General features: G+C 64.0%; 43 protein-coding genes and 1 pseudogene (1 of these 44 running past the window's edge). 24 read left to right on the top strand and 20 right to left on the bottom strand.

Annotation, left to right across the window (positions count from 1 at the left end; translation table 11 throughout):
• The 6 genes and pseudogenes from AC6R19_RS11345 to AC6R19_RS11370 form a co-directional block, all read right to left on the bottom strand.
• Window positions 1–249, bottom strand: a 249-nt coding sequence (locus AC6R19_RS11345) for a helix-turn-helix domain-containing protein (protein WP_500579929.1), incomplete at its 3' end; no start/stop codon positions are given.
• A gap of 44 nt (window positions 250–293) precedes the next feature.
• Window positions 294–890: pseudogene (locus AC6R19_RS11350) on the bottom strand (TCP-1/cpn60 chaperonin family protein); the annotation flags it as partial.
• A 90-nt stretch (window positions 891–980) separates the two neighbouring features.
• Window positions 981–1,433: an Hsp20/alpha crystallin family protein gene (locus tag AC6R19_RS11355; RefSeq protein ID WP_500579930.1), complete on the bottom strand. Its 453-nt coding sequence runs from the start codon at window positions 1,431–1,433 to the stop codon at window positions 981–983.
• Between the two features lie 108 nt (window positions 1,434–1,541).
• Window positions 1,542–10,187, bottom strand: a complete 8,646-nt coding sequence (locus AC6R19_RS11360) for a GH36-type glycosyl hydrolase domain-containing protein (RefSeq protein ID WP_500579931.1) — start codon at window positions 10,185–10,187, stop codon at window positions 1,542–1,544.
• Window positions 10,184–11,179 (bottom strand): universal stress protein, encoded by a 996-nt coding sequence (locus AC6R19_RS11365; RefSeq protein ID WP_500579932.1) that lies wholly within the window; start codon window positions 11,177–11,179, stop codon window positions 10,184–10,186. Before AC6R19_RS11365 ends, AC6R19_RS11360 begins: the two co-directional genes overlap by 4 nt.
• Window positions 11,180–11,490: 311 nt before the next feature.
• Window positions 11,491–14,190, bottom strand: coding sequence for a cation-translocating P-type ATPase (locus AC6R19_RS11370; RefSeq protein ID WP_500580019.1), 2,700 nt, complete (start codon window positions 14,188–14,190; stop codon window positions 11,491–11,493).
• A gap of 184 nt (window positions 14,191–14,374) precedes the next feature.
• On the opposite strand from AC6R19_RS11370, the gene AC6R19_RS11375 reads away from it, so the two are divergent.
• From AC6R19_RS11375 to AC6R19_RS11400, 6 genes are all read left to right on the top strand, one after another.
• Complete coding sequence (locus AC6R19_RS11375) at window positions 14,375–14,863, top strand: Crp/Fnr family transcriptional regulator (protein WP_500579933.1); 489 nt, start codon at window positions 14,375–14,377, stop codon at window positions 14,861–14,863.
• A 45-nt stretch (window positions 14,864–14,908) separates the two neighbouring features.
• Window positions 14,909–16,675: an acetate--CoA ligase gene (gene acsA, locus AC6R19_RS11380; protein ID WP_500579934.1), complete on the top strand. Its 1,767-nt coding sequence runs from the start codon at window positions 14,909–14,911 to the stop codon at window positions 16,673–16,675.
• Window positions 16,672–17,649 carry a pyruvate dehydrogenase (acetyl-transferring) E1 component subunit alpha gene (pdhA, locus tag AC6R19_RS11385; protein WP_500579935.1) on the top strand — a complete coding sequence of 326 codons (978 nt, stop codon included), beginning with the start codon at window positions 16,672–16,674 and terminating at the stop codon, window positions 17,647–17,649. The genes acsA and pdhA overlap by 4 nt, the downstream gene beginning before the upstream one ends.
• Window positions 17,650–17,781: 132 nt before the next feature.
• A complete protein-coding gene (locus AC6R19_RS11390) occupies window positions 17,782–18,762 on the top strand; it encodes an alpha-ketoacid dehydrogenase subunit beta (RefSeq protein WP_500579936.1) in 981 nt (326 codons plus the stop codon).
• The gene (locus AC6R19_RS11395; protein ID WP_500579937.1) at window positions 18,755–19,939 is read left to right on the top strand and encodes a dihydrolipoamide acetyltransferase family protein; all 1,185 of its coding nucleotides are present in this window, start codon (window positions 18,755–18,757) and stop codon (window positions 19,937–19,939) included. Before AC6R19_RS11390 ends, AC6R19_RS11395 begins: the two co-directional genes overlap by 8 nt.
• Window positions 19,936–20,199 (top strand): acyl carrier protein, encoded by a 264-nt coding sequence (locus AC6R19_RS11400; protein WP_500579938.1) that lies wholly within the window; start codon window positions 19,936–19,938, stop codon window positions 20,197–20,199. The genes AC6R19_RS11395 and AC6R19_RS11400 overlap by 4 nt, the downstream gene beginning before the upstream one ends.
• Window positions 20,200–20,624: 425 nt before the next feature.
• On the opposite strand, the gene nirK is transcribed toward AC6R19_RS11400, so the two are convergent.
• Window positions 20,625–22,118, bottom strand: a complete 1,494-nt coding sequence (gene nirK / locus AC6R19_RS11405) for a copper-containing nitrite reductase (protein ID WP_500579939.1) — start codon at window positions 22,116–22,118, stop codon at window positions 20,625–20,627.
• Window positions 22,119–22,219: 101 nt separating this feature from the next.
• On the opposite strand from nirK, the gene AC6R19_RS11410 reads away from it, so the two are divergent.
• From AC6R19_RS11410 to AC6R19_RS11465, 12 genes are all read left to right on the top strand, one after another.
• Entirely contained in the window at window positions 22,220–22,618 is a 399-nt protein-coding gene (locus AC6R19_RS11410; protein ID WP_500579940.1) for a hypothetical protein, read from the top strand.
• A gap of 79 nt (window positions 22,619–22,697) precedes the next feature.
• Window positions 22,698–23,987, top strand: a complete 1,290-nt coding sequence (locus AC6R19_RS11415) for a TolC family protein (RefSeq protein ID WP_500579941.1) — start codon at window positions 22,698–22,700, stop codon at window positions 23,985–23,987.
• A 58-nt stretch (window positions 23,988–24,045) separates the two neighbouring features.
• Window positions 24,046–25,485 carry an efflux RND transporter periplasmic adaptor subunit gene (locus tag AC6R19_RS11420; protein ID WP_500579942.1) on the top strand — a complete coding sequence of 480 codons (1,440 nt, stop codon included), beginning with the start codon at window positions 24,046–24,048 and terminating at the stop codon, window positions 25,483–25,485.
• Window positions 25,479–28,598: an efflux RND transporter permease subunit gene (locus tag AC6R19_RS11425; protein WP_500579943.1), complete on the top strand. Its 3,120-nt coding sequence runs from the start codon at window positions 25,479–25,481 to the stop codon at window positions 28,596–28,598. The genes AC6R19_RS11420 and AC6R19_RS11425 overlap by 7 nt, the downstream gene beginning before the upstream one ends.
• A gap of 189 nt (window positions 28,599–28,787) precedes the next feature.
• Window positions 28,788–30,290 (top strand): TolC family protein, encoded by a 1,503-nt coding sequence (locus tag AC6R19_RS11430; RefSeq protein WP_500579944.1) that lies wholly within the window; start codon window positions 28,788–28,790, stop codon window positions 30,288–30,290.
• 24 nt (window positions 30,291–30,314) lie between these two features.
• Window positions 30,315–31,622, top strand: coding sequence for a multicopper oxidase family protein (locus AC6R19_RS11435; protein ID WP_500579945.1), 1,308 nt, complete (start codon window positions 30,315–30,317; stop codon window positions 31,620–31,622).
• Window positions 31,623–31,686: 64 nt separating this feature from the next.
• On the top strand, window positions 31,687–32,049 hold the full coding sequence (locus AC6R19_RS11440) for a hypothetical protein (RefSeq protein WP_500579946.1): 363 nt from the start codon (window positions 31,687–31,689) through the stop codon (window positions 32,047–32,049).
• 102 nt (window positions 32,050–32,151) lie between these two features.
• Entirely contained in the window at window positions 32,152–32,631 is a 480-nt protein-coding gene (locus AC6R19_RS11445; RefSeq protein ID WP_500579947.1) for a DUF411 domain-containing protein, read from the top strand.
• Between the two features lie 7 nt (window positions 32,632–32,638).
• Window positions 32,639–34,624 (top strand): copper resistance system multicopper oxidase, encoded by a 1,986-nt coding sequence (locus tag AC6R19_RS11450; protein ID WP_500579948.1) that lies wholly within the window; start codon window positions 32,639–32,641, stop codon window positions 34,622–34,624.
• Window positions 34,625–34,635: 11 nt separating this feature from the next.
• Window positions 34,636–35,439: a copper resistance protein B gene (locus AC6R19_RS11455; protein WP_500579949.1), complete on the top strand. Its 804-nt coding sequence runs from the start codon at window positions 34,636–34,638 to the stop codon at window positions 35,437–35,439.
• A 50-nt stretch (window positions 35,440–35,489) separates the two neighbouring features.
• Window positions 35,490–35,744, top strand: coding sequence for a hypothetical protein (locus tag AC6R19_RS11460; protein WP_500579950.1), 255 nt, complete (start codon window positions 35,490–35,492; stop codon window positions 35,742–35,744).
• Between the two features lie 44 nt (window positions 35,745–35,788).
• A complete protein-coding gene (locus AC6R19_RS11465; protein ID WP_500579951.1) occupies window positions 35,789–36,310 on the top strand; it encodes a c-type cytochrome in 522 nt (173 codons plus the stop codon).
• A gap of 125 nt (window positions 36,311–36,435) precedes the next feature.
• On the opposite strand, the gene AC6R19_RS11470 is transcribed toward AC6R19_RS11465, so the two are convergent.
• From AC6R19_RS11470 to AC6R19_RS11505, 8 genes are all read right to left on the bottom strand, one after another.
• Window positions 36,436–36,765, bottom strand: a complete 330-nt coding sequence (locus AC6R19_RS11470; protein WP_500579952.1) for a DUF6488 family protein — start codon at window positions 36,763–36,765, stop codon at window positions 36,436–36,438.
• Between the two features lie 51 nt (window positions 36,766–36,816).
• Window positions 36,817–37,365, bottom strand: coding sequence for a hypothetical protein (locus AC6R19_RS11475; protein WP_500579953.1), 549 nt, complete (start codon window positions 37,363–37,365; stop codon window positions 36,817–36,819).
• A 24-nt stretch (window positions 37,366–37,389) separates the two neighbouring features.
• Window positions 37,390–38,085 (bottom strand): HupE/UreJ family protein, encoded by a 696-nt coding sequence (locus AC6R19_RS11480; RefSeq protein ID WP_500579954.1) that lies wholly within the window; start codon window positions 38,083–38,085, stop codon window positions 37,390–37,392.
• A gap of 27 nt (window positions 38,086–38,112) precedes the next feature.
• Window positions 38,113–41,271: an efflux RND transporter permease subunit gene (locus AC6R19_RS11485; protein ID WP_500579955.1), complete on the bottom strand. Its 3,159-nt coding sequence runs from the start codon at window positions 41,269–41,271 to the stop codon at window positions 38,113–38,115.
• 9 nt (window positions 41,272–41,280) lie between these two features.
• Entirely contained in the window at window positions 41,281–42,531 is a 1,251-nt protein-coding gene (locus tag AC6R19_RS11490) for an efflux RND transporter periplasmic adaptor subunit (RefSeq protein ID WP_500579956.1), read from the bottom strand.
• Window positions 42,528–43,772, bottom strand: coding sequence for a TolC family protein (locus tag AC6R19_RS11495; RefSeq protein ID WP_500579957.1), 1,245 nt, complete (start codon window positions 43,770–43,772; stop codon window positions 42,528–42,530). The genes AC6R19_RS11490 and AC6R19_RS11495 overlap by 4 nt, the downstream gene beginning before the upstream one ends.
• Window positions 43,773–43,865: 93 nt before the next feature.
• The gene (locus AC6R19_RS11500; RefSeq protein ID WP_500579958.1) at window positions 43,866–44,795 is read right to left on the bottom strand and encodes a M48 family metalloprotease; all 930 of its coding nucleotides are present in this window, start codon (window positions 44,793–44,795) and stop codon (window positions 43,866–43,868) included.
• A gap of 23 nt (window positions 44,796–44,818) precedes the next feature.
• Window positions 44,819–45,205: a BlaI/MecI/CopY family transcriptional regulator gene (locus AC6R19_RS11505; RefSeq protein ID WP_500579959.1), complete on the bottom strand. Its 387-nt coding sequence runs from the start codon at window positions 45,203–45,205 to the stop codon at window positions 44,819–44,821.
• 171 nt (window positions 45,206–45,376) lie between these two features.
• Between AC6R19_RS11505 and chrA the strand changes: the two genes are divergently transcribed.
• Window positions 45,377–46,831 (top strand): chromate efflux transporter, encoded by a 1,455-nt coding sequence (gene chrA, locus AC6R19_RS11510; RefSeq protein WP_500579960.1) that lies wholly within the window; start codon window positions 45,377–45,379, stop codon window positions 46,829–46,831.
• Window positions 46,832–47,072: 241 nt separating this feature from the next.
• Here chrA and AC6R19_RS11515 read toward each other — a convergent pair whose 3' ends face one another.
• Genes AC6R19_RS11515 through AC6R19_RS11525 form a run of 3 tightly spaced genes read right to left on the bottom strand, consistent with a single transcriptional unit; the run spans window position 47,073 to window position 47,773 of the window.
• Entirely contained in the window at window positions 47,073–47,288 is a 216-nt protein-coding gene (locus tag AC6R19_RS11515; RefSeq protein ID WP_500579961.1) for a hypothetical protein, read from the bottom strand.
• A gap of 44 nt (window positions 47,289–47,332) precedes the next feature.
• Window positions 47,333–47,635: a DUF5676 family membrane protein gene (locus AC6R19_RS11520; protein WP_500579962.1), complete on the bottom strand. Its 303-nt coding sequence runs from the start codon at window positions 47,633–47,635 to the stop codon at window positions 47,333–47,335.
• The gene (locus tag AC6R19_RS11525) at window positions 47,636–47,773 is read right to left on the bottom strand and encodes a hypothetical protein (protein ID WP_500579963.1); all 138 of its coding nucleotides are present in this window, start codon (window positions 47,771–47,773) and stop codon (window positions 47,636–47,638) included.
• 529 nt (window positions 47,774–48,302) lie between these two features.
• Between AC6R19_RS11525 and AC6R19_RS11530 the strand changes: the two genes are divergently transcribed.
• From AC6R19_RS11530 to AC6R19_RS11540, 3 genes are all read left to right on the top strand, one after another.
• On the top strand, window positions 48,303–48,524 hold the full coding sequence (locus AC6R19_RS11530; protein WP_500579964.1) for a hypothetical protein: 222 nt from the start codon (window positions 48,303–48,305) through the stop codon (window positions 48,522–48,524).
• A gap of 123 nt (window positions 48,525–48,647) precedes the next feature.
• The gene (locus AC6R19_RS11535; protein ID WP_500579965.1) at window positions 48,648–50,807 is read left to right on the top strand and encodes a copper-transporting P-type ATPase; all 2,160 of its coding nucleotides are present in this window, start codon (window positions 48,648–48,650) and stop codon (window positions 50,805–50,807) included.
• A gap of 27 nt (window positions 50,808–50,834) precedes the next feature.
• The gene (locus AC6R19_RS11540; RefSeq protein WP_500579966.1) at window positions 50,835–53,258 is read left to right on the top strand and encodes a phosphoketolase family protein; all 2,424 of its coding nucleotides are present in this window, start codon (window positions 50,835–50,837) and stop codon (window positions 53,256–53,258) included.
• Window positions 53,259–53,401: 143 nt separating this feature from the next.
• On the opposite strand, the gene AC6R19_RS11545 is transcribed toward AC6R19_RS11540, so the two are convergent.
• Entirely contained in the window at window positions 53,402–56,128 is a 2,727-nt protein-coding gene (locus AC6R19_RS11545) for a cation-transporting P-type ATPase (RefSeq protein ID WP_500579967.1), read from the bottom strand.
• A 176-nt stretch (window positions 56,129–56,304) separates the two neighbouring features.
• Between AC6R19_RS11545 and AC6R19_RS11550 the strand changes: the two genes are divergently transcribed.
• Together AC6R19_RS11550 and AC6R19_RS11555 are read left to right on the top strand one after the other, a co-directional pair.
• Window positions 56,305–56,937 carry a class I SAM-dependent methyltransferase gene (locus AC6R19_RS11550; RefSeq protein ID WP_500579968.1) on the top strand — a complete coding sequence of 211 codons (633 nt, stop codon included), beginning with the start codon at window positions 56,305–56,307 and terminating at the stop codon, window positions 56,935–56,937.
• 239 nt (window positions 56,938–57,176) lie between these two features.
• Window positions 57,177–57,383, top strand: coding sequence for a hypothetical protein (locus AC6R19_RS11555; RefSeq protein WP_500579969.1), 207 nt, complete (start codon window positions 57,177–57,179; stop codon window positions 57,381–57,383).
• A gap of 4 nt (window positions 57,384–57,387) precedes the next feature.
• On the opposite strand, the gene AC6R19_RS11560 is transcribed toward AC6R19_RS11555, so the two are convergent.
• On the bottom strand, window positions 57,388–57,671 hold the 3' portion of the coding sequence (locus AC6R19_RS11560) for a YeeE/YedE thiosulfate transporter family protein (protein WP_500579970.1). It continues 247 nt past the right edge of the window; the window shows 284 of its 531 coding nt (coding positions 248–531); the start codon falls outside the window, past its right edge; the stop codon is at window positions 57,388–57,390.

Genomic DNA, 57,671 nt, shown 5'->3' on the forward strand with positions numbered 1-57,671 from the left:
AACCCAGCGTTTGACTTCTTGCTCCTCGATAGGAGACAGCTTTCTGCCACGCCCCGGCCTAGCTTTAGGTGCCAATGCATCGATGCCTTTTTCCCGTGCAATTTTTAACCAAGGGAAAATGGTTCTGCTACCCAGCCCCAAACTACGAGTGACTTCTGCTGCAGACTCCCCATCAAATACGCGCTGAACGGCGATTTTTCGTATGAGGTGTTGCTCTTCTGTGCTAAGTTTTCTGGCGTCGTATTTCATGCGCGCCATGATACCATGCTGTATTGATTATTTCCGCTCTATTAGTAACCGCGGTCGAACTGCATGCCCTCTACGATCTCCAGCTCATTGACCAGGCCGGAACCCTCCTCGATGGTAATGACACCGTCGCGGCCGACGGTGTCCATGGCCCGGGCGATGATATTGCCGATATCCTCGTCGCCGTTGGCAGAGATGGTGCCCACCTGGGCGATGGCCTTACCGGTGTCGCAGGGGATCGACAGCCGGTGCAGCTGCTCCACCGCGGCGCTTACCGCCTGGTCGATGCCGCGCTTGATATCCATCGGGTTCATGCCGGATACCACCGCCTTGAAGCCCTCCTGCATGATCGCCTGGGCCAGCACCGTGGCAGTAGTGGTGCCGTCGCCGGCCACTTCCGAGGTCTTGGCGGCCACCTCCCTCAGCATCTGCGCGCCCATATTCTGGAACTTGTCCTCGAGCTCGACCTCCTTGGCCACGGATACACCGTCCTTGGTCACCGCCGGCGGGCCGAAGCGCTTTTCGATAATCACGTTGCGGCCCTTGGGGCCCAGGGTGGCCTTGACCGCATCGGCGAGTATCGCCGCACCGGCGATCATCTGGGTGTGGGCATCGGTTCCGAATTTGATTTCCTTGGCTGCCATGGTCCTTCTCATCGCCTCGATGACTTTACAAATGAATAAGGGCCCGCAAGGCCCTTATCGGTAACAATACTCAAACTCCGGCGGCTTCCGTTACTGGACAGTGATCCGCTTGGGTTTGGAGACCTCGCGTTTGCCGATGGTAACGGTCAGCACACCGTCCTTGCCCTTGGCGGAGATCTTGTCGGGGTCGGCGGCTTCGGGCAGGGCGAGGCGGCGGTAGAACATGCCGTGGGAGCACTCGGAGCGCATATAGCCCTCCTTTTTCTCCTCCTTTTCCCACTTGCGCTCGCCGCGGATAACCAGGTTGCCGTTGTCCAGGCTGACCTCGATATCCTTGGGGTCCACCCCGGGGATATCCGCCCGGAGCAGGAACTTGTCGTCCTCCTCAATTACATCGACGGTCGGCGACCACTCGCGGGCCGCCATCTCGCCCTCCTCCTCGAACAGGGAGGGCCAGCGCTCGTTCATGGCCCGGGTGAGCTGGTCGAAATCCTCCTGAAAACGGTGCCACAGGTCGGTGGGCCTTCTGGCTGGGAGTCTCATGGTTTCCTCTCTTCAATTTGCGGGGGGGTAAGTGCCGTTAAACGGCAGGGATTGACAAAAAAATTATAGTCAGCGGAACAGTAGCGGGCGGCTTGGCGGGCGCGGGAATTACTGCCCGGGCGTTCGCGAAGCCGGCTCAAAAACCACGGTCACCCGGTGCTCCCCGCCGTCATCCGCCAGCGGGACGCGCTCGCCGCTGATTCTCTCGCCGTCCAGGGTCAGCTCGGCAATCTCCTGCGGACAACCGCCGCAGTTCTGCACCTCAATTTCATAGCGGCTGCCGCCGAAGCCCAGCGACAGGCGATAGCTGTCCCAGGATTCCGGCAGGCAGGGTTTGATCTCCAGGCTGTCGCCATCGAGGATTCTCGCCCCCAGCAATGCCTCCAGTGCGCCGCGGTACAGCCAGCCGGAAGCGCCCGAATACCAGGTCCAGCCGCCGCGGCCCACATGGGGCGGCACGCCGTAGACATCACCTGCCAGCACATAGGGCTCGGTGCGATAGCGCTCTACGCCCTCGGCGCTGTCGGTGTGGGTGATAGGGTTGATCAGGTCGAAGAGATGCCAGGCCCGCTCGCTGTGGCCGAGGCCGGCGGCGGCCCAGACCGCCCAGGTGGCGGCGTGGGTGTACTGGCCGCCGTTCTCGCGGATGCCCGGCGGATAGCCCTTGATATAGCCGGGATCTTTCTTGGTGCGGTCGAAGGCCGGCTTGAGCAGCAGTATCTGCCGCGCGTCTTCGTTCACCAGGTGTTGGTAGGCGGAATCCATTGCCTCGCGGGCACGCTCGGTCACTTCCCCCTGGGACAGCACAGACCAGGTCTGCGCGATCAGGTCGATCTTGCACTCGTCGCTCAGCTTCGAGCCAATCGGGGTGCCGTCGTCGTAGTAGGCGCGCCGGTACCAGGCGCCGTCCCAGCCACTCTCCTCCACCTGCTGGCGGAAGTTTTCCCCCAACTGCCGGTAGTGCTCCGCCAGCGCCTCGTCACCGATGTAATCACAAAGGGGGGCCATATCGCGGCAGACCCGCAGCAGGAACCAGCCCATCCATACGCTCTCGCCGCGGCCGGTGGTGCTGATGCGGTTGAAGCCGTCGTTCCAGTCGCCGTTGCCGATCACCGGCAGGCCGTGGGGACCCACGGCACTGGCGCGCTCTATCGCGCGGCAGCAGTGTTCGTAGAGGGAACCGGATTCGGCGCTGGTCTCGTACTCCGCGTAGCGCTCGTGCTCATCCTTTTCCAGCGGCGCGCCCTGAAGGTAGGAAACCGGCTCGTCCAGGATTCCGTAGTCGCCGGTGGTACGAATGTACTGGGCGGTGACAAAGGGCAGCCACAGCAGGTCGTCGGAACAGCGGGTGCGCACACCGCGCAGTGGATCCTCGTGCCACCAGTGCAGCACGTCGCCATCCTGGAACTGCCGCGAGGCGGCGCGCAATATATGCTCGCGGGTCCATTCCGGGTGGGTCCACAGCAGTGCCTGCACATCCTGCAACTGGTCGCGGAAACCGAAGGCGCCGCTGGACTGGTAGAAGCCGCTGCGCCCCCACAGGCGGCAGGCCAGGGTCTGGTACGGCAGCCAGCGATTTACCATCAGCTCGGTGGCCTTGTCGGGCACCTCCACCTGCACTCTGCCCAGGTAGTTTTCCCAGAATTGCCCGAACTGGACACGGGCATCCTCAGCTCTGTCCGCATTCCTGAACTCCCTGGCCAGTTCCAGCGCCTGCGCCCGATCGCGGCCCTCCCCCATTGCAAAATAGACCTGCTGGGTCTCGCCGGCGGCCAGGTCGATATGCACCTGGTAGGCGGCGCAGGGATCACCGCCGCACTGCACCCGCCCCGAGAGGCCGATGCGAAACAGCGCCTCCGGCGCTTCCAGTCCCGCGGAGCCGCCGGCGCTGCCGAGAAACTCGTGCCGGTCGGCGGTCAGGCCGTGGGGCGGCAGGCTGGCGGTCAGGAAGGCGACGCCGGGCTTGGGGTCCGGCACGAAGGCGTTGCGGGCCAGCAGCGCATTGCTGTCGGATTCGAATTCGCTGACCAGGTGCGGCCAGCTGCCGGCCCGGGTCAGCCCCTGCACCCATTCCACGTAATAGGTCGCAGTCAGGCGCCGGGGCCTGTCCCAGCAGTTCTTCAGCGTCAGGCGGCCTATCTTTACCGGTGCCTCGCGGTCGACAGTGATGTGCCAGGACTGCTCCAGACCGTGGCTGTTGTGGCGCCATTCTGTATAGCCGGCGCCGTGGCGCACCTGGTAAGGGGCGTCGGCGGGCCGGGGGGCCGGAGTCGGTGTCCAGACCTCGGCCGTCTCCTCGTCGCGCAGGTAGAGCGCCTCGCCGCTGGGGTCGAGCACCGGGTCGTTGTTCCAGGCGGTCAGCCGGTGCTCGCCGCTGTTGCCGCTCCAGGTACAGCAAGAGCCGCCTTCGGACACCAGGCAGCCGAAATCCGGATTGGCGATCACATTGACCCAGGGCGCCGGCGGGCGCTGCCCCGGTTCCAGGTGCAGGATGTACTCGCGGCCGTCGGCGGAGAAGCCGCCGATGCCGTTGTCGAATAACAGGTCATTCCGGCGCTGCAGTTCCGGCGTCGGCTGCGACTCGGACTCGGCGCCGAGTACCGGCACAAAGGGTGGCAGCGGCTGCAGCTGCGCCTGCAGCGTCGCGGTGCCACTTTCCAGTTGCGCGGCCACCGGGCCGGCGGAGGAATCCAGTACCGCGCGGGCGGCCGCCAGCAGTCGAATGCGCTCGGCACCGGGCAGTTCCTGCCCGGCCACCATCACCACCGAGCCGGCCAGCTTGCGCAGGGTGCGCCCGCGGATGTCGGCGATCATATCCTGCAGCCGGTCGCGGGCCTGTTGGGCATAGCCGGCGGACTCCTCGTCGATGATCACCAGGTCCACCGCCAGGCCGCGCCCGCACCAGTAGGTATGCGCCTGCAGTATCGGCTCGGCAAAGCCGATCTCCTGCTCGTTGCGGATCTGCACCAGCAGTATCGGGTTGTCGCCGGAGATACCGCGGCTCCAGAGACCGGGCTGGATGTGGCGGGCGCGGGCCAGGGCCCGCGAGGGCGCGCGCAGGGCGCCGGCGGGGGCCAGTACCAGCGACAGCAGATCCATCATCCAGTGCATGTCCCCGGCGCCGACGCGCAGATTGCGCAGTTCGTGCTCCGATTGCATGCGCGCCAGGTCGAACACCCAGCGCGCCTTGGACCGCGAGCGGTAGGCGCGCAGCGTCGACAGCAGTTCCCGCCGGGATTTGCTCACCCCGGTCAGGTAGACCACTTCAATTTCCGACTGTGGCGGTATCACCACTTCCTGCGCCGAGGCAATCACCGGGTCCAACACCGGGCCGGTGGTGCCGCTGAAGCCGGCCAGCCCGTTCTCCAGCGGCTGCTGTAGGGCTTGGGGCCGCGCCGGCGAGCCGCCGCGGCCGAGGAAGCGCATTCGATCCGTCTCCCAGCCCAGCCGGTGGCGTACATCGGATTGCACCAGCACGCTCGCGGCCAGGTAGATCGGCTTTTCGTCGCTGCCGCGCGGCCGGCGCCGGTAGAGCATCACCTGTTCGTCGGGCAGGTACTGGCTCTCCACAAACAGCTTGGCGAAGGCCGGGTGGCGCAAGTCCTCACGCTCCGGCGCCAGTACCACTTCGGCGTAGTCCGCCAACAGCAGGCGGCGCTCGCGATCGCTCTCGTTCTTGATGATCAGCCGCCGCGCCTGGATGTCGTGCTGGGAACTGAGCGCTATGTGCAGGCGGCAGAAGAGTTCCGCCTCGCGGCGCTGGAGTTCGACGCCCTGGGGGGAGAAACTGGCGGCGCAGTGGCTGGCGTCGCCACCACAGGGCGCCAGTCCCACGGAGAAGAGTTCGCCACTGTCCAGGTCGCGCACATAGCACCAATGCCCCCACTGGTGCCGGGTGGTATCCGGCTGCCAGCGGGTCACGGCGATGTTGTGCCAGTAACTGCCGCCGGCGCCGTCCGCAGACTGCACCAGGGTGTAGTGGCCATTGGAGAGCAGGTTGTACTGGGGGAAGGGTCTCTGTAAGTCGGGCCACCAGCTTTCCAGCGCTACTTCGACGTGGAAGCTGCGCAGGACCCCGGGCCGTTTCCAGGGCCTGAGCGCCGGCGGCGCCGCCGGGATGCGCTCGTGCAGCAGCGGCGTCAGGCCGGCGATGCGCACATCGCTGTGAAAGCGGCGCAGCATGATGTCGCCGTGGAAGAAATTGTTCAGGGCCAGCAGGATCATGCCCTGGTGATGGCTCATATAGGAGCGCACCGTACGCGCCCGGCGCGGCGCCGGCTTGGCGGTGCGGCCGAAGTCGATCGCCTCGTAGAGGCCGAACTGGCCGTAGCCTCCGTGGCTGCGCAGCTGGCGCAGGTTCTGCACCACCGCGTCGGCGCCGAAGGGCAGCGCCATCATTGAGGAGTATGGCGAGACGACAATACGTTCGCCCAGGTCGCGGCGGAAACCGATACCTGGCACGCCGAAGGCGCGATATTGGTAATGCAGGTGGCTGTCGAGTTCGTAGTAGCCGGACTCGGCGATGCCCCAGGGCAGCCCGAAGCGGCCGGTGAACTCCCGGTGGACATCGATCGCGGTGCGACAGGCGCGCCCGATCAGGCTATGGTCCGGGGTTTCCATCAGCAGCCGCGGCATCAGGTATTCGAACAGGGTCGCGCTCCAGGACATCAGCACCACCCGCCGGTGCAGGCGCCGGAAGGGGCGCTCCAGGTGGCGCCAGTGGCGCGCCGGTATATCGCCCTTGGCGATGGCCAGGAATCCGGTCAGCCGCGACTCCGACGCGAGCAGGTCGTAGTAGTTGGGATCCAGCGCCGCATCGGTGACGTTGTAGCCGATATGGAACAGGTGGCGGTCCGGGTCGTACAGGAAGGCGAAGTCCATCTCCTCGACCCAGTCCCGCGCCCGCGCGGCCAGATCCTGCAGTTCGCCGCTGTAGCTGTCGGCGTTTTTGCGCGCCGTCTCGAGGGCGCGACGCAGTTTGTCATTCCAGTCGCCGGCCTCCTCGCGCAGCTGCTCCGCCACGGCGCCGAGGGAGTCCTGCAGTTCCGCGAGTTTTCTCTCCGCCCTGCTGCAGGTTTCCGGCAATGTCGACAATGCGATAGGCGCATCCAGAATCTCCGCCAGGGTGCGGAAACACTCCCCGGCCTTTCCGCTGGCCCGGTATGCCTCCGGAGGTTTCTGCAGCAGCCGCTGCCAGGGCTCCAGCTTTTCCTGGTAGCGCCGCGCGGTTACCTCGTGGCGGTGCAGCTCGTCGAACCAGTGGCGCAGGCGTCCCAGTGCCTCGGCGCTGAAGTTCTTCTCGTCGCTCTCGATAACCCCCAGCATCCGTTCCTGCAGCGCCGGCACTTCCCGTTCGTAGATCTCATTGATGACCTGCCACCAGCGCCCCTGTTCAGCGCCCTCTTCCAGCCGCCCGCGCAGCTCCGCTATTTCCGCCCTGATTTTCTGTAGTTCCGCCGAGGTGGTTGCCACCTCCGGCTGCAGGGCTTCCGTCACCACGCCGAGGGTATCCGCGATACCTAGCACCAGCGGGCGGCCGCTCAGCGGCTCCGTCAGCAGTTCTTCCAAACCGCGGGCCAGGGTCAGCAGGCTGCCGGCCAGGTTGCCGCTGTCCACGGTGGAGACGTAGCGCGGGTTCAGCGGGTGCAGCTCACGGGTCTCGTACCAGTTGAGGAAGTGCCCGCGGTAGCGTTCCAGCCCGCGCATGCGGTCGAAGCTGTTGTTGAGCCGCGCAAGCAGCAGGGTCAGGTCCAGGTAGCCGAAGTCGTAGGCGCTGAGGATGCTCAGCAGGCCGAGGCCGATATTGGTGGGCGAGGTGCGCCGCGCCAATACCGCCAGGGGTTCCTCCTGGTAGTTGTCCGGCGGCAGCCAGTGGTCGTCCGGGCCCATGAAGTGCTCGAAGAAAAACCAGGTACGCCGGCTCAACAGGCGCAGCTCGCGCCTATCTTCCTCGGTCAGGGGCGGGGGTTCGATCCGGTGCGGCCGGTTGATGCGGTGGATCAGCTGCGGCACGAACAGCCAGGCCAGCAGCAGCGGCGCGGCGGGCAGCAGGTTGGCGGGTGCCGACAGGAGCAGACCCATAGTGGCGAGCGCAGCCAGGGCCGGCGAGATCCACAGTTCCCGCCAGGCGCCGTTGGCTGTCAGGGCGCTGCTCACGGAGCGATTCACGTGGGCCGCCGAGGTCCACTCCAGCAGGCGGCGGCGGGAAATGCCCAACCGATAGAGAGTGCGCACTATTGCGTCCAGCGCATTGGCCGCCTGTGCCGGCAGCAGGGCCAGCGATAGCAGCCAGTGCAGGAAGCGCTGTTGCAATACCGCGGGACCGCCGCGCAGGTGGTGGTGGGCACGGCGGAGATCGGCAACGCTGCGCCACAGCATCGACAGCAGTTCCAGCCACACCGGTGCCGCCGACAGCAACAGCAGGCCCAGGGTCCAGGTCCAGGCACTGCCCGGCAGCCAGCCACTCCAGGCCAGCAGGAAGAGTGCCAGCAGGCAGGGCGCCTCCAGGCTGCGGCGCAGGTTGTCGGCGATTTTCCAGCGGTGGATCGATGGCAGCGGGTTGGCTACTTTCTCGCCGCCATCGATCGAAACCCGCTTGCGCAGCCAGGGCAACAGCTGCCAGTCACCGCGTATCCAGCGGTGGGAGCGTCGCAGCAGGGCAAAGATATTGGGGGGGTACTGTTCATAGAAGACCGCGTCCGACAGCAGCGCGGCGCCGCCGATGGCCCCTTCCAGCAGATCGTGACTGAGTATCGCGTTTTCAGGCAGTTGGCCGGCCAGGCTCTGGGAGAAAACCTTCGGATCGTAGATGCCCTTGCCGGCGAATATCGCCTCGCCGAAAAGGTCCTGGTAGGCGTCGGATACCGCGTGGGTGTAGAGGTCGACACTGCGATCGCCGGAAAAAACCTCGGTGAAGACCGTCTCGACAGCGCCTGCGGGATCGGTTTCCAGCCGCGGTTGCAGGAAGCCGTAGCCGGCCACCACCCGCCGGCTGTCTCCGTCCACCTCCGCCCGGTTCAGCGGATGGGCCAGGGCTCCTATGAGACGCCGCGCCGTGCCGGGCGGCATCTGGCTGTCTGCGTCCAGGGTGATGACGTAGCGGGTTTTCTCCAGCAGCGCCCGGTCGCCATAACAGGTGGTGAAACTGTGGTCGTCGTGCCTTTTCAGCAAGCGGTTGAATTCGATCAGCTTGCCGCGTTTGCGCTCCCAGCCCATCCAGCAGTTCTCCGCCGGGTTCCAGCGCCGCTCGCGGTGCAGCAACAGGAAGGGCGCCCTGCCCTCGCTGGCCGCATAGCGCTCGTTCATTGCCTGCAGTGTTTCCCGTGCGACTTGCAGCAGTTCGTCGTCTCCCTCTGCGTTCTGCGAAGCGGCATCGGAAAAATCGCTGAGCACGGCATAGACGAGATTTTCATCGCCGTTGTTGAGGAAATTGATCTCCAGGCATTCGAGGGTTCTCCGCACGTCTTCCGCGTCGGCAAACAGCACCGGCACGACAACCACGGTGCGGCAGCTCTCCGGTATTCCGCGCTCGAAATCCAGCTTGGGCAGTTTGCGCGGCGACAGGCTGTGGGTGATAAGCCCGTTGACCAGCCCCAGCGCCAGGCCGAGCACGGGCACCGCGGCAATCGCCGCCACCAGCAGTGTCAACCCGATGCCGGTTCCGCCCGCGAGCAGGTATACGGCCAGCGCAATCAGCAGCGGCAGGGAGAAGATTGCCAGCGCGGAAAAATAGACGCGGGACGCCCAGTGCAGCAGTGACCGGTACAGGCGCTGGCTGAAGGCCGGGCGGTACTCCAGCGCGGCTTCCAGCTGCGCCCGCCCGTCGCCCACAAGGTAATAGCCTACATGCCGCTGGCGGCTGTCGACTGCCTGATCATCGCTCAGTTCCACCAGGCGCTGGGCCACCAGGTGTTCGGCGCGGCCGCTGCCGCGCGCCAGCTTCTCGATGGCGCTGCGGTAGCTGTCGCGGGTCTCGAAATCCATCTCCCCGTATGCACCCGCCGGATCTGACCGCAGTATCCGCTCCACGCGGTTTAGGGATTCGACGAAGTCGCGCCAGTCGTGGGCGCGCAGTTCGCGCAGGCTGATGATGGCGCTGGCGATGCCGACGCTGCCCCCTTCATCGGCTTTCTGCGCCAGGGCGTCCTCGGCGAACTGTGCCAGCTGCTGAAGCAGGCTGAGGCGCAGCAGTGCGGGCAGCGCCCAGAGTTCGCCGGTGGTGAGTATCGTCTCCTGTTGGTATTCATCCACCAGCTGTTGGATGGACTCGATATCCAGCGGCTGCTCGATGTCGGCCACCAATGCTTCGGCCAGGGCGCGAGCGCGCAGGTCGGTGCGCCCTTCCGCGGCGGATATCTTCGGCAACTGGCGGAGGTAATTGCTTGGCAGGGATTGGCGCACCAGCTCCAGCGCTTCCTGCACCACGTGGCGGTTGTCGAGCAGCCACTCTTCATTGCGGGTACCCTTCTCCCCCGCCTCCACGCGCGCGGCGAGGCGCCGGTAAACATCCTGGAAATCCTTTTCCAGTTCTCGAAGGTCGGATTTGAGCCGGTAGGGGCGCCCGCTATCCACGAGGTGCCGGTGGCGCTTGGCGAGCGCGTCTATGTCCTCGATGCGCTTTTGTGCTTCATCGAGACCCCGATCGTCGGTGCCGGTTTTTGCGGCCCCTTGCGCCGCAGGACGCGATGATTTCGGGCGCCAAAAGAATTTGCGCCCCGCAGAGGACTTGTCCCTTTTCCCGTGTTTCACTTTCATCGATTAGCAGAGCTGTCTTCCGGAAGAGTCGGGTGGCGTATCTCACAAAGGTCGGCGCCGGCCCGCAAGGCCTGCAGCTGGGCTTCGGGCAGGTCCTGGAAGACCAGTACCGGCAGGTCGCTCTGGCACATCACGGTATGGCAAACAGTGCCAGTGACCTGCTGCGCCCCGCTCTGCCAGTCGTGGGCGCTCATGGCAATCAGGTCTACGTTCTCCTCGGCAGCAGTGGTACAGATGCATTCCGGGACATTCTGGGCCACGAGCAGCCGCGGGCGCACCTTGATGCCATTCTGCAGCTGCCGGGCAACTTCCTCCAGGTAGGCCTCGGCGGCGCGGCGGTTGCACTCGACAAATTTTTCCCGCGTGGCGTGTTCCTCGCGGGTGATAGGCATTCGCCGGGGCATCTCCGGCACCGCGATGACCTGCAGCAGGAGTAACTCCACTTCCTCCCCGCGCATCATGGACGCCACCTGGCAGGCCACCCACTCGGAGCGCGGGGAGCCGTCCATCGACACCAGGATGCGGTGATAGGCTCTCTTTTCCGTATCCGCCGGCGTCTCCGCCGGCCGCACGATCATGAAGGAGCGCCCGGAACCGCTGAAGACCTTTTGCGCGGTGCTGCCGAAGTCGAAGCGGCTCACGCCCCCCTTGCCGTAGGCGGTAAACACGATCAGGTCGATATTCATCTCTTCGCAATACTCAACGATCTGCTCGGCAGGTCGCCCTTCAACGACAGACAGTGTCACCGGGATATCCCGTTTGGAGATCCGCTCCGCAAGTCGGTTCAGGTAACTCCTGAGTTCCGCCCGCCGCAATCGCCAGTCCACCGGATCGATAGTCTGCTCGTGGTCATCGGCGTGGGACTCGGACTTCTGTACATGCAGCAGGTGAATTTCCGCACCACTGTTGCGCGCGAGCGTCACTGCGTGGGCAATGGCCTCCTCCGCGAGAGAAGAGCCGTCGAGAGGCAGTAAGATGTGTTTGAAGGGCATGCCTGTTTCCCCTGACCGGATCCGGACAGTGTCGTTATTGACGGTTTGTTTGAAGAAGATACAGGTGTCAGCAGTATTATTTGAGCGGGTCAGGCCCAGTTATTGCCGACCTTCAATATGCGAATTGTGGGATTGCAAGACGCGATTTGAGCTTAGTCGGCTATGGTGAGGAGTACAAAGGAGCGCTTCAACTCGGGTTGAAAGAAGAGCCAAAATGGCGATCGTCGAAGAACACGCAGAATAATGCCGGACGCAAACTTTCGTGCCTGCTGGAGCCGTGGAGGAGACACCCGCCAGCGGCGATCAGATGCTCAAGAGCCCCCCCACCGCCGCTGGATGCCTCGAAGACTCTGGCCGGCAACCAGTGGAATCACGCTCATGACGAGAACCAGCCCCCAGCTCCGCCAGGTGAGTGCTCTCGTTTCCAGCAGGTCGGACAAGCCGGGGAGATATACCGCTGCGACGAGCAAAACAATGCAGAGGGCTATCGCTGCCCATACCCAGGGATTGCGCGTCACTTCATTGCGCAGCATCCCCGACTTCGAACTCCGCAGGTTGAACGTGAACCAGAGTTTCCCGAAGGCCAGCGTGAGAAATGAGATGGTGATGGCCTCGAACTCGGTCACTCTCAGCCAGTGCTGCCCGAGCAAGAGGGCTCCGAGAACACAACCCGCGATCACCGCAGCGAGGCCGGAGATCTCGGCCCAATGATGCCGGGTAAGCACGCCCTCCCCCGGATCGCGGGGCGGCTCGCGCATCTCGTTTCCACTGGCTGGACCGACGCCAAGCGCCAGGGCGGGAAAGACATCGGTGAGCAGGTTCAGATAAAGAATCTGCAACGGCAGCAGAGGCAAGGTCCAACCCGCCACGGTCGCCACTGTCACGGCGATCACCTCGGCCACGTTCGTTGCGAGCATGAATATGACCGACTTACGGATATTGCCGAAAATGACACGGCCCTGTTGAACGGCAGCCACAATGGTCTCGAAGGCGTCGTCCGTCAAAACCATGTCGGCGACCTGCTTAGCGGCTTCGGTGCCGCGCTTGCCCATGGCGATACCAATGTCGGCCTTCTTGAGCGCAGGCGCGTCATTGACGCCGTCCCCGGTCATGGCAACAACCTCGCCGCGGTCCTGGTAAACGCGCACCAGGTTAAGCTTCTGTTCGGGACTCACCCGGGCGAAGATGTTCGCGCGGTAGATCTTGTCGCGCGCCCGATCGTCGAGTTGATCGGGATCGCCAAGTTCGCGGCCGAGCATGACGACCGTCTCGGGATCTTCCTCGTCGCCGACAATGCCCGCTGCATGCGCTATCGCCACGGCAGTTTCCGGCTTGTCGCCGGTGACCATTTCCACACGGATACCGGCGGCCTGGCAGGTGTCGATGGCCGCCTTGACCTCCTCGCAGGGAGGATCGAGCAAACCGACGATGCCGACAAAGCAGAGATCCTCGTACGGTTCCACCTCCTCGGATTCAGCCCACTTGTCCGCCACTGCCAGGATACGCAACCCTTCGCCTGCGAGTGCGTCCGACCGCTCGAGCCACTGGCTGCGCGCATCATCGCCGAGCGGCTCGGCATCGCTGTGCGTGGTCGCGATCCTGGTGCAAACGTCGAGCACCGCCTCTGGTGCGCCCTTCACCGCGACGTAGTACTGCTCACCCTGCCGGTGGAAGGTTGCCATTTTCTTCATTCGCGGCTCGAACTTCTCCACCCGGACCTCGGGCCTCTCTTCCAGCAGCGCAGCCCGTTCGATGCCGAGTATTTTCCCGCCTGCCAGCAGCGCCACTTCCGTAGGGTCGCCCCGCGGGTTGTCCTCGCCCTGGTCCTCTTCCAGGGAGGCGCCATTGCACAGGACGCCGACCTCCAGGGCGCGCCGGATGGTCCCGTGTTGCTCCAGCTCCCGGGGGCGCTCGTCATCGAGCGAGAGGTCGCCGTCGGGGGTGCGGATCTCGCGGAGCCGCATGCGGTTCTCGGTGAGCGTTCCAGTCTTGTCCGAGAAGATCACCCGCGTGGCGCCCAGGGTTTCGACAGCGGTGAGGCGGTTGACCAGCGCATTGCGCCTGGCCATCAGATACATGCCGTGCGCTAGGGCGATGGTGGCGACAATGGGCAGACCTTCGGGAATCGCGGCGATGCCGAGCGCCAGGGCCGTCTCGACGACAAGCGTGGCTTCCTGTCGCCGTATGACCAGGCCGATCACGGCGACGGCGGCCGCGATGCCGATGGTCAGGAGTGCGAGTCGCTGCCCCAGCCGGTCCAACCGTTTCTGCAGGGGGGTGACCATGGCTTCCGCCGTCTCGGCCAGCTCTGTGATACGACCGAGTTCGGTGTGTGCGCCCGTCACCACCGCGACCCCCACGGCCGTGCCATCGGCGATACTCGTGCCCTTGTAGAGCATATTCTTGCGTTCGGCGAGATCCGTGTCTTCGTCAATCGCGTCCACGGTTTTGCTGGACGGTACGGACTCGCCCGTGAGTGGCGCCTCATTGACCCGCAGATGCTCTGCTTCGACCACCCGCAGGTCTGCCGGTACCAGCGCCCCCGACTCGAGAAGTACTATATCTCCCGGCACTATGTCGGCGGCCCGAATCTCTCGCGCTTTTCCCGCCCGCCGCACGCAGGCCTTGTGCCCTCCGAGTTTGCGAAGAGCAGCCATCGAGCGCACGGCTTTCCACTCGCTGACGAACCCCAGGGCCGTGTTGATGACAAGGACGGCCAGCACGGCGAAGCCCTCGGGCAGTCGCCCCGTCGCAAACGCCAGGATGGCCGCACCACCGAGTAAGTAGATGACGATGCTGTGCAGCTGCGTGAGGAGAATACGCCACCACGGGCGCGTCTCTACACGCCGTAACTCGTTCGGCCCATACTTATTGAGACGGGCCTCTGCTTCCTCCGGGGCGAGGCCATCACCAGTCTTAACTTCAAGCTCCGCAAGAACATCCTTGACACCGCGGACGTGCCAGCTTCGCTTGCGCGATTGGTCTTGTTTCATTTCAATCTGAGGGGTCATCTGGTCCAACCCATAGCCCGCGTCACTGACCCTGCAACATTAGTTGAAAAAGTTTCCGGACCCTCCAATGAACGGTTCCCCGTGCCCCGCTTCGGCATCGGGAATAGAGCGCACCGGCCGCCATTGGCCCATACTTTATGAATGGGCCAATGGCCTCCATGACCACTTTGTTGAGAAGGCTGTCATGCGACAGGTAGAGGGTGAGCTACTACTGGACGAACTCGGCATCGAGCATTTGAAAGATGCCGCGGCATTTGGCGCCCTGTCCGACGAGGCGATCGCCTATCTGATGAAAAAAGGGCGCATCCACGCGCTGCGCAAAGGCGAGACACTCGTCAAGGCCGGCCAGCCCTCAGGTTCCTTCTTTATCGTTCTCAAGGGTTCGCTCGCCTATTACCAGGTGTTGAACAACCACGTCGAGCATATAAGCGATTTCCATTTCGGCGAGCAGATAGGATTCGTCACCATGATCGCGCTGACACCCTGGCCGGGAACAACGATAGCCACCAGTGACAGCCTGGTGTTGGAAGTGAATTCAAATGTCTTCTACACCTTTCACTGCGAAATGCCGCTGGACTTCGGCGTACTGCTGATCAACCTGTCCCGGGAGCTGGCGCGGAGAGTCCTGGGTTACATCCAGATGGTGGCGGAACTGAAAAGCACCAAGCGCTGACAAAGCCGGCCAGATGGCCGCGGCCACACAGCCTGCGAAAAGACTATGTCCCGACAGACGATCCGCAAAAGAAGCGAAGACTGGGAACTGGTGCCCAACCTGCTGGACTACGATGCGGCTCGGGAACACTTTTCCTGGGGGTACGAACAAGAAATGCTGGACGGCCTGCCCGGCGGCGGCCTCAATATCGCCCACGAGGCGGTGGACAGACACGCCTCCGGTGACAGGCGCGAGCACCTGGCGCTGCGCTGGCTGGGCAGGAACGGCGAGGCGACGGATTTCAGCTATGCCGACCTGAGTAAACTGACCAACCGTTTCGCCAATGTGCTGCGCGACCTGGGGGTGAAAAAAGGCGATAGGGTATTCGCCCTCAGCGAGCGCCTGCCGGCACTCTACATCGCCGCCTTGGGCACGCTGAAAAACGGCAGTGTTTTCTGCCCGCTGTTTTCCGCCTTCGGCCCCGAGCCGCTGCACTCGCGCCTTTCCATCGGCGAGGCCAGGGTGTTGGTGACCACCGAGGGGCTCTACCGGCGCAAGGTCGCATCGCTGCGCGAATCCCTGCCACAGCTCCAGTACATATTGCTGGTACGGGACCAGACCCAGCCCCAGGGCGAACCCGACGATACATTGGATTTCCAGCAACTGCTGGACGGCGCCTCGGACACCTTCTCCATCGAGAATACAGACCCCGAAGATCCAGCGCTGCTGCATTTCACCAGCGGCACCACCGGCAGGCCCAAAGGTGCCCTGCACGTGCACCAGGCGGTGCTGGCCCACCACGCCAGCGCGCGCCTGGCGCTGGACCTGCACCCGCAGGATATCTTCTGGTGTACCGCCGACCCCGGCTGGGTGACCGGTACCAGCTACGGCATTATCGCGCCGCTGACCATTGGTGCGACGATGATCGTCGACCGGGAGGAATTCGAGCCCCAGCGCTGGTACGGCATATTGCGCGATCACAAGGTCAGCGTTTGGTACACCGCACCCACCGCGGTGCGCATGATGATGAAGTACGGCGCCGAACTGGCGCGGCGGTTCGAACTGCCGGCGCTGCGCTTTATGGCCAGCGTCGGCGAACCCCTGAATCCGGAGGCAGTACTCTGGGGCCAGGAGGCCTTCGGCCTCCCCTTCCACGACAATTGGTGGCAGACCGAGACCGGCGGCATCATGATCGCCAATTTTCTCAGCCAGCCGATCCGCCCCGGCTCCATGGGACGGCCACTGCCGGGCATAGAGGCGGCCATAGTGCGCCCGCGTGAGGACGGCTCCGTCGAAATCGTTGAAGAGACCGGCAAGGAGGGAGAGCTGGCTCTGAAACGCGGCTGGCCATCGATGTTCCGCACCTACCTGCACGAGGAGGAGCGCTATAAAAAGTGCTTCCGCGGCGACTGGTACCTGACCGGCGACCTGGCGCGCCGGGACGGGGACGGCTATTACTGGTTCGTCGGCCGCGCCGACGACGTGATCAAATCCTCCGGCCATTTGATCGGCCCCTTTGAGGTGGAGAGCGCGTTGATGGAGCACCCGGCAGTGGCCGAGGCGGCGGCGATAGGCGTGCCGGAGCCGGTGGCCGGGGAGATCGTAAAGGCCTTCGTATCGCTGAAACCCGGTTTCGAGACCGGCGAGGCACTGCAGCGGGAGATACTGGCACTGGCGCGTAAACGCCTGGGCCCGGCGGTGGCGCCGCGGCAACTGCAGATCGAGAGCAGCCTGCCGCGCACCCGCTCCGGCAAGATCATGCGGCGGCTGCTGAAGGCGCGCGAACTGGGCCTGCCCGAGGGCGACACCTCCACGCTGGAGGGCAAGGAATGACAGAGAAACCCTCACAGGTCAGCCGCGAACAGGGACTGCGCTGGCTGAAGGATATGACCCGTGTGCGCCGCATGGAGGAGAAGTGCGCGGAGATCTACGGGCAGGAAAAGATCCGCGGTTTCCTGCATCTGTATATCGGCGAGGAGGCAGTGGCCGCCGGTGCCATGCCGGAACTGGGCGAGGACGCGGCTGTCGTCGCCACCTACCGCGAGCACGGCCACGCCCTGCTGCGCGGCATCTCCATGAACGCCATCATGGCGGAGATGTTCGGCAAGCTGGAGGGCTGCTCCCGCGGCCGCGGCGGCTCCATGCACCTATTCGATGCCGGGACCCGCTTTTACGGCGGCAACGCTATAGTCTCCGGCGGACTGCCCCTGGCCATAGGTCTGGCGCTGGCGGACAAGCTGCAAAAGCGCCAGCGCATCACCGCCTGCTTCTTCGGCGAGGGCGCGGTGGCCGAGGGCGAATTCCACGAATCCCTGAACCTGGCCGCCCTCTGGCAGCTGCCGGTGCTGTTTGTCTGCGAAAACAACCTCTATGCCATGGGCACCGCCCTTGCCCGCTCTGAATCGGTGACCGATATTCACCGCAAGGCGGAGGGCTACGGCATCTACTCCGCCGCGGCGGACGGTATGGATGTGACCTCGGTGAATACCGCGGTGCGCGATGCTGTGAAAAAAATCCGCGAAGAGCAAACACCGGCCTTCCTGGAAATGCGCACCTACCGCTTTCGCGCCCACTCGATGTTCGACCCGGAACTGTATCGCAGCAAGGAGGAGGTGGACCAGTGGAAGCAGCTGTGCCCGGTGGCCACCCTGACCGCGCGCCTGAAGGCGCAGCAGGTGATCGACGACGGGGATATCGCTGAGATTGAAAATGCGGTTACCGAGGAGATCCAGGCCGCCATCGACTTCGCGGAGGCGGGACACTGGGAGCCTCTGGAGGACCTGATGAAGGACGTCTACACCGAATGAGGCCAAACGAAACCACCCTGTAGGAGCGGCGGGGCGGCCATCCGCCCATGGCCGCAATCAATACTCGGTTAATTCGGAGAGTCCGATCGCGGCCATGGGCCGCTCCTGCAGAGAACGATCACGGGAATCGAGATGAAAATCACCTACCGCGAAGCCATGCGCGCCGCCCTGCGCGAAGCGCTGCAACAGGATGAGCGGGTCTTCCTGATGGGCGAGGACGTGGGCCGCTACGGCGGCTGCTACGCGGTGAGCCAGGGGCTGCTGCAGGAGTTCGGCGAGGAGCGCATCCGCGATACGCCGCTGTCGGAATCCGCGTTTGTCGGCGCCGGCATAGGCGCAGCGCTGGGCGGCATGCGCCCGATCGTCGAGGTGATGACGGTCAACTTCAGCCTGCTGTGCCTGGACCAGATAGTGAACACCGCCGCCACCCTGCGCCATATGTCCGGCGGCCAGTTCAGCGTGCCGGTGGTGCTGCGTATGACCACAGGCGCCGGGCGCCAGTTGGCCGCGCAACACTCCCACAGCCTGGAGTGCTGGTACGCCCACGTGCCCGGGTTGCGCGTTATCGCCCCGGCCACGCTGGAGGATATGCGCGGCATGCTGCGGGTGGCGCTGGAGGACCCTGATCCGGTGATCATTTTCGAGCACAACGCGCTCTACAACCGCGAGGGCGAGCTGGCGGAGGATGTGCGCGTCGAGGATATCCGCCGCGCCGAGGTCCGTCGGGCAGGCACGGATATCAGCCTGATCTGCTACGGCGGCAACCTGCACAAGAGCCTCGAGGCCGCCGATGCACTGGCACAGGACGGAATTGACGCAGAAGTGATCGACCTGCGTTCCCTGCGCCCGCTGGACGAGGGCACGATTTTGAATTCGGTGCGCAAAACCCGCCGTGCGATGATGATCGACGAGGGCTGGCGCAGCGGCAGCCTGGCGGCGGAAATCGGCATGCGCATCGCCGAGCTGGCCTTCTACGACCTGGACGCGCCACTGGCTCGGGTGTGCACCGCCGAGGTGCCCATCCCCTACCCCAGTCACCTGGAGCAGGCGGCCCTGCCACAGGTGGAGACCATCGTCGAGAAAGCCTGCGAGGTGATGGGACAAAATGTCTGAGTTTCGCCTGCCCTCACTCGGCGCCGATATGGAAGCCGCCACCCTGCGCGAATGGTTCGTCAAGCCCGGTGACTCCGTAAAGAAAGGCGATATCGTCGCTGCGGTGGAAACCGACAAGGGCATTATCGACATCGAGATTTTCGAGGCCGGCACCGTCGACAATATCCTGGTACAGCCGGATGAAAAGGTGCCGGTAGGGACGGTACTGGCAACTTTGCGCGGTGAAGGCGAGCCCGAGGAAGAAGGCGAAGAAGAGAAAGCAGAAGAAGAAATAGAAAAAGTAAAAAAGGAAGTAATCGCAGAAAAACAACCGTCGGCCGCGATAGAGGCAGTCCCGCCCACGGAGCGCAAGCGAATCTCCCCCGCCGCGCGCAAACGGGCACGCGAGCTGGGCCTGGATCCCGAGACCATTCGTGGCACTGGTCCCGGCGGCGCTGTCACCCTGGAAGACGTCGCCAGCAGTGCCGGCCCGGCGGCGCCGGCGGAAACCGTGGCCGAAAAACCGGAAGCCGCCGCGACCGGCATGCGCCGCGCCATAGCCGAAGCCATGGCACGCTCGAAAAAGGAAATTCCCCACTACTACCTTTCCACCAGCATCGATCTGACCCCCGCACTGCATTGGCTGGAAAAATGTAACGCCGAACGGCCACTACCAGAGCGTATGGTCTACGCGGTACTGCTGCTGAAGGCCGTAGCGCGAGCACTGGAAAAAATTCCGGAGATGAACGGATTTTTGCTCGACGGCGAAACACAGATCCACAGGGATGTGCATATCGGTGTCGCCATCTCCCTGCGCAGTGGCGGCTTGGTGGTGCCGGCACTGCACGGGGTGCACGAAAAAGACCTGGACAGCCTGATGCCCGAGTTTGCCGACCTGGTCAACCGTGCCCGCGGGGGTCACCTGCGCGGCTCCGAGTTGCGGGATGCCACCATCACCGTCACCAGCCTCGGCGAACAGGGCGTGGAGACGGTGTTCCCGATCATCTACCCGCCGCAGCTGGCGATCGTCGGCTTCGGCTCGATCGTCGACAGAATCCGGCCGGTGGGCGGAAAGCCGCAGCTGCGGCGGATCATCAATGCCAGCCTTGCCGCCGACCACCGGGCCAGCGACGGCCACCGCGGCGCACTCTTCCTGGCCGAAATCGACCGCCTGTTACAGGAGCCGGAAAAACTATGACAAGAGAGGAAATCAGGTCCCTGGCACTGGAGAAACTGTTGCAGGTGGCGCCGGATATCGACCCCGAACAGCTGGACCCCGCTGTGCCGGTGCGCGATCAGTACGATTTCGACTCCATGGACTTCTTGAATTTCGTCATCGCCCTGGGGCGGGAATTCCAGACGGATATTCCGGAAAAGGATTACGCGGAACTGCAGAGCCTGGAGGGCGCCGTCGACTACCTGGCGCGAAGTATCGACAGCAACGTGTCCGGGGAATAGCACTCGCCGGACTGACGAAAATATATGTAGGGGCGAACCTAGTGTTCGCCCGGAGGGTCCGGAGCTCGCATCTGCGGACATCAATCACTCTACTGAGAAGGCTGTTATGCGCCAGGTAGATAGTGAATTTTTACTGGACGAACTCGGTATCGACCATTTAAAGAATGCCTCGGCACTCGGCGCCCTGTCCGACCAGGCGATCGCTTACCTGCTGGAAAAGGGGCGTGTTTACTCGCTGCGCAAGGGTGAGACACTATTCGAAGACGGCGGACCGGGGGATACCTTCTTTATCATTCTCAAGGGCTCATTTGCTTACTATCTGCCAGTGAATGGTTATAACAAGTACATACGCGACTTCCATTATGGAATGCAGCCTTCAGATAAATGGACTGGGGAACTGAAACGCGGCATTTCCGGGCGAGCCGCTACTGCTTCATCACTTCCTCAACCCGTTGTGTCGTCACCTCCACACCACTGTTATCCCAACGGCTGTAAACAAACGTCAGCACATTGGCGATCTCCTCGGCGCCCAGGTTCAAACGCGGCATGACGCTGTTGTAGGTCTCGCCATTGACCTGAATCTCGCCCTTCAGGCCCTCGCCAACGGCGCGAATGGCCCGCTCCACATCGGCGTTCAGGTAATCCGACGCGGCCAGCGGCGGGAAATTGTTGGGCACGCCGCGGCCGTCCGGCATATGGCAGGCGGCACAGACATTCTGGTAAATGTGTTCGCCACGGGCGATGCGCTCCTCCCTACTCTGCGCGCCCACCTCTTCGGGTGCACCGCGATCCGGCATCGCTTGTACGGCGCCGCCCTCCGGCAGGTAGACCGCCTGCCGCTGCAGGCCGGAGAAGATCGTGTCCTCCGCTTCGCCCTCTACGACTATCTTGCCCAGTGCCCCCTTGTTGAAGGCGCGGAATATCGAGTGGTCCACCAACAGGAACTCCCCCGGTACCTCCACCTTGAATTCGACAATGGCGGCACCTCCGGCGGGTATCAGCGTGGTCTGCACATTGTGGTTGGTGGCGGTGCCGGCCTCGATGCGCACGGTATCGAAAATCTCGCCGATCACATGGAAGGAACTGACCAGGTTGGGGCCTCCATTGCCGACAAAGAGGCGGATGGTCTCGCCCTTTTTGGCCGGCAGTGCCCCCTCACCGGTCAGCGCGCCCACTGAGCCATTGAACACTACATAGTCCGGCTGCTCCCGCAGCGCCTTCTCCATATCGAAGGGCTGCAGGCCGCGATCGCCGTGGGCGCCGCGGGTGTAGAAATCCCCCTGCACGACATAGTACTCCCGGTCCACGGTTGGCAGGCCCTCCTCCGGTTCCACCAGGATGAGGCCGTACATGCCGTTGGCGATATGCATACCCACCGGGGCCGTAGCGCAGTGATAAATGTAGAGGCCCGGATTCAGCGCCTGGAAACTGAATACGCTCTCCTGGCCCGGCGGTGTCAGGGACGCCACCGCGCCACCGCCGGGTCCGGTGACCGCGTGCAGGTCGATATTGTGCGGCACCTTGCTGTCGGCGCGGTTGGCGAGATGGAACTCCACCAGGTCGCCCCGCCGCGCGCGAATGAAGCTGCCGGGCACAGTGCCGCCAAAGGTCCAGAAGGTGTAGTCGACGCCGTCGGCCATGGGCATGACCTTTTCCTGTACCTCCAGATTGACGATCAGCCTGGTCGGGTAATCCCGCTCTATCGGCGGCGGCACCTGCGGCGGCGGGGTAAGCTGGGCCACTTGCTCGCCGCGGATCTGCGACACCGCGGGCGGCGACCAGGCCACCTTCTCGTCAGGGTGGTCCGCAGAGACAGGTAATTTTCCTTCACTCGCCGGGCCGCAGGCGGCGACGGCAAGCAGGCACAGGGTTGCGAGGCTGCGCACTATGATCGGTTTGGTATCTTGGGGATGGGACACCGGATCACCTCCTTGTGGGGATAGGTGTACTTGCTCGCTTAGCATGGCTTGAAACCCGGCCGGTTTCCAACCCATGGGGCGGCTGCTAATATTCGCAGACGATGAAAACTGCAGCCAATTCCACTTTCACCAGAATTGTTGCCCTCGCCGCAATACTCCTGTTGTTGCTGCAGGTGCAGACGGTGTTTGCCTGCGAAATGATGGAGCATCCCGAGCCCCAGTCCAAGTGCTGCTGCGAGCATATGGCGGCGGGAGCGGATCCGGATTGCGACTGCTGCAACGTCGATACCCAACTTACTCTCAAAGCCGAAGGGTCAGACCAGCAACCGTTGCTGCCCACAGCCCAGTTTGCGCTGGAGCTGCCGCAGTTGGCCGCGCCACACGCCCAGTGGCCGCCAATACTGGCTCCCCCTGAGATTGTCCCTGTCGCAACAAGCCACCGAATCCCCTCCCATCCCGGCAGCCGCACCTGGCTGGCCACCCTGCGCCTGCGCATCTGATCCACCCCTCCGCTGCTAAATCACCGATTTTCCCTTGAACAGAGGCGCGCCTGCGCGCCTGCCCATAAGGAGTGGAACCTTGTCTAGCGGACAATTACTGGCGGTACTGGCCCTGGCCGGTGCCCTGCTCACGCCTGGCGCCCGGGCGCAATCCGGCTGCGAGCCACCACCGGCGGCAGACAGCGAAACCCTGGTACAGGTGGCGCTGGCCTGCAATCCCGGGCAGTTGGCCCTGGAAGCGCGGGTACGCGCCCAGGCCGAGCGTGCCGCTGCCAGCGGCCATTTGGACGATCCGAAACTAATGCTGGGCGTCGCGCCCAAGACCCTCGGGCAGGACGATGTACGGGACGGCTACCTGGTGGAGTTCAGCCAGTCCCTGCCCTGGCCCGGCGTGCTGGAGCTGCGCCGCGCAGTAGAGGAGGCCGGCACCGACAGCCGTGCCTTCGCCTACGACCAGGGCGCGGTGGAGCTGGCGCTGGCGCTGCGCCTGGCCTACGCCGACTGGCTCTACCGCGAGCGACTGATCGCCATCAACCGCCGCCACCAGTCCCTGTGGCAGACCTTCACGGACAGCAGCCGCGCGCGCTACGCCGCGGGCAGCGGCGGCAAGTCGGATGTGCTGAAGGCCAGGCACGAGGAGCACCAGTTGCATATCGAGGCGCTGGCACTCAAGCAGGCCGCGGAGAGGGACAGGAGCCGCCTTGCGCGCCTGGCCAATCTCAACCCCCATGATCTCCCCGCCGTCAGCCGGGAGCCCCGGCGTGGACCTCCGGCGGATGCCCTGGCCCTGGCGCTGCAAAGCCTCGACACACAGCCGCAACTGCAGCGGCTGGGCGCCGAGCGGGAGCGCAACGCGCGCAAACTGGCGCTGGCGGAGAAGGACCGCTACCCCAACTTCTCCCTGCTCGCGCGCCACAACAACCAGTGGATGAATCCCGACCAGCGCTTTTTCGTCGGGGTGGGCTTCAACCTGCCGATGGATATCGGCGGCAAGCGCTCCGCCCGCGAGCGCAGCCTGGAGGCGGAGCGGCTCGCCATCGAGTGGCAGCGCCGTGACACTGAACTGGCTCTGGCGGACACGCTGCGCCGCACCGACAGCCGCTACCGCGAGGCCGGCGACACCCTACAGATGTACCGGAAGGACCTGCTGCCGCTGGCGCGGGAGAGCCTCGCCACCGCTCGCGACGAGTTCGCCGCGGGCAGCGGCGATTTCCTCGGCCTGCTGGTGGCCGAGCGCAACCTGCTGCAAGTGGAGCGCGGCGCGCAGGCAGCGGAGCGCGATCGCCTGGTGGCGGCGGCCCAGCTCACCGCCGCCGCGGGGCTGGTGATGCTGGACGACTGGAATTCGCTGGAAGGGGGCGGGAAATGAGCGCGGCAATTTGCCTCCTACAAAGAGTTACGCGAGAAGAATTTTGGGGAAAATGACAGTGACAACCAAAACCAAGTACCTGGCCGGTGCCCTGTTGCTGCTGGTCGCCGCCATCGCCGCCTTCTGGATGCTGCAGAGCGGGCCGCCGCAACCGGCGAAGACCGCGGGCAAATTCATCCAGGCGAATTCTTTCCGCGTGGACGTCTCCATAGACCCGCAGCAGCCGCGCGCGGGTAAAAATCGCATCCGCATCGAAGTCCGCGACAGTGATAACAACCCGGTCACCGGCGCGCGGGTAAGTGCCGTGGGCGTGATGCCGGCCATGGGCGCCATGCCGGAGATGCGCGCGCCGGCGGACATCGCCGAAACCTCGCCGGGCGTCTACCGCGGCGAATTCGAGCTGTCCATGGACGGCGCCTGGCCGCTGACGGTGGTAATCGCAAGCGGCGGCGAGCGGGTGCAGCTGGGCTTCGACATGACCACCAGCCGCAGCGGCCTGCGCCTCACCTCGAAGCCCGGCATGGAAATGGCAGTAACCGACGACGCCGACGTCGTGGTGGATCCCCGCCGGCGCCAGGCCATTGGCATCCGGGTCGGCACCGTCGAGCGCAGACCCTTTGCCATGCCCCTGCGCCTGCAGGGACGCATCACCTACGACGAAACCCGCCTGTCCGACATCACCCTGCGCTTCGACGGCTGGATCGGCGAACTGGACGCGGACTTCGAGGGCAAGCCCGTGGCCCGCGGCGATGTCCTGTTCACCGTGTACAGCCCGGAACTGCTGTCGCTGCAGGAGGAATACCTGCAATCCGCCAGGCGCGGCGGCGCATTGCAGCAGGCCGCGCACAAACGCCTGAAACTCTGGGGACTCAGCGACAGGCAGATTGCCTGGCTGGGCGAACAGAAAAACGCGCGCGACTATGTGCCCATCTTCGCACCAGTGAGCGGCGTCATCATCGAGAAAAACATCGTCGCCGGCTCCGCCTTCAAAAAGGGCCAGCCGCTGCTGCGGCTGGCGGATTTGCGCCGGCTGTGGATCGAGGCCTTCGCCTACGAGCAGGACCTGCCGCTGATCGAGGCAGGCATGGAAGCGCGGGTGGACCTGCCCAACCGCTATCTGGACGATTTCACCGCGCAGGTGTTTCAGGTGGACCCCTTCCTGCAGAGCGACACCAGGACCGCGCGGGTCCGGTTGGCCCTGGATAACAGCGCCGGCAATTTCCAGCCGGGCGCCCTGGTCAATCTCACGCTGAGTGCCCCCCTCGGCAACCTGCTGCTGGTACCGGAGGACGCAGTGCTGATTGCCGGCGAAAAGCGCTTCGTGTTCCGCGAACTCGGCGGCGGCCGGCTGCAACCGGTACGGGTGCGCACCGGCTATAGCGACGGCGAACATATCGTGGTGCGCAGCGGCCTCGGTGAAGGAGACAGAATCGTCACCTCCGGCGTCTTCCTGGTCGCCGCCGAGAGCCGACTCAAGGCGGGGATCGACCAATGGTAGAGAAACTGATTGCGCTCTGCGCCAGGAATCCCGGCATCACCCTGCTGCTGGTGGGGCTGCTCGCCCTGGCCGGCTACCGCAGCATGCTGGCCGCACCACTGGACGCCATTCCCGACCTGTCCGACGCCCAGGTGATAGTGCACACGGCCTGGCCCGGACGCAGCCCGGATCTGGTGGAGGACCAGATCACCTACCCGCTTACCAGCGCTTTACTGGGTGTGCCCGGAGTGAGGTTCGTGCGCGGGCAGAGCATGTTCGGCGACAGTTTCGTCTACGTCATATTCGAAGACGGCACCGATATCTATTGGGCCCGCTCGCGGGTGCTGGAATACCTGAACCAGGTGAGCGGGCAACTGCCCGAGGGGGTAACTCCGACTTTGGGGCCGGACGCTACCGGCGTGGGCTGGGTATTCCAGTACGCGCTGGTGGACCGCAGCGGCAAACACGATCTCGCCGAGCTGCGCTCACTGCAGGACTACAAGCTGCGCTACTGGCTCACCGCTGTCGAGGGCGTGGCGGAGGTGGCCTCAGTGGGCGGCTTCGTGCGCGAATACCAGGTACAGATAGATCCCTACCGGCTGGCGAATTTCAATATCCCATTGCGCAAAGTGGTGGAGGCCGTGCGCAGCGCCAACAACGACGCGGGCGGGCGCGTGCTGGAGATCGCCGGCCACGAGCAGTTCGTGCGCGCGCGCGGTTACCTGAAATCCAAGGACGACCTGCGCAAGGTGGTGATCGGCGTGGACGCCCACCATATCCCCGTACTGCTGGAGCAGGTGGCGGACATCAGCTTCGGCCCCGCCCTCCAGCGCGGCCTGGCGGAGCTGGACGGCGAGGGGCAGACGGTGGGCGGCATAGTGGTGATGCGCTATGGCGAGAATGCGCTGGCGGTAATCGACAGGGTCAAGCAGCGTCTGGAAGAGGTGCAGGCGGGGCTGCCCGAGGGCGTGGAACTGGTGATCACCTACGATCGCTCGGAGCTGATACTGAACGCCATCGACAACCTGAAGCACACGCTGATCGAGGAAATGATCGTGGTGGCGCTGGTGATCTTCGCCTTCCTGCTGCACGTGCGCTCGGCACTGTTAGCGGTGACCACCCTGCCCGTCGCCATACTGCTGGCGTTTATCCCGATGTATTTCCAGGGACTCACCGCCAATATCATGTCCCTCGGCGGCATCGCCGTAGCCATAGGGGCCATGGTGGATGCGGCGGTGGTGATGATCGACAACGTTCACAAAAAACTGCACCACCAGGGCGACAGGAAAAAGATCATCGTCCAGGCCATGCAGGAGGTGGGCCCGAGTATTTTCTTCTCACTGCTGATCATCACCATTTCCTTCCTGCCGGTATTTTCCCTGGAGGCCACCGAGGGCCGCCTGTTCAAGCCGCTGGCCTACACCAAGACCTACAGCATGGCCTTTGCGGCGATACTCTCGGTCACCCTGATCCCGGCATTGGCGGTGCTGCTGATCAGGGGAAGATTCCGGGCGGAGAAAAACCCGCTCAACCGCTGGCTGATCGCCACCTTCCTGCCCGCCATCCGCTTCTCGATAAAACATCGCAGGGCGGTAGTCGCGGCGGCCCTGCTACTGCTGATTATTGCCGCGCTGCCGGCGCAGCAACTGGGCAGCGAATTTATGCCACCGCTGAACGAAGGCAGCATCCTGTATATGCCCACCGCCCTGCCGGGCATGTCCATCACCGAGGCCGGCTCGGTGCTGCAGCAGATGGATGCGGAGCTGCGGCAGTTCCCCGAGGTGGAGCGGGTGTTCGGCAAGATAGGCCGCTCCACCAGCGCCACCGACCCCGCGCCCCTGTCCATGGTGGAAACCGTGATCACCCTGAAACCCCGGGAACAGTGGCGCGAGGGAATGGATTGGGACAGTCTGCTCGCGGAAATGGACGAGAAGCTGCGCTACCCGGGCATGCCCAATATCTGGTGGATGCCGATCCAGACCCGCACCGAGATGCTCGCCACCGGCATCCGCAGCCAGCTCGGCATCAAGGTGTTCGGCGACGATCTGGCGCGCATCGAAGAGACCGCGGTGGCCATCGAAAAAGCGCTGCAGGAGGACCCGCGCACTGCGCCCCACACCCGCAGTGCCTTCGCCGAGCGCATTACCGGCGGCTTCTTCCTGGATTTCGATATCGACCGCGCGGCCGCCGCCCGCTACGGGCTGAACGTGCAGGACATAGAGGATGTGGTGGAGGCCGCGGTGGGTGGCATCACCACCACCCAGACGGTGGAGGGCCGTGAGCGCTACGGGGTGAACCTGCGCTACGCGCGCGACTATCGCGACTCCCCCGATCAGTTGGAGCGGGTTCTGGTGCCGGCCCGGGGACTCACCCAGGTGCCCATCACCGAAGTGGCGGACATCCGCTTCCGCACCGGTGCCCCCATGATCCGCAACGAGGACGCGCAGTTGGTGGGCTTCGTGTTCGTGGACCCCAGGGGCGACATCGGCATCGCCGACTATGTGCACCTGGCCAGGCAGGTGGTGGCCGAGCGGGTGCAGCTCGCCCCCGGCCAGCGCCTGGGCTGGGCCGGGCAGTACCAGTATTTCGAGCGCGCCAAGGGCAGGCTGCAGTGGATGATTCCCGCCACCCTCTTCGCCGTCTTCCTGCTGCTGTATATCCACCGCGGGCGCGTGGCGGACACCCTGTTCGTGTTCACGGCCATGCCCATGGCCCTGATCGGCGCCGTGTGGCTGCTGTACCTGCTCGATTACAACCTGAGCGTGGCGGTATGGGTGGGCATGATCGCCATGGCCGGACTCGCGGCGGAGATGGGACTGTTGATGCTGCACTATTTATCGACCGCTCCAGGCAGTCAGCGCAACGCCGAAAGCGAAACTGGTTCGGGGGACTTTATCGAAAGCGTGGCCCAGGCGGCGGCGCAGCGCATCCGCCCCATGCTGATGACCAGCTTTACCCTGCTGATCTCACTGGTACCGGTGATGCTTTCCACCGGCACCGGCGCCGACGTGATGAAGCGCATCGCCGCGCCCATGGTGGGCGGAACTCTATCCGCACTGGTATTCGTACTATTGGTAATGCCGGCGATTTTCGTGCTCTGGAAATGGAAACCGGGAAACGGGAACAGGGTGTGAAAACAGCAACAGTACGGGCAAAGGCGCACAGCGACGTGCCCATCTTCCGCGGCCTTGATGGGCACGCTTCGCGACGCCGACGGCGTCCGTCTGCCCGACGCCCACGGCGGCGCAGTTGAAGCCCCTACGACAGCAACTGAAGACTCCCTACTACACTAATGGCCAGGGAATGGATTCACGGAAGAAGCAATGGCCTATCGGCGAAGGGGCATGGCACCGCTCCTGTTCCTGGCCGCCGCGCTCGCGCTGGCGGCCTGTACGCCGCTGCCCGCGGACTTGGGGCGGGGCCAGGTGGTCGAGCAGGTTCGGGCGCGGGGCCGGCCGGCACAGGCGGTGGATCCAGGGCAGGTCCCCGCGCTGGTAGCCGAGCTCAGCGCCGTCCCGCTGACCGCCGACAGCGCCATGCAGATCGCGCTGGTCAACAACCCGGAAATACGTGCCCACTACGCCAAACTGGGCATCGCTGCCGCCGAGGTATATCGGGCCGGGCGCATCCGCAACCCGATCTTTTCCGCCGCGGTGCTGGACTCCAACCGCTCGGGCGAAGTGAGCCAGAACACCTACAGCCTGGTCGCCTCCCTCTCCGACCTGATCACCCTCCCGGCCCGCAAACGCCTGGCAGCGGCGGAGTTCGCCATAGTACAGCGGGAAGTCGGCGCCGAGCTGCTGCAGCTGGCGGCGCGGACGGAGGCAACCTTCTACCGCTTTGTCGCCATGAAGCAGGTGGCCGTCATGCGCGCGCAGGTAGCGAAAGCCGCGGAGCTGTCACGGCAACTGGCGCAGCGCTACTTCGAGGCCGGCAACCTGACCCCGCGCGAACTGGCACTGGAAAAGGCGGCGGCCGCGGAGGCGCAGATAGACGCGCTGCAGGCCGAAGACGCCGCCTTCATCGCACGCACCAAGTTGGCGACGATTCTCGGGCTCTCAGTGGCCGGCGGCTGGGACGCGCCTGCACAACTGGAGATGCCGGTGGCGCGGGAGGACGAACTGGGAGATCTGTTGCTGCTGGCGCGGGACAACCGCCTGGACCTGGCCGCCGCCACGGCGCGCGCCGACCGGCTGGCGGACGAACTCTGCTACAACAACTGGCGGCGCTGGCTCGGCGAACTGGACATAGGTGTAGAGCGCGAGCGCGAAACCGACGGCGCCTACCTGACGGGCCCGACCCTCGACTGGGAGATTCCCATTTTTACCCGGCACCGCGACCGGCTGCTGGAACTGGATGCCGAGTTGCAGGCGGCCATCAGCGAGGTGGCGCGGCTGCTGCTGGACAGCGACAACGACGTGCGCCTCGCCTATGCCGGCACCCAAAATGCCCGCGCGCGCGTGGAGGCGTTCAGGACCCGGCTGTTGCCTGCGCGCATGGAGGCGGTGGCCCAGGCTCAGCTGGAAGAGAACTTCATGCTGATCGGCACCTTCGAGCTGCTGCTCAGCAAGCAGCGGGAGTACGACGCCTACCAGGGCTACCTGGAGGCGTTGGGGGACTACTGGATAGCCCGCGCCGCGCTGGCGGAAGCCGTGGGCCGTCGCTTGCCCAGCAGTGACAGCATGGCCACCGGACAAGTCGATGTGAAAGAACTGCTGCGCCCGGCGGCGGGCGCCGTGCACGGCGGGCACGCGGAAAAACGCCCGCAACCGGAAACGCGCAGAGACACACAGGAGGCACCGGCGCATGAACATGGACGCCACTGAACGGCGCGGCGCAGGAGGTTCAGGATGATTTCCCGGCGCAGGTTCCTGCAGGCCGGCGGCCTCGGCTCACTGGGCGCGGCGCTTGACGCGCAGGCGGCCGGGAGCAATGCCCAGCCGCCGGGCGCGGCGCAACCTAAACCTGCGAAAGCCTCCGCCTATGTGCCGGTGCACACTCTCAACGGTTGGACCCTGCCCTACGTGATGAAGGACGGGATCAAGGAGTTCCACCTGGTGGCGGAGGAGTTCGAACACGAATTCGCCCCCGGCACAGTGGCCAAGTGCTGGGGCTACAACGGCACCACCCCCGGGCCCACCATCGAGGCGGTGGAAGGAGACCGGGTGCGCATACTGGTGACCAACCGCCTCAAGGAGCACACCACCGTCCACTGGCATGGCATCATCCTGCCCAGCGGCATGGACGGCGTGGGCGGCGTGTCCCAGCCGCATATCCAGCCCGGTGAGACCTTCGCCTACGAATTCACTCTCAAACAGCACGGCACCCATATGTACCACCCGCACGCGGACGAGATGGTGCAGATGGCGGCGGGCATGATGGGCATGTTCATCATCCACCCGCGCGAGCCCGAATCGGAACCGGTCGATCGCGACTACTGCTTCGTGCTGCACAACTGGGCGGTGCACCCGGGCACCTACCGGCCGGACCCGGCGGTGATGGTAGAGTTCGACCTCTGGACCATCAACAGCAAGGTGTTCCCGGCCATAGACCCGGTCGTCGCGCGCACCGGCGAGCGGGTACGGGTGCGCATGGGCAACCTGTCCATGTGGAATCACCCGATGCATATGCACGGCGTGCAGTTTTACGTCACCGGCTCGGACGGCGGCCGTTGGCCCCGCGCCCAGTGGCGAACGGAGGCCACCGAAATCGTCGCCGTGGGCCAGACCCGCGACATAGAGTTCACCGCAGTTCCCGGCGACTGGGCCTTCCACTGCCATATGGCGCACCACACCATGAACGCCATGGGCCACGAGGTCCCCAACCCCATGGGCGTGGACCAGAGCGGCGTAGCGGATGAAATCAGCAAGATGCTGCCGGGTTTCATGCCCATGGGCCGCTACGGCATGGCCGAGCACCAGGAGCACGTGGACGCCGGCCACCACCCGGGGCCACGCAACACCCTGGCGATGATGGTGGGCAAAGGCCCCTACGGCAATATCGAGATGGGCGGCATGTTCACCCTGGTCAAGGTGCGCGACGACCTGGCGCCCGGGGACTACAGCGATCCCGGCTGGTACAGGGCGCCGCCCGGCACCGTGGCGTGGCTGGTCAGCAACGACCCGAATTACGGCGAGCCGCCGCGCCGCCCCGGCTGAAAGCCTTGCCAAGGCAGCCGCGGGCCTCTAGGATTACGCGGGTTTCAACCAATCGATTTTCACAATGCGCACACGGACCGGCATGACACTGCTGCTGTTGCTGCTCCTGGCCGTCTCCGGCCGGGTACTGGCGGCTCCCTGTGCGATGGACTCCCCCGGCCACGACGCCACCCCGGCGGCGGAAATGCAGTCGGCGCATTGTTCCGCCAGCGACCACCACTGTGGCCAACAGGGCGGTCACGACCATGACCCGAATAGCGCCGACTGCGATCCGGGCTGCAACTGCTGTCCCGGCCACTGCGCCGCGGCACTCGCCGGCGATCCGCCCGCAGATGCAGCAGCGGGCTGGACACCGGCCAACACCTACTCCGATCTCAATTCCGATCCTTCCCCCGAAGGCATGATCCGCCCGCCGCAATCCCGCTGACACGGGACAGGTGCGCCTTTTTCCGGCGCCCATTCCGCTTTTCTTGAAGATTTCATCGCGCCGTGCCCGGCCGCGACCCTGTCATTAACTGGAAGAAAAACCATGTACCGCAAAGTTATCCTTGCCGCCTTTGGCGGCCTGGCGCTGTTGGCGCTGGCAGCCTGTACCGAGAAGCCGCCGGCCGGCTCGCAACTGACCACCTATAAATCCGCCACCTGCGGCTGCTGCAAGGAATGGGTGGCGCACGCGCGCGACAACGGCTTCAGTGTCATCGCTCACGATGTCGACGACCTCAACGGCATCAAGAACCGCCACCAGGTGGAACCCCGCCACCAGTCCTGCCACACCAGTGTGTCGGCGGAGGGCTATGTCTTCGAGGGCCATATCCCGGCCAAGCTGATCCGCCGGTTCCTGCAGAACCCGCCGGCGGGCGCCCGCGGTCTCGCCGTACCGGCCATGCCCCTGGGCAGCCCGGGCATGGAAGTGGGCGACCGATTCACACCCTATGACGTCCTGCTTCTCAATAACGACGGCAGCGAGAGCGTCTACGCACGTATAGACAGACCCGAGCAGCAGCATTGAGGTACCCATGAAAAAAAGAAACGGACTCCAGTTCGAACCACCGCAGCTGTCGCGGCGACGCTTCGTCACCGGCATGGCCGCCGGTGCCGCCCTGCTGGGCATGCCCGCCGGGCTCGCTGCCGGCACACCGCGCGCGGGCGCCGCGCCACAGACACTGCGCGGCAACCGCTTCGACCTGAATATCGGCTACCTGCCGGTGAACTTCACCGGCCGCGAGCGCACCGCGGTGGCCGTGAACGGCAGCGTGCCCGGCCCGGTATTGCGCTGGAAAGAGGGTGAAACAGTCACGCTGAACGTCACCAACCACTTGGCTCACGACACCTCCATCCACTGGCACGGCATCATCCTGCCGAGCAATATGGACGGCGTGCCCGGGCTCAGCTTCAACGGTATCAGGCCCGGCGAAACCTTCACCTACCGGTTCCAGGTGAACCAGAGCGGCACCTACTGGTACCACAGCCACTCGGACTTCCAGGAACAGCAGGGACTCTACGGCAGCATCGTGATCGATCCGGCGGGCGCGGACCCGGTGGCCTACGACCGCGACTATGTGGTACTGCTGTCCGACTGGAGCGACGAGTCGCCGCACGATATCTACGCCAAGCTGAAAAAAGAGGGCCACTACTACAACCGGCGCCGCCGTACCGCCGGCGACCTGTGGCGCGAGATAAAGGACAAAGGCGTGGCGGCGACCTGGCGCGACCGGGAGATGTGGAACCTGATGCGTATGTCGGACCGCGATATCTCCGACGTAACCGGCTACACCTACACATTTTTGATGAACGGCCAGACGCCAGACGCCAACTGGACCGCGCTGTTCCGCAAAGGCGAGAAAGTTCGACTGCGCTTTATCAACGCCGCCGCCATGTCCATTTTCGATATCCGCATCCCCGGCCTGAAAATGACCGTGGTGGCCAGTGACGGCCAGGACATAGAGCCGGTCACCGTGGACGAATTCCGCATCGGCGTGGCCGAGACCTACGACGTGATTGTCGAGCCGGACGGCGACAGCGCCTACACATTGTTCGCCCAGACCATAGACCGCAGCGGCTTCGCCCGCGGAACCCTGACTGCGGACCCCGGCCTGCACGCGGCCGTGCCGGCGATGGACTACGCCCCGGTACTAACACACCGCGACATGGGTATGGGCCACGGCACGCACGGCGGCATGGACCACAGCCAGCACGGCGGCATGGGTGGCATGGGTCACAGCCAGCACGGCGGCAGCATGGGTGGCATGGATCACAGCCAGCACGGCGACATGGGTGGCATGGACCACAGCCAGAACGGCGGCATGGGTGGCATGGACCACAGCCAGAACGGCGGCATTGGCGCCATGGACCACAGCCAACACCGGGCCGGGCCGCAGAACTACAGCCTGCACGGCGGCCGCCCTGAGCTGGGCGGCATGCAGGGCGTCTGGTACACCGACAACCTGGGCCGCGCCGGTCACGGCAGCAACAGCCCTATCGTGCACCTGCCGAGCGAATACGGTTACGGTGTCGACATGCGCTCGGAAATGCCGATGAACGGCCTGCACGACCCCGGCATAGGCCTGCGGGATCACATGCAGCGCTATGGCCGCCGGGTGCTGAACTACGGCGACATCCGCAACCTAACCCCGACCATCGATCGGCGACAACCGACCCGCGAGCTGCAGCTGCACCTGACCGGCAATATGGAACGCTATATGTGGTCCATGGACGGCATCAAGTTCAGCGACGCCGAGCCGCTGATGCTGAAATACGGCGAGCGGATCCGCATCACGCTGGTCAACGATACCATGATGACCCACCCGATCCACCTGCACGGCATGTGGAGCGAACTGGAAACCGGCGATGCCGAGTACATACCGCGCAAGCACACGATCATCGTGCAGCCCGGCTCGCAGATCAGCTACCTGGTCACCGCCGACGCCTACGGCCGCTGGGCCTACCACTGTCACCTGCTGTACCACATGCCGGGTATGTTCCGCGAAGTGCGCGTAGTTTGAGGAGTGCGATCGTGAAACCAATCATTATTTTATCGGCCGCACTCACGGCAAACGCAGCCCTGGCGCAACAGGACATGTCCCACCAGGGGCACGATGATCACGCCGCACAAACGGATTCCTATCCGGCCCCACGGGGCGCGACCCGGAACCTGGAGCACGCCCCCAACACGCCGGATCACGTAATGGACCACGACGTGCTGCTGACCATGGTCAAGCTGGATCAGTTGGAAGCGCGCGAGGACGACGGCGGCGCATTGAAAGGCGATCTCTGGTTCGGCTACGACCGCGACAAGCTCTGGTTGAAGGCCGAGTGGGAGCGGGGCGAAGGCGAGACGGAAAAGGCCGAACTGCACGCCCTCTACAGCCGCGCTGTCGCCCCCTACTGGGATCTGCAGATGGGGGTGCGCCACGACTTCGAATCGGAGAGCGACAGCCGCAACTGGGGCGCGATCGGTTTCAACGGCCTGGCGCCCTACTTCTTCGAGGTGGATACCGCGCTGTTTGTCGGCGAGGACGGCGATACCGCCCTGCGCCTGGAGGCGGAGTACGAACTGCTGTTCACCCAGCAGTGGATACTGACTCCGGAAATCGAGGCGGATTTCTTCGGCCAGAACGACCGCGAAGCCCGCACCGGTTCCGGGCTCTCCGACGTCGAGCTGGGCCTGCGCCTGCGCTACGAGTTCACGCCGCAGTTCGCGCCCTATATCGGTGTGCACTACGAGAAGAAGTTCGGCAACACGGCGGATTTCGCCCGCGACGAGGGCGAGGACACCAGCGTAACCAGCTTTGTTGTCGGCCTCTACACTTGGTTCTGAATATGAAACGCGGACTCGGCCCCGCGATTCGCTGAAAATGGAGAATGCAGATGAAAAAGCTTCCTGAAGAACTGTTCGCGATCACCTTCGCTTTCACCGCGGCTGGCGCCCTGGCCCACGACCCTAGCCTGCACAAGGACAAGGGCGAAAAACCGCAGTGCGCGGCCCTGGAGAAAATGGATCACTCGAAGATGGACGCCAATGACCCGGTAATGCAGGCAATGATGAAAAAGTGCACGGCCCAGTTGCACCGGGAAGAGAAGTCCGGCAACCATAATGGCCAAGACCAGCTGCCGGAAAAATAATTGCAGCGGGACAATGTCCCCGCTCAATCCGAGGAAATAACAATATGAAAACCCTCAGATCCCTGCTGCTCGCCGCCGCCATCGCCTGCGCCGCACTGGCGGCCTTTCTCTATTCGGGCAGCTATCCCGTGGGTGCCGACGTGCCGCACACCGCCTTCACCCACTGGGCCCTGGAGACGCTGCGCGACAGATCCATCGAGCGCGCCTCGCGCCACATCCAGCTGCCAGACCTGGACAACCCTGAGCTGCTGCTAATGGGCGGCCCCGATTACAACGAGATGTGTACCGGCTGCCACCTGAAGCCGGGCCTGGAAAAGACCGACCTCAGCAGCGGCCTCTACCCGGCGCCACCGGACCTCACAGGAAAAGCCGGCGACCCACGCCGCCACTTCTGGGTGATCAAGCACGGCATCAAGGCCTCCGGCATGCCCGCCTGGGGCCCCACCCACGACGACCAGCGCATCTGGGCCATGGTGGCCTTCCTGCAGAAACTCCCGGATCTGACACCCCAGCAGTACCAGATCATCACCGCCCGCAATGAAGAAGATTCGGGCCACCATCACTGATAGGGAAGAACAACATGCAGGAAAACAGAAATCGGGTGAACCCGCCTGGACTAACCCGCGATCAATAGATCACGAGTATCTATTTGATCGCCGGGTTAACGAGCATTGCGATCTGGGATGTTCTGTCAGAGGTCGACGATGTCATAGGACAGCAAGTAACCCTCGGTACTTAGGAACAGCTGCAACGCTTTCCCGCCCTGCCCGGCTTTACTGGTCACGACCCACTGGCGCTGATTATTGACCCGCCCCATGGCGGCACTGAGGGACTGGCCGGCCCACACCTTGTCAATCTTGCCCTCCTTGATCAGGCGGTCGATTTCCTGGCCCGCAATGCCCTTTGCCTCGGCCATGGATACGGTGTCGAAGTTGTTGTGCTCGTGGTCGCCGTGGGCGAATACCGTCACGGAAAAGAGAAACGCGACCAGTACGACAGAAATGCGGATGAGTTTTTTCATAATGATCTCCTTAAACAAGGTTTTGCGTTGATTCCCGGTTGGTGTTTCAGGTTACTGTTTCAGGCCGATCACATCGTAGAAACCCTTCGTCTTCAGGGTGATGGTCACTGCCTCTTCACCATTGTTTTTCCAGTACCAGCCATGGGAGCCGTCAAACGGTGTGGTCAGGGAACCGCGCATCTCCCCGGCAGTGGCAATGGCGAAGCTCTCAAAATAGCCGCTGGTGTCGCCGGTGGGCTCGCCGTGGAAGTCGAAATACAGCTGGCCGCTGTCGGTGGTCCACTCATATTCCATATGGCCGTGCCTGGCCAAGTGGAGCTTGTACTCCAGTCCGCGCCCGGCGGGTATCTCGATGGTGACGCTGTCGGTTCGATAGGCGAATTCCTGGCCTTCGCGCTCAACGGGCTCCGGGGCCGCGGCCATCACGGCTTCGCCATTGAGTTCTGTCAGGCCGAGCGCGCCGCCGATTCCGGTGGGGTCGATGTTGTATTCGGCCGGCAGGATAACGGTTGTCAGCGTAACGGCCGCCAGTACGGCGGCAGCCAGGGAGGCCTTGGCCAGTGTTTTGGCCGGCTGCACCGGCAGTTCATTCAGTTGCATCTTGTTACCTCGGTTTCAAATGATTCAGTTCACGAAATAGCCGGTCATCTGGTAGCCCATCAGCATCATGCCGCCGCTCATCAGCAGGGTGTTGGTCGCAGCGGAGAAACGCAGGAAGCTGTCATAGCGGCGCCAGAAGGTGATGGCCAGCAGAATGAATACCAGGGCCATAAACTGGCCGAGTTCCACACCGACATTGAACGCCAGCAGGTTTTCCGCCAGCCCGTCTTCGGAGAACTGGAATTCCTGCAGCTTGGTGGCGAGCCCGAAACCGTGGAACAGGCCGAAGATCAGCACCGCCGCCTTGGTGTTGGGCTGGCGGCCAAGCAGGCGCTTGAAGCCCCCCAGATTGTCGAAGCCCTTGTAGACGATGGACAGGCCGATGATGGCGTCGATCAGGTAGGCATTCACATGGGTGTCATTGAGGACCCCGAACAGCAGCGTCAGGCTGTGGCCCAGGGTAAAGAAGCTGACATAGATCAGTACGTCCTTCGGGCGGTAGAGGAAGAAGATAACCCCGACCAGGAACAGCAGGTGATCATAGCCGGTGACCATATGCTTGGCGCCGATATACAGGAAGGGGATGATGGAAATACCCTCGTTGCCGGCGAGAAATGCCTTGGTCGCATCGTCGACCCCGTGCGCGAACAGCGGCATCGAGACCAGCATGCCGATCCCGAGCGCCAGTACGCCGAAAGCCCATCTACATCGATTGAACACTTAAAGCACCTCCGTTATTTTCAATAGTCATTGTGATTTTCCGGCCGGTCCCGCCACTGCCGATTCGGCAGCGCCCTGCTCTACTTCCTTTTCATTGCCGTGCAGCATCCGGTACAGGGCCGGCAATACCACCAGCGTCAGCAGGGTCGAGGAGATGATGCCGCCGATGACGACCGTGGCCAGCGGGCGCTGCACCTCGGCCCCGATGCCGGTGTTCAGTGCCATGGGCACGAAACCGAGGGAGGCCACCAGTGCCGTGGTGATCACCGGGCGCAGCCGGATCAGGGCGCCTTCAATAATGGCCTTGTCGACTCCGTAGCCCTGGTGGCGCAGGTCGCGGATAAAGGACACCATCACCAGTCCGTTCAGGATGGCGATACCCGAGAGGGCGATAAAGCCCACTGCCGCGGAAATGGAGAAGGGAATACCGCGCAGCATCAGCGACAGCACGCCGCCAGTCAGGGCCAGGGGTACGCCGGTAAAGATGATGGCGGCATCCTTGAGGGAGCCGAGCGCGAGCAGCAGCAGGCCCATGATCAACAGCAGTGTCAGGGGCACTACGATGGCGAGCCGCTGACTGGCGGATTGCAGTGCCTGGTAGGTGCCGCCGTACTCCACCCAGTAGCCCGCCGGTATCTCGACATTGTCGGCTATGGCCCGCTGCACGTCGGCGACAAAGCTGCCCAGGTCGCGGCCGCGCACGTTGGCCGTCACCACAACGCGGCGTTTGCCGTTCTCCCGGAATACCTGGTTGATTCCCGTCACCAGCTCCGGTTTGGCGACCTCCTCCAGGGGCACATAGTCGCCGTCGGTTCGGTGGACGGGCAGTTTGGCCAGGGCGTCCACGTCCTCGCGCAGGGCTTCCGGCAGGCGCACGACGATATCGGTGCGCCGGTCGCCCTGGTAAAAGCGGCCCGCCACGGTGCCGCCCATCGCAGTGGCCAGTTGATCCTGCACCGTATTTACATCCAGCCCGTACTGCGCCAGTGCGGCGCGATCCGGCAATATGGTGAGCATCGGCAGGCCGGTGGTCTGCTCCATCTGGATATCCGCGATGCCCTCGACATCGCCAATGGCGGCCTCGATGGCGCCGCCCAGTTCCTGTAGCCGGGCGAAGTCATCGCCGAATACCTTGATTGCCAGTTCCGCGCGCACGCCGGCGAGCAGTTCATTGAAGCGCATCTGGATCGGCTGCAGGAATTCGTAGCGGTTGCCGGGAATCGGCTCCACCAGTTCGGCCAGTTCGTCGACCAGCTGAATCCTGGACTTGGACGGGTCCGGCCACTGGTCCCGCGGTTTGAGGATGATGAAGTTGTCGGCCACGCTGGGCGGTACCGCATCGGTCGCCACCTCGGCAGTGCCGATCTTGGCGAACACCCGCTCTACTTCCGGCAGTTCCTTGATTCTCGCTTCGAGGGATTCCTGCAGGGCGATGGCCTGTCCCAGGGAAGTGCCGGGGATACGCAGCGCGTGCATGGCGATATCCCCTTCGTCCAGGTTCGGCACGAACTCACTGCCGAGCCGCGTCGCCGCGTAACCGAACAGCAACACCAACACTGCGGCAATGGCCACAACCATTGCGCGCCGCCGAATCGCGAACTCCAGGACCGGGCGGTAATGGTCCCGCAATTTTTTGAGGGTCCGGTTGTTCCTTTCGACCACCGGCTCGCGGAACAGCAGCGCGATACAGGCCGGCACAAAGGTCACCGATAACAGCATGGCGGAAAGCAGCGCGATCACAACCGTGGTGGCCATCGGGTGGAACATTTTGCCCTCGACGCCCGAGAGGGCGAAGATCGGCAGGTAGACGGCGGTGATGATAAATACCCCGAACATGGCCGGCCGGATCACCTCCCGGGTGGCCTGGAACACCAGCTCCAGGCGCTCATTCATTTCGAGCCTGCCGTTGCGCGCGGCCTCGCCCAGGCGGCGCAGGCAGTTCTCGACGATGATGATGGCCCCGTCCACCAGCAGGCCGAAATCCAGTGCGCCGAGGCTCATCAGGTTGGCGCTGACTCGGGTCTGTACCATGCCGGTGATGGTCATCAGCATCGCAATCGGGATCACCAGTGCGGTCAGGACCGCGGCGCGCACATTGCCGAGCAGCAGGAACAGGATGGCGATCACCAGCAGCGCGCCCTCGAGCAGGTTGGTGCGCACCGTGTGCAGCGTCTGGTCCACCAGGCCGGTGCGGTCGTAGACCGCAGTGGCGGCGATGCCCGGGGGCAGGCTCGCCTTGATTTCCTCCAGCTTTGTGCCGACGGCGTGGGCCACGGTGCGGCTGTTTTCCCCCACCAGCATAAAGACGGTGCTCATCACCACTTCGCGCCCGTTCTGGGTGGCCGCTCCGGTGCGCATCTCCCGGCCTTCTCCGACCCGCGCGACATCTCCCAGGCGCACTGGCACGCCTTCCACTTCCGCGACGAGGAAATCCGTCAGGGTCTCCACCGTCTCCGCCTGGCCCGGTACGCGCAGCAGCCACTGGGCGCCGCTGTGTTCGATAAAGCCGACGCCGCGGTTCTGGTTATTGGCCTCGATCGCGCGGATCAGGTCCTCCTGGGTCAACCCGAATGCCAGCAGGTTTTCCGGCTCTATGGCGACGAGGATTTCCCGCTTGAAACCGCCGATCGGGTTCACCTCCACGACCCCGGGCACGCGCAGCAGCTGAGGGCGGATGATCCAGTCGTGGACGGTGCGAAGATCGGTCGGCGTCACCGGCGAACCGTCGGCATTGGTCGCGCCCGGCTCCGCGTCCACGGTGAACATGAAGATTTCGCCGAGCCCGGTGGCAATGGGTCCCAGTTCCGGTTCCAGTCCGGCGGGCAGCGTGCTGCGTGCGCCTGAGAGACGTTCGTTGACCAGTTGGCGGGCGAAATAGATATCGGTGCCGTCCTCGAAAATGACGGTCACCTGGGACAGGCCATAGCGGGACACGGAGCGCGTATAGGCCAGGCTCGGCAGGCCCGCCATGGCGTTCTCCACCGGATAGGTCACCCGCTGTTCGACTTCCAGCGGCGTATAGCCCGGGGCCTCAGTGTTGATGACCACCTGCACATTGGTGATGTCCGGCACCGCGTCGATCGGCAGCCGGGTAAAGTTCCAGATGCCGAGGCCGCACAGCAGGGCCACCACGGCGAGAACCAGCACGCGGTTGTGGATCGAGGCCCGGATCAGGTACTCAAGCATGTCTGTTCCTTAATGGTCGTGAGACGCACCGGACTTCTCGATGTCGGCCTTGATGATGTAGCTGTTCTCTGTGACATACTCGGTGCCCGGTTTCAGGCCGCCCAGCACCTCCACCCACTCGCCCGCCTCGCGGCCGAGTTCGAGCATGCGCACCTCGTATTCATTGCCCACCTTGGCATAGACCACGGTGAAATCGCGGAACGCCTGCAAGCCGGAGCGCTTGACGGCCAGGGGCACCTCGTATTCGGCCACCTGGATGTCCCCGGAAACGAAGGCGCCGGGCACCAGGCCCGCGGGAGTCTCCTTCAGTTCGACGCGCACCACACTGGCCTGGTTGGGGCGGATCACCGTGTCTACCTGCCGCACCACTCCCTGAACCTGGATATCCAGTCCGCGGACACTGATCGCTACCGGCACGCCGGCCTTAATGCGCGCGCGCGTTGCCGGGAAGACCTCCAGCTCCGCGAGCAGCGCCTTGTTGTCGGCGATGGTGAGCAGTGCGCGGCCACTGGTCTGTTCACCGGGATTGGCTATGCGCTGCAGTACCACTCCCTCGATCGGCGATGTGATGGTGTAAGTCTTGAGGTTTTCATTGCTGTTGACGGCGATCAGGGCCTGGCCTTTCCCGACCCGTTCGCCCAGGGCGACACTGACCCTCTCCACGGTGCCATCGAAGCGGGCACTGATCTGCCGCACCCGCTCGGGATTCATTACCAGCCGACCATAGACCCTGCTGGTCTCCCGCAACAGGGCCGGGCCGGCCGTGCCGGTGGCTATCCCCATGGCTTCGGCAATATTCGGCTCTATGCGGGTGCGCCCCTCGAAGTTGTCGTACTGCCAGCGGTATGTCTTGCCGTTGTATTCGGCAGTGAGTGTGACCACGAAGGAATGCGGCTCGTAGATCACCGTATCGCCGCGCAGGAAATCGCCCTGGGGGGCAAATTCAATATGGTCCTCCACGCCGCCCAGTCGGGTCAGCACGACTTTGAGATTCACCTTGTCCGGGTCGGCCGGTTCGCCGTCGTCGGTGACCCACACGCGGAATTCCGGCGGCACACCGGTTTCAAAGATACTGAGTTCAACGGCGAAATCCTCATCGCGCAGCATGCGGCCGCGATGCGGCCCCTTCTCCGGTTCCGGCTCGCCCTCCTCGGCGGCCGCGCCGGACGCCTGCACATGGACGCTGTACCCCGTGCCTGCAGCAAGGGACAGGCACAGCAACATCGCAACAATCGGTCTGGAGAAAATCACAGGTTTCATTTCTGGTTCCCGCTTAGCCGTGCCAGGGACAGGCCGGTGAGCTTTTCGATTTCAATCAGGTTCAGGGAGCCGCGATACTGGGCCTCCAGATAGGACAAGCGCGCTTCTATCAGGTCCTGCCGGGCGGAAGCCAGTTCGAAATAGCTGTACTTGCCCTGCCGATACGCGCTCTGCGTGTCGGCCAGTGCTCGCTCCAGGCTGGGGATGATCCTCAGTGCCAGGGCCTCGGCCACGTGGCGACTGTGCCGCAGCTGCTCGACCATCACATACACCTGGGTTTCCAGCACAATCGCCTTGGCATTCATCTCCGCCCGGTAGCGGCTCTGCTCGGCCATCAGGGCCGCGACTTTGTTGCGATTGCGGTCGCGGCTGCCGAGCGGGACGGCGACACCGGCCACCAGGCTGTAATCGCCAGTAGTCTCGAGGCGGCGGATGCCCGCTTCGAGCTTCCACTGGATACCGGCCTCGGCCCGCGCCAGCGCTATCTCTGCCTCCGCCACTCTCTCACGGCTCAGGAAAATTCCCAGGCTGGGGTTACCCGAAACCTGCTGTTGCAACCGGGCGATATCGATCGCTGGTAGCGGCACAGTCAACGAGCCCTGGAGTGCAGCGAACGTCGGTGTCCTCTCGCCCCACTGCGCCGCCAGGCGGCGTTTGGCGATTTCCAGTTCGTGTTCGACATCCTCCACCGCCAGTGCACGCCGTTCCAGTTCCGCATTGGCGCGGGACGAGTCGGCCTGCGGCACCTTGCCCGCCCTCACCTGCCGCTGGATATCCGCCAGTGCCTCCCGCGCCTGGCTCTCGGCGCTGTGCGCCAGGACCAGCCGCTCCTGTTGCGCCAGCGCCTGGAGGTAGTAGCGCGCCGTATCTGCCGCAACGTCCAGCTCCTCGATCTGCCGCTGGAGTTCGATCACCGGGGTCCTGCTGCGGGCGGCCTGTACGCGCTTGTCGATGAGGCCGCCCTGTAGCACCCAGCTGATACTCAAGGTTGTCTGCGCACTTTCTGTGCCACTGAAATCGCCGGTGCCCGCGACATCTTCAACCAGCAGGCCCATTTCGGGGCGCGGACCGACCCGGGCCTGCGCTGCCAGCGCCTCTGCGGCCTCGAGCTGGTAATCGTAGCGGGCCAACCCGGGATGCTTCTGCAGGCTTTGCAGTATCGCCCGTTCAAAGGTGAGACTGCCTGAAGCAGCGCCCTCCTGCGCCCACACCGCTGCAGCCCCCGGCAGCAACCCGAGCATCGATGCGAACCACGCCGCCAGCGCAGGAAAAAACCGATAACAAATCGGTTTTTTGTCGGCAAGGCTCCTTGAGATTCCGCGCACGTTGATTCCTTAGTGAGAGAACAGGGATTCGATGAGGTGGTGGAGTGCGTCCACCGAGAAAAGACAGCTGCCGGTCAGCAGAAGAAAAATTACCGCGATCAATACCGGAGGGAAAGAGTGACCCTTGCGATCTCCCAGAAGATATTGAATGCGCGCGTCCAGCTGTTGCAGCGCAAAATGGCAGCACAGCGGAGAGGCGATGGCGCCTTGCTTGATCGCGTTCGAGAGTCTAGTCACTTTGAGCAGCGTCTGCGCGATAAAGGTTTCGCTCCAGCCCTGGAGGATAACCTGCTCGTCGGCACACTGCTCGATGCACAGCGCCATTTGCCGGTTCAGGTAGCGCCGCGCCCCGCGCGGGAAAAAGCCCGCGAGCAGTGCAAACAGCAGTTTCTTGAGGGGGTCGAGGCGCTGCGCATGGGCTTCCTCATGCAGACGAACCACCGCGAGCTCCGCCGGCGTTACGCCGTCTCGCAGACTGCTGGTGAAGAAGCAGCGCGGGCGCAACAGGCCGCTGGTGAAGGCCTGCGCCCGCCCGGACAGGATAATGCTGTGGTCTTCTGCATCCCGTTCGCAGACCTGCATCAGCAGCCTCAGTTGCGCGAGGTGCCGATAAGCCCGCAGCCCGCTGCGCAACAGCAGCACCCCGACGAGTACCAGAAAGCCCAGGGCGGACAGGCCGTGCCAGCTGTAAACGTTGAACGCGTGGATATGATGCCAGTGCGCCAGGCTTGCGGCGCGCTCCCCCAACATGCCGGGAAACACCAGCATCAGCGCGGCGGCACCGGCTGCCAGCCAGGGGAGCAGTACCGTGCTCCACAACAGCGGGCGCCGGGCAGCGGCGGTCATTCGGACCGGGAAGCGGGTAAAGTAGCCGCAGGCACAGGAAGCGAGAAGAACAGCGATAAACAGGCACAGGGCCGCAATGGTGAGCAGGTTCAACAGCAGCGCCGCCTACCCCAGGATCATGCACCGCCCTCCTTCCGGCGCCTCGCCTTCTGCGTCTCGATCAGCCGTTCGAGCTGCTCCAGCTGGGCCTCGGTCAGTTCCGACGAAATAGAGGTAAAGGCCGCGACCAGTCCGTTGTCATCGTCGACAAATTCGCGGGTGACATCCTGGATCAACTGGCCGACGAAGGCGTAGCGCTCCACGGCCGGGCGGTACTGGAAGGCGTGCCCCAGCTTCTCCCGACTCAGCAGGCCTTTCTTGAACAGGCGGTCGAGAGTGCTCTGGATGGTATTGAGGGAGCCGCCGCGGGCTCTGCTCAAATGGGCATGGACCTGCTTGGCGTCGGCGGATTTCGCTTCCCACAAATAGTGAAGAACCTGTTTTTCCAGGTCGCCAAGTCGCATATGACCCGCCCATACTGTTCAGCTGCTGCTTGCCAGGATGATACAGAGCGAAAAAACCGACCGTCAATAGGTTTTTCATCGGCTTGCCGAGATCCCGATCCCTCCCCGCCGATCAAGGTGACTTTGAAGTTGTTACAATCCCTGGAAAACCTCCCCCGGTGAAGGGAAAGCATGCCGAAACGCCCAAGTTCAAGGCCACAGACCTCCCGAGACTCCGCGCTCCGCCCGGACAGCGACACCACCGGGGGCCTGAACGAATTCGGCCACCGGGTATCCTTTGGCGAAGCCCTCCGGGTGTGGCTGCGAGTGGCGGTCCTGAGCTTTGGCGGACCTGCCGGGCAGATCTCGATCATGCACCGCATCCTGGTCGACGAAAAACGCTGGGTCAGCGAGAACCGGTTTCTGCACGCGCTCAACTATTGCATGGTGCTGCCGGGGCCGGAGGCCCAGCAACTGGTGACATACATCGGCTGGTTGTTGCACGGTGTCAGGGGCGGACTGGTAGCGGGTAGCCTTTTCGTATTGCCCGGGTTCCTGAGCATTCTGCTGCTCAGTCTGCTTTACGCCGGTTTTCAGGACACGGGCCTGGTGCAGGCGCTGTTTTTCGGCATCAAGGCGGCGGTGTTGGCCATCGTCATCCAGGCCGTGATCAGCATCGGCAGGCGGGCCCTGAAGAACAGCTACATGTACGCCCTGGCCGCGGCCGCCTTCGTAGCCATTTTCTTCTTTGCCGTGCCCTTTCCACTGGTGATCATCGCCGCCGGCCTGATCGGCCTGGCGGGCCGGTATCTCGATCCGGAGCGATTCGTGGTCATCCGCGGCCACGAAACCCCGGAAGACGGGAAACAGGCGGTCGACGCGATGATGGACGGCGGCGCCGCGGGCCATACCCGCGCATCCCGCGGCCGGGCCCTCAAGGTGCTCGCCGTCTGGCTGCCGCTATGGTTCGTACCGCTGATTCTCCTGGCGGTGACACTGGGCACGGACAATGTATTTACCCAGATAGGTCTCTTTTTCAGCAAGCTCGCGGTGGTGACTTTCGGCGGCGCCTACTCGGTGTTGGCTTATATGGTGCAGGAAGCGGTGCAGAACTACGGCTGGCTGGCCCCCGGGGAAATGCTGGACGGCCTGGGAATGGCGGGAACCACCCCCGGGCCGCTGATCCAGGTGGCCCAGTTCGTCGGCTTCATGGGCGCTTTCCGTGATCCGGGAGTACTCGATCCGTTTGTCGCGGGACTGTTCGCGTCGGTCCTGGTGACCTGGATGACGTTTGTCCCCTGTTTCCTGTGGATTTTTCTCGGCGCACCCTATGTGGAAACCCTGCGCGGCAACCGCTCGGTAAGCGCGGCCCTGTCGGCAGTGACCGCCGCGGTTGTCGGTGTCATGTTGAATCTGGCAATCTGGTTTGCGGTGCATGTGGCCTTTGCCGATGTGGCGACGGTCCGCGCCTACGGAATGCAGCTTCTCGTTCCGGCCCTGGACAGCGTGCAAATCGCCAGCATCCTGCTTGCGTGCGGCGCCTTTGGCGCAATGCTGCGCTTCAAAATGGGCATGCTTCCGGTAATTTTCGTCAGCGCCCTGCTGGGCATTGGCTACCACCTTGTCGTGAGCCTTGCCGGCCCGTGATTACTTCATCCCGCTGCCGTACATGAATTTCCGCAGCGGCGCCAAGGTGACGGTTATTGGCCCGGCAATCAACAGTGGAGAAAAACCGCTGTATCGACAGGAGATGGCGTTACCGTGGCCCGCCAAAGCGGCGAATTACGCAATGCCGGGCGGAACAGTATGGCAACTACCGCCAGTGCCATTACCGGTAGAATGAAATTGGACATCGAGCCTCGTTAGAATTTTTTTGCAGGCCCTTTTATCAGGGGCGGTAGTGGCCGGTAAGATGAGCGAGATTTTCCAGTTCGCACTCCTCGCTGTAGTGGATGAATGCGCGGCGGATCCTATCCGTGACCCCTTCTCTTAAACCACCGAGTTCCGCGACTATCGCGTCTTCGATTTCACTCAGGGAAACCTGCACCAGATCGTAGATCACGGTTACCTCGCCGCCGCGGACATCCACCGCCTCGACGCCCATCAGCGACTCCAGGCCCTGCCACTGCCCTTCCTCCGCCGAAGGACTCAGACCAGCCGGTTGTATATCCAGGCCAGCAGCCAGCCGATAAAGCCGGCGACCACCGCCCAGGCGATCATGCCGACGAACACTCCCTTGGCGGTGAGGTGCCAGCCCATCTGGGAAATGTCCATATGCAGCATGTCGCCGGACAGACCCATCGTCATGTCGGGCAACAGCGCGACCAGCAGGCTGCACAGCAGCCAGGCGATGGCAAAACTGAGCGCGGAGGCGATGCCGAATTTACAGGCGTGCAATTTCATCGTGGGAATCCCTCTTTCAACGGGTTGAACGGATTTGTCGGCATCCATTTACATCTCCTGCATTCTATTGGCGCTCTGGGTCATCTGCCTGGCCTCCTGCTCCTCCAGCGACTGCAGTTCTTCCGCCAGCTCCCGCGTAGCCTCGATGTCCGCCCTGCCGTGGAGGTAGCGGTAGAGATCAATCACCTGCTCGTGCTGGTCGGTGATACGACCATGATTTCATTCGGTTCGAGATCCTGGAAAGGTGCGTCGCAGTGCGTGCTGTGCAATGGGGGGCTTCTCCATGTAATCGTAGCACCAGGTGTGCAGCGCCCTCGTCTCGGCGGTTTCCACGAACCCGGCAACTATTCCGGCGAGCCACTCCTCGTGCCGCGCCAGGTACTCCAGCAACAGCTTTGAGCGGGCGTTCTCGTTCTTGCCCGCACAATGTGCAGGCAGGCGGACAAATTCTTGTGGAACTCGCGGGTCCAGACCAGCACATCCCGCAGGATTTCAACTTGCATGACTTATCTCCACCGGAGGCTGGCGGCACAATCGTCCACCATAAAACGCATATCCCGTAACGAATTGTAGCAACGAGCCCCGTTTGGCTATTGCTGCTGTTCAATCGCCGAACCCATGATAGGCGGCATACTGAGCGCGCTGGTATTTGTGCTATTGGTAATACCTGCAACCTTCATTCTCTGGAAACCGGAAAGCCCCTGAAGCTCCACAAATGGAAGACTACTGGGAGAAGCTGGAAATGAACCTGTATATAAAGTTGTTGGCATCACTGGTGGTGCTGCTAGCCGCCACTGGCACTCGCGCGCAGTCCGACCACGGTATGATGATGGGCGGCTGGGGCCACGCGGTCTGGTGGATACTCGGCGTGCTGATTCTCGTGGCCCTGGTATTGGCGATACTGGCTCTGCTGAAATATCTGTTCGGGCGTAGGTGACTTAAGCTGTTGTTGACATCAACTTCTCGAGCCCCGCCGGCGACCAGACCACTCGCGCCGCGCAATTTTCGGCCCGATTGGATTATTACTGTAAAGCAATAGAACTGTCACGGAGCTTCTGGCATGGCGCGGAATCGACACCGTCCGGAAAAAGATTCGCAGCACACCTCCGACGAGTGGGTCTGCCCCATGCACCCGGAGATAGTGCGCAGCGAACCCGGCGACTGTCCCATCTGCGGCATGGCGCTGGAACCGCGCAGCGCAGCCGCGGACGAGGAGAATCCGGAACTTGCGGATATGCGCCGGCGCTTCTGGATCAGCGCCCTGCTGACGGTACCGGTAGTGGTCCTGGCGATGTCCAGGTTTATTCCCTTCCTGCCATTGGACGAGTGGATTCCGACCAGGGTGGGCGGCTGGCTGGAAATGATACTGGCGACGCCGGTGGTGCTCTGGGGTGGCTGGCCCTTCTTCGTGCGCGGGGTGCGCTCGGTGATTACCCGCAAGCTGAACATGTTCACCCTGATCGGGCTGGGCGTCGCCGTGGCCTATTTCTACAGCGTGATCGCGCTGCTGTTTCCCGATTTTTTCCCAGGGACCTTCCGCGAGGAGAGCGGGATGGTCGGTGTCTATTTCGAGGCCGCCGCGGTGATCGTCACCCTGGTGCTGCTGGGCCAGGTGCTGGAACTGCGGGCACGCAGCGCGACCAACGCCGCCATCCGCGCGCTGCTGGGGCTGGCGCCGAAGGCGGCGCGGCGCATCGATGCCGACGGGAACGAGGAGGACGTCCCCCTGGACAGGGTCGAGGTCGGCGACAAGTTGCGGGTGCGCCCCGGCGAAAAAATCCCGATTGATGGCGTGGTGCTGGAGGGGCGCTCCAGTGTGGACGAGTCGATGATCACCGGCGAGCCGATCCCGGTCGAGAAGACCGAGGGCGACAAGGTCATCGGCGCCACGGTCAACGGCACGGGCGGGCTGGTGATGGAGGCGGAGCGCGTCGGTACAGAGACGCTGCTCGCGCAGATAGTGCAGATGGTGGCCGAGGCGCAGCGCTCCCGCGCGCCCATCCAGAAACTGGCAGATGTAGTGGCCTCGTATTTCGTGCCGGCGGTGGTGCTGATCGCGCTGGTCAGCTTTGCGGTCTGGGCCACCATGGGGCCGGAACCGCGCGGCGTCTACGCGATGATCAACGCGGTGGCGGTGCTGATCATCGCCTGCCCCTGCGCCCTCGGCCTGGCCACGCCCATGTCGATCATGGTGGCCAGCGGCAAGGGCGCCAGCCTCGGGGTGCTGTTCAAGAACGCCGAGGCGATAGAACTGCTGCGCAAGGTGGACACACTGGTAGTGGACAAGACCGGCACCCTGACCCAGGGCAAGCCGGCGCTGGTCAGTGTCGAGACCGTCGAGGGTTTCGACGAGGACAGCCTGCTACGCCTGGCGGGCTCCCTGGAGCGCGGCAGCGAACACCCGTTGGCGGCGGCCATAGTGCGCGGTGCCGAGGAGCGCGGCGCGGAACTGGTCAAGGCGGAGGATTTCGACTCGGTCACCGGCAAGGGGGTGCGCGGCCGCGTGGACGGCAAGGCAGTCGCCCTAGGCAATAGAAAGCTGATGAAAGACCTGGACGTGGATATCGGCGATCTGTGGAAAACTGCCGAGACCCTGCGGGGAGAGGGCCAGACGGTGATGTTCGTATCGGTGGAAGGCAAGGCCGCCGGGCTGGTGGGTGTGGCCGACCCGATCAAGGAGTCGACACCGGAGGCCATCCATTTGCTGCACCGGGACGGGGTGGAGATCGTCATGATTACCGGCGACAACAGCGTTACCGCCGAGGCGGTGGCGGAAAACCTCGATATCAGCCGGGTATTCGCCGATGTGCTGCCCAACGAGAAGGCCGAGTACATCAAGAAGCTGCAGAAGGAGGGCCTCGTCGTGGCCATGGCCGGCGACGGCATCAACGACGCCCCCGCGCTGGCCCAGGCCCAAGTGGGCATCGCCATGGGCACCGGTACCGACGTGGCCATGGAAAGCGCCGGCATCACCCTGGTCAAGGGCGACCTGCGCGGCATAGCGCGCGCCCGGAGCCTGTCCCACGCCACCATGCGCAATATCAAGCAGAATCTCTTCTTCGCCTTCGCCTATAACGCCACCGGCGTGCCCGTCGCCGCCGGCGTGCTCTACCCCGCCTTCGGCATACTGCTGTCGCCCATGATCGCCGCCGCTGCTATGTCCGCGAGTTCGGTGTCGGTGATTGGCAATGCGCTGCGACTAAACCGCGTACGGATATAGGGAGGCTGGGCATATGGAGCGGGAGCAATGAATCGGGACGCACACCAACGGCACCAGGACGCGCGCCAGGCGCGCAGCTATCGCGCGCACGATGGGGAATTCGCCGCCTGGGCGGCGGGATACGGGGTGATCCACCACCGCGCCGACACCCAGGTCAGGGTCTTCCGCATGGCCTGCGACCTGGAACAGCGCGGCGCCGTCCCCGACAGGTCCCGGGTGTTCCGCCTGCTGGCGGCGGCCGACCGGCTGGCGCGGGCCGCCATGTGGCTGGTGGTGCACATGACCTACACGAAGCGCGTCTGCACTGATGGCCGCGCCATGGACGCCGGGGACTTCAAGACAGATCCCCAGGGCCATACCGGCGGCTCGCTGAACATGGTGCCCGGCTATATCGGCTACCTGGCGGCCAACGCCCTCTGCGGCCTAACCCGCAGCTGGCTGATGGGCCAGGGCCACTGCGTGGCCGCCATCGACGCCTGCAACCTGCTGGTGGGCAATATGGAGGCAGAGCACGCCGCCCGCTACCGCTGGACCGATGCCGGTCTGACCCGCTTCGTGCGTGATTTCTACTCCTACGCGCTGGACAGCCGGGGGCGACCGGAATCTCCCCTAGGCAGCCACGTGAACGTGAATACCGCCGGCGGCATTCTCGAGGGCGGCTACCTCGGCTTCGCGGAACTGCAGTATGTGCATATGCCGCTGCCGGGCGAGCGGCTGGTGGCCTTTCTCAGCGATGGCGCCTTCGAGGAGCAGCGCGGCGGCGACTGGGCACCGCGCTGGTGGCGCGCCGAGGACTGCGGCCTGGTCACCCCCATCATGATCGCCAACGGGCGGCGCATTGAGCAGCGCTCGACCCTGTTCCAGCAGGGAGGCGTGGACTGGTTTGCCGCGCACCTGCGACTGAACGGCTTCGACCCGCTGTTGATCGACGGCACCGACCCCGCCGCCTTCGCCTGGGCCATCTTCGAGGCGGAGGAGCGCCTGCAGGGGTGCGCCGATGCGGTCGCCAACGGCAGTGCCCACTACCCAGTGCCGCTGCACTATGTGATCGCCGAGGCGCCAAAAGGCTACGGTTTTCCCGGTGCCGGCACCAACCGCGCCCACGGGCTGCCGCTGGCGGGCAACCCCGCTCAGGACGACAGCGCCCGCGGCGAGTTCACCGCCGGTGCCGCCGAACTCCACGTGGAAGAAAGCGCGCTGCGCGAGGCGCGGCCCTATTTCAGCAACCACGCCGCACAGGGCCGGGCGCGGGAAAAGGATCACCCCCTGAGCAGGCGCGACCTCTCCCTCAAGCAGCAGCTGGAACCGGGCTGGCGCCCCGTCGGCGAGCGCGTGTCGCCCATGGCGGCGCTCGACGAGTACTTCGTAGCCGTCACCGGCTCCAATCCCGAGTGGCGGGTGCGCGTCGGCAATCCCGACGAACTGACCAGCAACCGCTTCTACCGCACCCTGAAGCACTTCCGCCACCGGGTGTTCGAGCCGGAGCCAGGCAGCGACGAGGCGGTGGACGGCTCGGTGATCACCGCCCTGAACGAGGAGGCGGTGGCCTGCGCGGCACTGGGCAACAAGGGCGGTATCAACCTGGTCGTCACTTACGAGGCCTTCGCGGTGAAGATGCTCGGCATCGTGCGCCAGGAGATCATCTTCGCCCGCCACCAGAAGGAAGCGGGACGGCCGCCCAGATGGCTGTCGGTGCCCTTTCTGCTCAGCTCCCACACCTGGGAAAACGGCAAGAACGAGCAATCCCACCAAGACCCGACCCTGTGCGAGGCACTGCTCGGCGAGATGTCCGACACCAGCGTTGTGCGCTTCCCGGCAGATGCCAACAGCGCCCTGGCCGCCCTCGCGGACTGCTACCGGCGGCAGGGCGAAGTGCATGCGCTGGTGGTGCCGAAGCAGGAGCTGCCGGTGCTGCTGGACGGCGAAGAGGCGCGGCAGCTGGTGCGCGACGGCGCCCTTCTGGTTGGCGGCGATGCGGATGCAAGCGTGCGCCTGGTGGCCGTGGGCGCCTACCAGTTACAGCAGTGTCGGCTGGCCCAACGGCGGCTGGCGGAGCGCGGGATCGACGCTGCGCTGGTGTGCCTGCTCGAGCCCGGCCGCTTCCGCCGGCACTTCCGCGACGAGTGGGAGCGCCAGGCGGGTGCGGATCCCAAGCTCGCGGAGGCGCTCTTCCCCGCGGACGCCATCGCCACCCTGGTCGCCAGCCACACCCGCCCCGAGGCCCTCGCCGGGCTGCTGCCGGATGGCTGCATCCTGCACGGCTATCGCAACCGCGGCGGCACCCTGGACGTCGAGGGCATGCTGTTTGCCAACGGCTGCAGCTGGCTGCACCTGCTGCAGTCGCTGTCCGATCAACTGGAAACTCCCCTGTCCGAATGGCTACGGGCGGAGGAGCTGGCGGCCCTCGCCGGGAAAGCGGATCCGCGCCCGCTGCTGCGCTTCTCGTCGTGACCGACACCGTCCGCGAAGGACGGACATGGCAGAGTGATCTTCGGTCTTTACCCCAGCCAAAAGTGCGCGCGGGAGGCTTGGCGGTGAAATTCGCCTACCTGGCCTGGAGCCTGATCCTGCTGGGAATCTGGGCGCTGATTTCTTTAATCCCCCGTTCTCTGGAGAGAATCACCGGCACCCGCAGGCCGGGAAAGGCGTAGCCGGATCTGTTTCTCGATCTCGATGATCGCAAACAGCGCCACACCTACGCCGACGATAAGCACCCCATCCGGGAAAGATACGGCTTCCGTGGCGAAGATCCCCTGCAGGGGAGAGAGGTAGGTGATGGCGAACTGCCCGGCGGTAACCACAATCACCGCCAGCCATACAACCCCGGTGCCGCGCACCGCCTTCCACGTCAGGGAGGTGCCGTACATGTTGCGGATAAAGAATAGATGAAAGATTTCCATCACCACCAGCGTATTCATCGCCATGGTGCGCGCCAGATCCAGGGAGTACTGCCGGTCAATCGCATAGGTGTAAATCCCGAACACGCCGCACAGGAACAGGATGCCCACCAGCACGATATGCCAGACCAGCACGCCCGTCAGCAGCGGATGGCCGCGGGGCCGGGGCGGGCGGTGCATGGTGTTCTCCTCGGTCGGCTCGAACGCGAGCGCAATGCCGAGGGTGACCGCGGTAATCAGATTTACCCACAGAATCTGGATGGGTGTTATCGGCAGCACCATGCCGAACATCAGCGCCACGATGATGCTCGAGGCTTCACCGGCGTTGGTCGGCAGCGTCCAGCTGATCACCTTCTTGATGTTGTCGTAAACCGTGCGCCCCTCACGCACGGCGGCGGCGATGGAGGCGAAGTTGTCATCCGCCAGAACCAGTTCTGAGGCTTCCTTGGCGGCCTCGCTCCCCTTTCTGCCCATCGCAATGCCGACATCGGCGCGCTTGAGCGCGGGGGCATCGTTGACGCCGTCGCCGGTCATCGCCACGGTGATGCCGTGCGCCTGCAGCGCAGTCACCAATCGCAGTTTGTGCTCGGGGCTGGTGCGGGCAAAGATATCGACGTCCAGCACTTCCACTCCCAAGGTCGTGTCATCGAGGTTGTCGATATCCACACCGGTCAGCGCCTTTTCCGGCTCCTGCAGGCCTATCTGCTGCCCGATGGCCTTGGCGGTCGCCACATGGTCACCGGTGATCATCTTCACCCGGATGCCGGCCCCGCGGCATTCCGCCACCGCCGCAATCGCCTCCTGGCGGGGCGGATCGATCAGGCCGACCAGGCCGAGAAATATCAGCGTATCCTTCACGTCCAACTCTTCCAGCACGGTGTGCTCGGGCTTTACCGGCTTGGTGGCCAGGGCCAGCACGCGCTGGCCCTGCGCCGCCACCTCGTCCGCCAGCTCCCGCCAATAAGCCTCATCCAGCGGTGCGGTATCCCCCTCGGCGGTACGCTGGGCTTTACACATCGCCAGAATCTGTTCCGGCGCCCCCTTGACGGCGATCAGAGCGTGGTTTTCATGGTCGTGGTTCAGGGTGGCCATGAATTTGTGCCTGGCATCAAAGGGAATGAGGTCGGTGCGGGTCCACTGGCTGCGGGCTTCGGCGCCGTCCATCCCGGCCTTGGCGGAAAAGGCCAGCAGCGCGCCTTCCATGGGATCGCCTTCGACGGTCCAGGTGTCTTCGTGCTTCCTGAGTTCGGCGTCGTTACACAGGGCCGCGACACGGGCCAGCTCGAGCAAAGGCGGGTGGTCCGATAGGGCAGCCGGGCTGCCCTCGCGCGTTATCTCCCCCAGCGGTTCATAACCGTCGCCTCCAACGGCATACCGGTGCCCGTGTATGACCACCGATGCAACGCTCATCTCGTTGCGCGTGAGGGTCCCGGTCTTGTCGGTGCAGATCACCGATACCGATCCCAGTGTCTCGATGGCCGGCAGGCGGCGGACGATGGCGTTGCGCCGCGCCATGGCCTGTACTCCGACCGCCAGGGTTATGGTCAGCACCGCCGGCAGCCCCTCCGGTATGGCGGCCACCGATAGGCCCACGACCGCCATAAACAACTCGGAAAACTCGTGATGCAAGACAAACAACCCAAAGATCAAGATCAGCGCGGCAATGGCCAGGATAAAAACCGCGAGCCACCGGGCGAATATCCCCATCTGTTCCACCAGCGGAGTGGTCAGGGTTTCGACTTCGGCGAGCAGGCCACTGATGCGCCCGATTTCGGTCTCCGCGCCGCTGGCCACCACCACGCCCACGCCCTGCCCGCTGGTGACGGTGGTACCGCTGTGGGCCAGGCAGGAGCGGTCACCCAGCGCCGTATCGGCGCCGACCGGATCGGTCCGCTTTTCCACCGCGACCGATTCGCCGGTCAGTATCGCCTCCTGGATCTGCAGGCCGTGGGTCTTCAGCAGGCGAAGATCGGCCGGCACCTTGTCGCCGGCCTCGAGCAAGACGATATCGCCGGGCACCAGCTTTTCGCCCTCGACGGAGTGCCTCTGGTTGCCGCGCAGCACCGCGGCCCGCGGCGCCAGCATATGCCGAATGGCATCCATCGCCTTTTCCGCCTTGCCTTCCTGGGCAAAGCCGATAACGGCATTGACGACAACCACGGCGAGGATCACGGCGGTATCCACCCAGTGATCGAGCAGGCTGGTGATCAGCGCCGCGCCCAGCAGGACGTAGATCAGGATGTTGTCAAAATGCGTGAAAAAACGCCGCAGCAGTCCGTGTCTCGGCGGCGCCGGCAGGCGGTTGGGGCCGTGGGTTTCGAGTCGCGCCAGCGCCTCGCTCTCGCTGAGCCCCGCCGGCGTCGTCTCCAGTTCGGAGAGTACCTGCTCCTGCGACAACGCGTGCCAGTTTTGTTCGCGCCTCATCGGAACCCCTTGATCGAATTTACCGACTTCTACCCCCTTATCACCGGCAGAGAATAGCAGCCGCGAGGTATAGCCACCGCCAGTGCTAGACTCACGCCATGGACTCTCCCTCTGCCGGCTGACGGCGTGCGCCGATTGGGCGACTGTGAACACGACACACCGGAGCTGCCCTGATTATGCCGAGAACCGAACCGTTCGAATCCCATCACCGCCGCTACGACGACTGGTTCCAGCGCCACGCGGGCGCCTACCACTCGGAGTTGCTGGCGATTCGCGCACTGTTGCCCTGGCAGGGACTGGGCCTGTCCATAGGCGTCGGCACCGGGCGCTTCGCCGCACCGCTGGGCATACAGGTGGGCATAGACCCGGCCCGAGCCGTATTGGACTATGCGGCGCGGCGGGACATCGCCGCGGTACAGGCGGTGGCGGAAGCCCTGCCCTTCGCGGACGGCCTGTTCGAGCGCGCCCTGTGCGTGACCACCCTATGTTTCCTGGATGACGCCGTTGCGGCCCTGCGCGAGGCCCGCCGCGTGTTGAAGCCCGGCGGCGCACTGGTAATCGGCTTTATCGATCGCGCCAGCACCCTCGGCCAACACTATCAGGCCCACCGGGCCGAGAGTGCCTTCTACCGCGGCGCAACCTTCTTCTCCGCGAGCGAAGTGAAGCGGCTGCTGGACGACACTGGTTTTGCAGTGTCGGTGTGGGGGCAGACCCTGTCGAAGGCGCCGGAGCAAACACGCGAGATCGAGCCCTTAAGCGGCGGCTACGGTCGGGGGGCTTTTGTCGTGGTGAAAGCCATACGGCCGTAGCCAATATACAGGGGACAGGAGCGTGGGAATTACCCCGTCTATTTTTCTGCGACTCTTTCTGCCCTTTGTCTTGCTTTTCACCTGTCCCTTGGCGACTGTCGCGGAACCACAAAGCGAAAGCACACAGGTACTCGAGGTCTTCATTCGCCATGGCTGTCCCCACTGTGCCGAGGCCAAGAAATACCTGCCGCAACTCGCCCGTACAAGGCCGAACCTGCGCATCGTCTACCGCTCCCTGGATGAAGACCCGCGGGCCGCACGGCTACCTGGGACTCTATATCCTCGCCTATATCGCCGACGATACATTGATGGTGACGCTCGCAGTAGTCGCGCTCGGCAGCAGAAAACTGTCGGAGCGCGCCGGGCGCTGGCTGAAACTGATCAATGGGCTGGTAATGCTGTTTCTCGACACGATTATGCTGCTCTTTCCACAGCTGCTTATGTAGCTTGCTAGATATTTTTCTTCTCAAACAGATAGAAGAGCCCCAGCGCCACCAGCCAGAACAGCAGTACGAGCAACCAGGGCGAGACGCCCAGGGATTCCGGCAAGCCGATTTTTCCGTAGTCCTTCCAGGCCAATATGGTGGTTTCGAAAAACGGATACAGCTCGGCATAGAGGGCCGCACCCAACAGCATGCCCAGAACCGCAAAGGCCGCGTGCCAGCGTCCCTCTCCGAGTGCCCCCACCGAGGTGCCCGGGCAGTAGCCCATAATGGCCCAGCCGATACCGAAGA

The sequence above is a fragment of the Microbulbifer sp. SE14 genome, assembly GCF_059834885.1.

Bases quoted from the DNA above. Each gene is read 5' to 3' on its own strand.
- AC6R19_RS11355 (WP_500579930.1), bottom strand. From the start codon at position 1,433: ATGAGACTCCCAGCCAGAAGGCCCACCGACCTGTGGCACCGTTTTCAG.
- AC6R19_RS11360 (WP_500579931.1), bottom strand. From the start codon at position 10,187: ATGAAAGTGAAACACGGGAAAAGGGACAAGTCCTCTGCGGGGCGCAAA.
- AC6R19_RS11365 (WP_500579932.1), bottom strand. From the start codon at position 11,179: ATGCCCTTCAAACACATCTTACTGCCTCTCGACGGCTCTTCTCTCGCG.
- AC6R19_RS11370 (WP_500580019.1), bottom strand. From the start codon at position 14,190: ATGACCCCTCAGATTGAAATGAAACAAGACCAATCGCGCAAGCGAAGC.
- AC6R19_RS11375 (WP_500579933.1), top strand. From the start codon at position 14,375: ATGCGACAGGTAGAGGGTGAGCTACTACTGGACGAACTCGGCATCGAG.
- acsA (WP_500579934.1), top strand. From the start codon at position 14,909: ATGTCCCGACAGACGATCCGCAAAAGAAGCGAAGACTGGGAACTGGTG.
- pdhA (WP_500579935.1), top strand. From the start codon at position 16,672: ATGACAGAGAAACCCTCACAGGTCAGCCGCGAACAGGGACTGCGCTGG.
- AC6R19_RS11390 (WP_500579936.1), top strand. From the start codon at position 17,782: ATGAAAATCACCTACCGCGAAGCCATGCGCGCCGCCCTGCGCGAAGCG.
- AC6R19_RS11395 (WP_500579937.1), top strand. From the start codon at position 18,755: ATGTCTGAGTTTCGCCTGCCCTCACTCGGCGCCGATATGGAAGCCGCC.
- AC6R19_RS11400 (WP_500579938.1), top strand. From the start codon at position 19,936: ATGACAAGAGAGGAAATCAGGTCCCTGGCACTGGAGAAACTGTTGCAG.
- AC6R19_RS11410 (WP_500579940.1), top strand. From the start codon at position 22,220: ATGAAAACTGCAGCCAATTCCACTTTCACCAGAATTGTTGCCCTCGCC.
- AC6R19_RS11425 (WP_500579943.1), top strand. From the start codon at position 25,479: ATGGTAGAGAAACTGATTGCGCTCTGCGCCAGGAATCCCGGCATCACC.
- AC6R19_RS11430 (WP_500579944.1), top strand. From the start codon at position 28,788: ATGGCCTATCGGCGAAGGGGCATGGCACCGCTCCTGTTCCTGGCCGCC.
- AC6R19_RS11435 (WP_500579945.1), top strand. From the start codon at position 30,315: ATGATTTCCCGGCGCAGGTTCCTGCAGGCCGGCGGCCTCGGCTCACTG.
- AC6R19_RS11440 (WP_500579946.1), top strand. From the start codon at position 31,687: ATGCGCACACGGACCGGCATGACACTGCTGCTGTTGCTGCTCCTGGCC.
- AC6R19_RS11445 (WP_500579947.1), top strand. From the start codon at position 32,152: ATGTACCGCAAAGTTATCCTTGCCGCCTTTGGCGGCCTGGCGCTGTTG.
- AC6R19_RS11450 (WP_500579948.1), top strand. From the start codon at position 32,639: ATGAAAAAAAGAAACGGACTCCAGTTCGAACCACCGCAGCTGTCGCGG.
- AC6R19_RS11460 (WP_500579950.1), top strand. From the start codon at position 35,490: ATGAAAAAGCTTCCTGAAGAACTGTTCGCGATCACCTTCGCTTTCACC.
- AC6R19_RS11465 (WP_500579951.1), top strand. From the start codon at position 35,789: ATGAAAACCCTCAGATCCCTGCTGCTCGCCGCCGCCATCGCCTGCGCC.
- AC6R19_RS11470 (WP_500579952.1), bottom strand. From the start codon at position 36,765: ATGAAAAAACTCATCCGCATTTCTGTCGTACTGGTCGCGTTTCTCTTT.
- AC6R19_RS11475 (WP_500579953.1), bottom strand. From the start codon at position 37,365: ATGCAACTGAATGAACTGCCGGTGCAGCCGGCCAAAACACTGGCCAAG.
- AC6R19_RS11485 (WP_500579955.1), bottom strand. From the start codon at position 41,271: ATGCTTGAGTACCTGATCCGGGCCTCGATCCACAACCGCGTGCTGGTT.
- AC6R19_RS11490 (WP_500579956.1), bottom strand. From the start codon at position 42,531: ATGAAACCTGTGATTTTCTCCAGACCGATTGTTGCGATGTTGCTGTGC.
- AC6R19_RS11495 (WP_500579957.1), bottom strand. From the start codon at position 43,772: ATGCTCGGGTTGCTGCCGGGGGCTGCAGCGGTGTGGGCGCAGGAGGGC.
- AC6R19_RS11505 (WP_500579959.1), bottom strand. From the start codon at position 45,205: ATGCGACTTGGCGACCTGGAAAAACAGGTTCTTCACTATTTGTGGGAA.
- chrA (WP_500579960.1), top strand. From the start codon at position 45,377: ATGCCGAAACGCCCAAGTTCAAGGCCACAGACCTCCCGAGACTCCGCG.
- AC6R19_RS11515 (WP_500579961.1), bottom strand. From the start codon at position 47,288: ATGGGCGTCGAGGCGGTGGATGTCCGCGGCGGCGAGGTAACCGTGATC.
- AC6R19_RS11520 (WP_500579962.1), bottom strand. From the start codon at position 47,635: ATGGATGCCGACAAATCCGTTCAACCCGTTGAAAGAGGGATTCCCACG.
- AC6R19_RS11530 (WP_500579964.1), top strand. From the start codon at position 48,303: ATGGAAGACTACTGGGAGAAGCTGGAAATGAACCTGTATATAAAGTTG.
- AC6R19_RS11535 (WP_500579965.1), top strand. From the start codon at position 48,648: ATGGCGCGGAATCGACACCGTCCGGAAAAAGATTCGCAGCACACCTCC.
- AC6R19_RS11540 (WP_500579966.1), top strand. From the start codon at position 50,835: ATGAATCGGGACGCACACCAACGGCACCAGGACGCGCGCCAGGCGCGC.
- AC6R19_RS11545 (WP_500579967.1), bottom strand. From the start codon at position 56,128: ATGAGGCGCGAACAAAACTGGCACGCGTTGTCGCAGGAGCAGGTACTC.
- AC6R19_RS11550 (WP_500579968.1), top strand. From the start codon at position 56,305: ATGCCGAGAACCGAACCGTTCGAATCCCATCACCGCCGCTACGACGAC.
- AC6R19_RS11555 (WP_500579969.1), top strand. From the start codon at position 57,177: ATGAAGACCCGCGGGCCGCACGGCTACCTGGGACTCTATATCCTCGCC.